Source organism: Limnohabitans sp., from assembly GCF_036804465.1.
GTDB lineage: Bacteria > Pseudomonadota > Gammaproteobacteria > Burkholderiales > Burkholderiaceae_C > Limnohabitans.
The window spans coordinates 1-55,594 of record NZ_DAIRSK010000013.1 but is presented as its reverse complement, the minus strand read 5'-3'; the positions used below and the strand labels follow the sequence as shown (position 1 = coordinate 55,594).

At 56.7% G+C, this 55,594-nt stretch carries 61 protein-coding genes, 1 other RNA gene and 1 pseudogene (1 of these 63 cut by a window edge); 35 read left to right on the top strand and 28 right to left on the bottom strand.

The window, feature by feature from the left end:
• A protein-coding gene (locus V7Q41_RS08655) for a hypothetical protein (protein WP_333845411.1) crosses the window boundary here: on the top strand, positions 1-53 show its 3' end. Its footprint begins 484 nt before the window's first position; the window shows 53 of its 537 coding nt (coding positions 485-537); its start codon lies beyond the left edge, outside the window; the stop codon is at positions 51-53.
• Here V7Q41_RS08655 and V7Q41_RS08650 read toward each other — a convergent pair.
• Positions 50-808 carry a fused MFS/spermidine synthase gene (locus V7Q41_RS08650; protein WP_333845410.1) on the bottom strand — a complete coding sequence of 253 codons (759 nt, stop codon included), beginning with the start codon at positions 806-808 and terminating at the stop codon, positions 50-52. The two genes, V7Q41_RS08655 and V7Q41_RS08650, sit on opposite strands and share 4 nt — an antisense overlap.
• A gap of 64 nt (positions 809-872) precedes the next feature.
• Positions 873-1,223: RNase P RNA component class A (rnpB, locus tag V7Q41_RS08645), an RNA gene on the bottom strand.
• 70 nt (positions 1,224-1,293) lie between these two features.
• On the opposite strand from rnpB, the gene V7Q41_RS08640 reads away from it, so the two are divergent.
• Positions 1,294-3,144, top strand: a complete 1,851-nt coding sequence (locus tag V7Q41_RS08640; protein WP_333845409.1) for an NAD(P)/FAD-dependent oxidoreductase — start codon at positions 1,294-1,296, stop codon at positions 3,142-3,144.
• On the opposite strand, the gene V7Q41_RS08635 is transcribed toward V7Q41_RS08640, so the two are convergent.
• The 9 genes from V7Q41_RS08635 to V7Q41_RS08595 form a co-directional block, all read right to left on the bottom strand.
• Positions 3,135-4,289, bottom strand: coding sequence for a hypothetical protein (locus V7Q41_RS08635; protein WP_333845408.1), 1,155 nt, complete (start codon positions 4,287-4,289; stop codon positions 3,135-3,137). The genes V7Q41_RS08640 and V7Q41_RS08635 overlap by 10 nt on opposite strands.
• Positions 4,290-4,312: 23 nt before the next feature.
• On the bottom strand, positions 4,313-5,188 hold the full coding sequence (gene htpX, locus V7Q41_RS08630) for a protease HtpX (protein ID WP_333845407.1): 876 nt from the start codon (positions 5,186-5,188) through the stop codon (positions 4,313-4,315).
• 106 nt (positions 5,189-5,294) lie between these two features.
• Positions 5,295-6,056, bottom strand: a complete 762-nt coding sequence (locus tag V7Q41_RS08625; RefSeq protein WP_333845406.1) for a DUF3025 domain-containing protein — start codon at positions 6,054-6,056, stop codon at positions 5,295-5,297.
• Positions 6,041-7,072, bottom strand: a complete 1,032-nt coding sequence (pyrC, locus tag V7Q41_RS08620) for a dihydroorotase (protein ID WP_333845405.1) — start codon at positions 7,070-7,072, stop codon at positions 6,041-6,043. Before pyrC ends, V7Q41_RS08625 begins: the two co-directional genes overlap by 16 nt.
• A gap of 256 nt (positions 7,073-7,328) precedes the next feature.
• Entirely contained in the window at positions 7,329-8,066 is a 738-nt protein-coding gene (locus V7Q41_RS08615; RefSeq protein WP_333845404.1) for an amino acid ABC transporter ATP-binding protein, read from the bottom strand.
• Between the two features lie 25 nt (positions 8,067-8,091).
• Entirely contained in the window at positions 8,092-8,760 is a 669-nt protein-coding gene (locus tag V7Q41_RS08610; protein WP_333845403.1) for an amino acid ABC transporter permease, read from the bottom strand.
• Positions 8,761-8,762: 2 nt separating this feature from the next.
• The gene (locus V7Q41_RS08605) at positions 8,763-9,497 is read right to left on the bottom strand and encodes an amino acid ABC transporter permease (RefSeq protein ID WP_333845402.1); all 735 of its coding nucleotides are present in this window, start codon (positions 9,495-9,497) and stop codon (positions 8,763-8,765) included.
• Between the two features lie 18 nt (positions 9,498-9,515).
• Positions 9,516-10,415, bottom strand: a complete 900-nt coding sequence (locus V7Q41_RS08600) for an amino acid ABC transporter substrate-binding protein (protein ID WP_333845401.1) — start codon at positions 10,413-10,415, stop codon at positions 9,516-9,518.
• A gap of 67 nt (positions 10,416-10,482) precedes the next feature.
• Positions 10,483-11,700, bottom strand: a complete 1,218-nt coding sequence (locus V7Q41_RS08595; RefSeq protein WP_333845400.1) for a tyrosine-type recombinase/integrase — start codon at positions 11,698-11,700, stop codon at positions 10,483-10,485.
• A gap of 321 nt (positions 11,701-12,021) precedes the next feature.
• On the opposite strand from V7Q41_RS08595, the gene V7Q41_RS08590 reads away from it, so the two are divergent.
• The gene (locus tag V7Q41_RS08590) at positions 12,022-13,122 is read left to right on the top strand and encodes a porin (protein WP_333845399.1); all 1,101 of its coding nucleotides are present in this window, start codon (positions 12,022-12,024) and stop codon (positions 13,120-13,122) included.
• Between the two features lie 82 nt (positions 13,123-13,204).
• On the opposite strand, the gene V7Q41_RS08585 is transcribed toward V7Q41_RS08590, so the two are convergent.
• A complete protein-coding gene (locus V7Q41_RS08585; protein ID WP_333845398.1) occupies positions 13,205-14,107 on the bottom strand; it encodes a hypothetical protein in 903 nt (300 codons plus the stop codon).
• 140 nt (positions 14,108-14,247) lie between these two features.
• Here V7Q41_RS08585 and V7Q41_RS08580 point away from each other — a divergent pair, with 140 nt between their 5' ends.
• Positions 14,248-15,039, top strand: coding sequence for a hypothetical protein (locus tag V7Q41_RS08580; RefSeq protein ID WP_333845397.1), 792 nt, complete (start codon positions 14,248-14,250; stop codon positions 15,037-15,039).
• A gap of 54 nt (positions 15,040-15,093) precedes the next feature.
• Positions 15,094-15,774, top strand: a complete 681-nt coding sequence (locus V7Q41_RS08575) for an AAA family ATPase (RefSeq protein ID WP_333845396.1) — start codon at positions 15,094-15,096, stop codon at positions 15,772-15,774.
• 56 nt (positions 15,775-15,830) lie between these two features.
• On the opposite strand, the gene V7Q41_RS08570 is transcribed toward V7Q41_RS08575, so the two are convergent.
• Positions 15,831-16,397 carry a tyrosine-type recombinase/integrase gene (locus V7Q41_RS08570; RefSeq protein ID WP_333845449.1) on the bottom strand — a complete coding sequence of 189 codons (567 nt, stop codon included), beginning with the start codon at positions 16,395-16,397 and terminating at the stop codon, positions 15,831-15,833.
• Between the two features lie 976 nt (positions 16,398-17,373).
• Here V7Q41_RS08570 and V7Q41_RS08565 point away from each other — a divergent pair.
• Complete coding sequence (locus V7Q41_RS08565; RefSeq protein WP_333845395.1) at positions 17,374-17,679, top strand: hypothetical protein; 306 nt, start codon at positions 17,374-17,376, stop codon at positions 17,677-17,679.
• 137 nt (positions 17,680-17,816) lie between these two features.
• Positions 17,817-18,263 (top strand): DUF6641 family protein, encoded by a 447-nt coding sequence (locus tag V7Q41_RS08560; protein WP_333845394.1) that lies wholly within the window; start codon positions 17,817-17,819, stop codon positions 18,261-18,263.
• Here V7Q41_RS08560 and V7Q41_RS08555 read toward each other — a convergent pair whose 3' ends face one another.
• Complete coding sequence (locus V7Q41_RS08555; protein ID WP_333845393.1) at positions 18,264-19,739, bottom strand: hypothetical protein; 1,476 nt, start codon at positions 19,737-19,739, stop codon at positions 18,264-18,266. It lies immediately after the preceding gene.
• 127 nt (positions 19,740-19,866) lie between these two features.
• Between V7Q41_RS08555 and V7Q41_RS08550 the strand changes: the two genes are divergently transcribed.
• The 7 genes from V7Q41_RS08550 to V7Q41_RS08520 all read left to right on the top strand — a co-directional run bounded on the left by V7Q41_RS08550 (position 19,867) and on the right by V7Q41_RS08520 (position 26,426).
• Complete coding sequence (locus tag V7Q41_RS08550) at positions 19,867-21,021, top strand: porin (RefSeq protein ID WP_333845392.1); 1,155 nt, start codon at positions 19,867-19,869, stop codon at positions 21,019-21,021.
• Positions 21,022-21,117: 96 nt separating this feature from the next.
• Positions 21,118-21,846, top strand: coding sequence for an OmpW/AlkL family protein (locus V7Q41_RS08545; protein WP_333845391.1), 729 nt, complete (start codon positions 21,118-21,120; stop codon positions 21,844-21,846).
• Between the two features lie 95 nt (positions 21,847-21,941).
• The gene (locus tag V7Q41_RS08540; protein ID WP_333845390.1) at positions 21,942-22,679 is read left to right on the top strand and encodes an energy-coupling factor ABC transporter ATP-binding protein; all 738 of its coding nucleotides are present in this window, start codon (positions 21,942-21,944) and stop codon (positions 22,677-22,679) included.
• Between the two features lie 3 nt (positions 22,680-22,682).
• Positions 22,683-23,276, top strand: coding sequence for an energy-coupling factor transporter transmembrane component T (locus V7Q41_RS08535; RefSeq protein WP_333845389.1), 594 nt, complete (start codon positions 22,683-22,685; stop codon positions 23,274-23,276).
• A 21-nt stretch (positions 23,277-23,297) separates the two neighbouring features.
• Positions 23,298-23,858, top strand: coding sequence for a biotin transporter BioY (locus tag V7Q41_RS08530; protein ID WP_333845388.1), 561 nt, complete (start codon positions 23,298-23,300; stop codon positions 23,856-23,858).
• Positions 23,851-25,275, top strand: a complete 1,425-nt coding sequence (locus tag V7Q41_RS08525; protein WP_333845387.1) for an AMP-binding protein — start codon at positions 23,851-23,853, stop codon at positions 25,273-25,275. The genes V7Q41_RS08530 and V7Q41_RS08525 overlap by 8 nt, the downstream gene beginning before the upstream one ends.
• On the top strand, positions 25,254-26,426 hold the full coding sequence (locus V7Q41_RS08520; RefSeq protein ID WP_333845386.1) for a thiolase family protein: 1,173 nt from the start codon (positions 25,254-25,256) through the stop codon (positions 26,424-26,426). The genes V7Q41_RS08525 and V7Q41_RS08520 overlap by 22 nt, the downstream gene beginning before the upstream one ends.
• Here V7Q41_RS08520 and V7Q41_RS08515 read toward each other — a convergent pair.
• Entirely contained in the window at positions 26,410-27,084 is a 675-nt protein-coding gene (locus V7Q41_RS08515; protein ID WP_333845385.1) for a nitroreductase, read from the bottom strand. The two genes, V7Q41_RS08520 and V7Q41_RS08515, sit on opposite strands and share 17 nt — an antisense overlap.
• 68 nt (positions 27,085-27,152) lie before the next feature.
• On the opposite strand from V7Q41_RS08515, the gene V7Q41_RS08510 reads away from it, so the two are divergent.
• Positions 27,153-27,335 carry a type II toxin-antitoxin system RelE/ParE family toxin gene (locus tag V7Q41_RS08510; protein ID WP_333845384.1) on the top strand — a complete coding sequence of 61 codons (183 nt, stop codon included), beginning with the start codon at positions 27,153-27,155 and terminating at the stop codon, positions 27,333-27,335.
• Positions 27,332-27,682, top strand: coding sequence for a helix-turn-helix domain-containing protein (locus V7Q41_RS08505; protein WP_333845383.1), 351 nt, complete (start codon positions 27,332-27,334; stop codon positions 27,680-27,682). Before V7Q41_RS08510 ends, V7Q41_RS08505 begins: the two co-directional genes overlap by 4 nt.
• 11 nt (positions 27,683-27,693) lie before the next feature.
• Here the strand turns inward: V7Q41_RS08505 and V7Q41_RS08500 are convergent, their stop codons facing one another.
• From V7Q41_RS08500 to V7Q41_RS08485, 4 genes are all read right to left on the bottom strand, one after another.
• On the bottom strand, positions 27,694-29,196 hold the full coding sequence (locus V7Q41_RS08500) for a tripartite tricarboxylate transporter permease (protein ID WP_333845448.1): 1,503 nt from the start codon (positions 29,194-29,196) through the stop codon (positions 27,694-27,696).
• A gap of 23 nt (positions 29,197-29,219) precedes the next feature.
• Complete coding sequence (locus V7Q41_RS08495; protein ID WP_333845382.1) at positions 29,220-29,726, bottom strand: tripartite tricarboxylate transporter TctB family protein; 507 nt, start codon at positions 29,724-29,726, stop codon at positions 29,220-29,222.
• Positions 29,727-29,731: 5 nt separating this feature from the next.
• On the bottom strand, positions 29,732-30,691 hold the full coding sequence (locus V7Q41_RS08490; protein ID WP_333845381.1) for a Bug family tripartite tricarboxylate transporter substrate binding protein: 960 nt from the start codon (positions 30,689-30,691) through the stop codon (positions 29,732-29,734).
• A gap of 194 nt (positions 30,692-30,885) precedes the next feature.
• Positions 30,886-32,088: a porin gene (locus tag V7Q41_RS08485; RefSeq protein ID WP_333845380.1), complete on the bottom strand. Its 1,203-nt coding sequence runs from the start codon at positions 32,086-32,088 to the stop codon at positions 30,886-30,888.
• A 258-nt stretch (positions 32,089-32,346) separates the two neighbouring features.
• Here V7Q41_RS08485 and coq7 point away from each other — a divergent pair, with 258 nt between their 5' ends.
• Entirely contained in the window at positions 32,347-32,976 is a 630-nt protein-coding gene (gene coq7, locus V7Q41_RS08480) for a 2-polyprenyl-3-methyl-6-methoxy-1,4-benzoquinone monooxygenase (RefSeq protein WP_333845379.1), read from the top strand.
• A gap of 34 nt (positions 32,977-33,010) precedes the next feature.
• Here the strand turns inward: coq7 and V7Q41_RS08475 are convergent, their stop codons facing one another.
• On the bottom strand, positions 33,011-33,460 hold the full coding sequence (locus V7Q41_RS08475; protein WP_333845378.1) for an OsmC family protein: 450 nt from the start codon (positions 33,458-33,460) through the stop codon (positions 33,011-33,013).
• Positions 33,461-33,627: 167 nt separating this feature from the next.
• Between V7Q41_RS08475 and ilvA the strand changes: the two genes are divergently transcribed.
• Positions 33,628-35,205: a threonine ammonia-lyase, biosynthetic gene (ilvA, locus tag V7Q41_RS08470; protein WP_333845377.1), complete on the top strand. Its 1,578-nt coding sequence runs from the start codon at positions 33,628-33,630 to the stop codon at positions 35,203-35,205.
• A 20-nt stretch (positions 35,206-35,225) separates the two neighbouring features.
• On the opposite strand, the gene V7Q41_RS08465 is transcribed toward ilvA, so the two are convergent.
• Complete coding sequence (locus V7Q41_RS08465) at positions 35,226-35,693, bottom strand: type II secretion system protein N (RefSeq protein ID WP_333845376.1); 468 nt, start codon at positions 35,691-35,693, stop codon at positions 35,226-35,228.
• Positions 35,694-35,742: 49 nt separating this feature from the next.
• Here V7Q41_RS08465 and gspG point away from each other — a divergent pair, with 49 nt between their 5' ends.
• The 13 genes from gspG to V7Q41_RS08400 are packed head-to-tail and all read left to right on the top strand — an operon-like array spanning position 35,743 to position 48,919.
• Positions 35,743-36,183: a type II secretion system major pseudopilin GspG gene (gspG, locus tag V7Q41_RS08460; protein ID WP_333845375.1), complete on the top strand. Its 441-nt coding sequence runs from the start codon at positions 35,743-35,745 to the stop codon at positions 36,181-36,183.
• Between the two features lie 20 nt (positions 36,184-36,203).
• Positions 36,204-36,740, top strand: coding sequence for a prepilin-type N-terminal cleavage/methylation domain-containing protein (locus V7Q41_RS08455; protein ID WP_333845374.1), 537 nt, complete (start codon positions 36,204-36,206; stop codon positions 36,738-36,740).
• An 11-nt stretch (positions 36,741-36,751) separates the two neighbouring features.
• Complete coding sequence (gene gspI / locus V7Q41_RS08450; RefSeq protein ID WP_333845373.1) at positions 36,752-37,135, top strand: type II secretion system minor pseudopilin GspI; 384 nt, start codon at positions 36,752-36,754, stop codon at positions 37,133-37,135.
• Positions 37,135-37,866 carry a PulJ/GspJ family protein gene (locus V7Q41_RS08445; protein WP_333845372.1) on the top strand — a complete coding sequence of 244 codons (732 nt, stop codon included), beginning with the start codon at positions 37,135-37,137 and terminating at the stop codon, positions 37,864-37,866. Before gspI ends, V7Q41_RS08445 begins: the two co-directional genes overlap by 1 nt.
• Positions 37,863-38,813: a type II secretion system minor pseudopilin GspK gene (gene gspK / locus V7Q41_RS08440; protein ID WP_333845371.1), complete on the top strand. Its 951-nt coding sequence runs from the start codon at positions 37,863-37,865 to the stop codon at positions 38,811-38,813. Before V7Q41_RS08445 ends, gspK begins: the two co-directional genes overlap by 4 nt.
• Positions 38,814-38,820: 7 nt before the next feature.
• Positions 38,821-40,017, top strand: a complete 1,197-nt coding sequence (gspL, locus tag V7Q41_RS08435; protein ID WP_333845370.1) for a type II secretion system protein GspL — start codon at positions 38,821-38,823, stop codon at positions 40,015-40,017.
• Positions 40,014-40,526, top strand: a complete 513-nt coding sequence (gene gspM / locus V7Q41_RS08430; RefSeq protein WP_333845369.1) for a type II secretion system protein GspM — start codon at positions 40,014-40,016, stop codon at positions 40,524-40,526. Before gspL ends, gspM begins: the two co-directional genes overlap by 4 nt.
• Positions 40,527-40,542: 16 nt before the next feature.
• Entirely contained in the window at positions 40,543-41,394 is an 852-nt protein-coding gene (gene gspN / locus V7Q41_RS08425) for a type II secretion system protein N (protein ID WP_333845368.1), read from the top strand.
• 5 nt (positions 41,395-41,399) lie between these two features.
• A complete protein-coding gene (gspD, locus tag V7Q41_RS08420) occupies positions 41,400-43,526 on the top strand; it encodes a type II secretion system secretin GspD (RefSeq protein ID WP_442918828.1) in 2,127 nt (708 codons plus the stop codon).
• Positions 43,527-43,529: 3 nt separating this feature from the next.
• Positions 43,530-44,939: a type II secretion system ATPase GspE gene (gene gspE, locus V7Q41_RS08415; RefSeq protein ID WP_333845367.1), complete on the top strand. Its 1,410-nt coding sequence runs from the start codon at positions 43,530-43,532 to the stop codon at positions 44,937-44,939.
• A gap of 26 nt (positions 44,940-44,965) precedes the next feature.
• The gene (gene gspF / locus V7Q41_RS08410) at positions 44,966-46,180 is read left to right on the top strand and encodes a type II secretion system inner membrane protein GspF (RefSeq protein WP_333845366.1); all 1,215 of its coding nucleotides are present in this window, start codon (positions 44,966-44,968) and stop codon (positions 46,178-46,180) included.
• Positions 46,181-46,183: 3 nt separating this feature from the next.
• Positions 46,184-47,086 carry a 5'-nucleotidase gene (locus V7Q41_RS08405; protein WP_333845365.1) on the top strand — a complete coding sequence of 301 codons (903 nt, stop codon included), beginning with the start codon at positions 46,184-46,186 and terminating at the stop codon, positions 47,084-47,086.
• A gap of 6 nt (positions 47,087-47,092) precedes the next feature.
• Positions 47,093-48,919 (top strand): ABC transporter ATP-binding protein/permease, encoded by a 1,827-nt coding sequence (locus tag V7Q41_RS08400; protein WP_333845364.1) that lies wholly within the window; start codon positions 47,093-47,095, stop codon positions 48,917-48,919.
• On the opposite strand, the gene queC is transcribed toward V7Q41_RS08400, so the two are convergent.
• The gene (gene queC, locus V7Q41_RS08395) at positions 48,916-49,629 is read right to left on the bottom strand and encodes a 7-cyano-7-deazaguanine synthase QueC (RefSeq protein WP_333845446.1); all 714 of its coding nucleotides are present in this window, start codon (positions 49,627-49,629) and stop codon (positions 48,916-48,918) included. The genes V7Q41_RS08400 and queC overlap by 4 nt on opposite strands.
• Positions 49,630-49,655: 26 nt before the next feature.
• Positions 49,656-50,249: a TIGR00645 family protein gene (locus tag V7Q41_RS08390; RefSeq protein WP_333845363.1), complete on the bottom strand. Its 594-nt coding sequence runs from the start codon at positions 50,247-50,249 to the stop codon at positions 49,656-49,658.
• A 57-nt stretch (positions 50,250-50,306) separates the two neighbouring features.
• On the opposite strand from V7Q41_RS08390, the gene V7Q41_RS08385 reads away from it, so the two are divergent.
• Positions 50,307-50,867: a YggT family protein gene (locus tag V7Q41_RS08385; RefSeq protein WP_333845362.1), complete on the top strand. Its 561-nt coding sequence runs from the start codon at positions 50,307-50,309 to the stop codon at positions 50,865-50,867.
• 22 nt (positions 50,868-50,889) lie between these two features.
• A complete protein-coding gene (locus V7Q41_RS08380) occupies positions 50,890-51,468 on the top strand; it encodes a lipocalin family protein (RefSeq protein WP_333845361.1) in 579 nt (192 codons plus the stop codon).
• Between the two features lie 18 nt (positions 51,469-51,486).
• On the opposite strand, the gene V7Q41_RS08375 is transcribed toward V7Q41_RS08380, so the two are convergent.
• A complete protein-coding gene (locus V7Q41_RS08375; RefSeq protein WP_333845360.1) occupies positions 51,487-51,708 on the bottom strand; it encodes an HNH endonuclease in 222 nt (73 codons plus the stop codon).
• A gap of 10 nt (positions 51,709-51,718) precedes the next feature.
• A pseudogene (locus tag V7Q41_RS08370) lies at positions 51,719-52,996 on the bottom strand (malic enzyme-like NAD(P)-binding protein); the annotation flags it as partial.
• 122 nt (positions 52,997-53,118) lie between these two features.
• Between V7Q41_RS08370 and V7Q41_RS08365 the strand changes: the two are divergent.
• Positions 53,119-54,090: a class I SAM-dependent methyltransferase gene (locus tag V7Q41_RS08365; RefSeq protein ID WP_333845359.1), complete on the top strand. Its 972-nt coding sequence runs from the start codon at positions 53,119-53,121 to the stop codon at positions 54,088-54,090.
• Positions 54,087-54,482: a YkgJ family cysteine cluster protein gene (locus V7Q41_RS08360; RefSeq protein WP_333845358.1), complete on the top strand. Its 396-nt coding sequence runs from the start codon at positions 54,087-54,089 to the stop codon at positions 54,480-54,482. Before V7Q41_RS08365 ends, V7Q41_RS08360 begins: the two co-directional genes overlap by 4 nt.
• Before the next feature lie 4 nt (positions 54,483-54,486).
• Here the strand turns inward: V7Q41_RS08360 and V7Q41_RS08355 are convergent, their stop codons facing one another.
• The 3 genes from V7Q41_RS08355 to V7Q41_RS08345 form a co-directional block, all read right to left on the bottom strand.
• A complete protein-coding gene (locus tag V7Q41_RS08355; protein WP_333845357.1) occupies positions 54,487-54,858 on the bottom strand; it encodes a hypothetical protein in 372 nt (123 codons plus the stop codon).
• Positions 54,859-54,883: 25 nt separating this feature from the next.
• Entirely contained in the window at positions 54,884-55,354 is a 471-nt protein-coding gene (locus V7Q41_RS08350; protein ID WP_333845356.1) for an SET domain-containing protein, read from the bottom strand.
• Between the two features lie 47 nt (positions 55,355-55,401).
• Positions 55,402-55,594 (bottom strand): hypothetical protein (locus V7Q41_RS08345; protein ID WP_333845355.1); only part of this gene is annotated, 193 nt, incomplete at its 5' end.

Genomic DNA, 55,594 nt, shown 5'->3' with positions numbered 1-55,594 from the left:
TCGGCACCCATGTGACGCATCCGCGCCGCGTCATCGACCTGGTGGCGATTTAAGCCTGCAGCTTTTCTTGTGTGGCTAAAAACACCCGCGCCACGCTGGATGAAATTTGTACCCATGCCTCATCGCTCAGTTGTGCAGGCTTGTGTTTGCTAAAGCTGAGCTTGGTGTGTTTTGAAAACCCATGCATGGCAAACACCACGCAATTGGTGCTGCCAGGCGCATTGACCACCCACAGCGCACCTTGAAACGCGGCATCAATGCGATCCACATACACATCGCGGTAAGCGTTGAAGCGGTGCAGATTGGCAACCATCACGCCACCGTTAGTCAACACGCGTCGGCAGTCTGCGTAAAACTGCGGCGAGCACAGTTGCTCAGGCATGCCGTGCGGGTCAAAGCCATCCACCAACACCACGTCAAACATTTGCTCCGTCTGCGCCATGAAGTGAGCCGCATCCATCTGCAGCACATGAAACCGCGCATCGTCTGCAGGAATAAAAAAACTTTGACGCAATGCAATGACATGTGGGTTGATCTCCACCACCGTGATGTGTGCGTCGGGCAAATGCTTGTAACAAAACTTCGCAAGTGATCCGCCACCCAAGCCCACCATCAAAATGCGTTTAGGCTGCGGCACAAACAACAACACACCCATCATCAAACGCGTGTATTCAAACTGCAGCTCGTCGGGCCGTGCCACGCTCATGCGGCTTTGGATGTCGATGTCTGAAAACACCATCGACTTGGCTAAGGTCGTTTCTTGCACGACGGGTTTTTCGAAACGCTCGTCTGACGTGGTAGGTGACAACGCGATCTTTCAAAATGAGACGTGCGCCAGACAAAGCCAAGCGAACAAGCTCAAAAAAATAAAAGTGTGAAGCTCGCCGATACGCCGGATTCTGTGCACGCGGGTTGCCCCACGCGTGACCGTCATTAATCTGGGCCGAGGGTTGCCCACTCGGCTCGGTGCTACCTACCCGCCAACAACCTGCGAACCGCAAGTTGGAGAAGTCGCGGCGAACCGCGCCGCTCCGTGTTGGCCTACTTGGTATTGCTGCGCGTAGAGATTGCCCGTTTCACCCGCACTGAAGCGGCTCGTCTCTGTTGCTCTGATCCTCACCTCACGGTGGAGAGGTGTTACCTCTTACGCTGTCCTTCGCAGTCCGGACGTTCCTCCAGTGCCTAGTTTCCCAGATTGCACCAGCGACGGCCTAGCGAACTTCACAGCAGGATTATCGACGGATAATCAAAGCCCTCGACATAACTTGCCCGATCACCACGGGCCACTCGCTTGTGATTCGACTCTCAGAACTCAAACTCCCGCTGTCTGCCCTTGCCGTAGAAGCACGTCGCGCAGCCGATGCGCCTGCTGAAACCGAGGCAGACCGACAACTCCCCCCTCACCCGATTGACGCACTGCGCGCTCTCGCCGCTGAAGTCTTGGGGCTGTCGCCTGACGCCATCACCACGCTGGCGGTGTTCAAACGCAGCTTTGATGCGCGCAAACAAAACTTGCTGGTGGTCTACATCGTGGACATCACCTTGGCAGACGCAACGCAAGAAGCGAATTTGCTGGCCAAGTTCGACAAAAACTCGCACATCCAACCCACGCCCGATATGGTGTGGCACGCGCCTGCACACGCGCCTGGGGACTGGGGCTCTTCATCGTCTACGGGCGCGGGCGAGCGCCCCGTGGTGGTGGGATTTGGGCCGTGCGGCATTTTTGCGGCTCTGGTGTTGGCGCAAATGGGGTTCAAGCCCATCGTGATTGAGCGCGGCACCTCCATGCGTCAACGCACCAAAGACACTTGGGGTTTGTGGCGCAAAAAGATTTTGAATGTGCAGAGCAATGTGCAGTTTGGCGAAGGTGGCGCAGGCACGTTCTCAGACGGCAAGCTCTACAGTCAAATCAAAGACCCACGCCACTTAGGCCGCAAGGTGATGAACGAATTTGTGCGCTTTGGCGCACCCGAAGAAATTTTGTTTGCCGCGCACCCGCACATCGGCACGTTCAAACTGGTGAAAGTGGTGGAAGGGCTGCGCGAAGAAATCATTCGCTTAGGCGGCGAAGTGCGCTTTGAGCAACGCGTGGTGGATATTGACTACGAAGACATCACCAGCACAGCGCCCCTTAGCCCATCATCCAGAGCCATCAAAGCCCTGCGGATTCACAACCACGCCACCGACGAGACCTACAACCTACCCGCCCACCATGTGGTGATGGCGCTGGGCCACAGCGCCCGCGACACCTTCACCATGCTGCATCGCCATGCGGTGGCGATGGAAGCCAAACCGTTTTCGGTGGGTGTGCGCATTGAGCATCCACAAGGCGTGATTGACCGCGCACGTTGGGGCCAACACGCGGGCCACCCGCTGCTGGGTGCGGCAGACTACAAGCTGGTGCACCACGCCGACAACGGCCGCACCGTGTACAGCTTTTGCATGTGCCCTGGCGGCACGGTGGTGGCCGCCACCAGCGAAGCAGGCCGCGTGGTGACCAACGGCATGAGCCAATACTCACGCGCCGAGCGCAATGCCAATGCAGGCATCGTGGTGGGCATTGACCCGAGTGACTACCCCACCGATCCAGCGGCGTTTGAAGCTGAGCTGGGCCAAACGCTGGGCAACGCCGTGCGCCACACCACACATGATGCGCCGGGGGGCTATCACCCGCTGGCAGGCTTGGTGCTGCAACGCCAACTCGAAGCCCACGCCTACACCTTGGGCGGCAGCAGCTACGAAGCGCCTGCGCAACGGGTGGGCGACTTTGTAGCCAACCGTGCTTCTACTGAATTGGGCAGCGTAGAGCCCTCCTACCAACCTGGCGTCAAGATGGTGAGCCTTGACAGCGCCCTGCCCTCCTACGCCATCACCGCCATGCGAGAAGCGCTGCCGATCTTTGGCCAAAAAATCAAAGGCTTTGACATGCACGACGCGGTCATGACGGGCGTAGAAACTCGCACCTCATCGCCCCTGCGCATTGAACGTGACAACGACACCTTACAAAGCCCCACCCTCTTTGGCCTGTATCCCGCAGGTGAAGGCGCGGGCTATGCAGGCGGCATTTTGTCGGCGGGGGTGGACGGCATCAAAGTTGGCGAGGCAGTCGCGCGGTGCCTGATGGGCAAACTGCTTTATCGGTAAAGCAAGCGATCCAAATCCGTCAGCTCAGCCCGCATTTCTTTGGCGAGTTGCGCTTGTTCTTTGAGCCAACGTTTCAGCTCTGCTTCGTTTTGAATGCGACGCAGATCGCGCTCTAGTGTGTCCACGTCTTGCGCTTTGTCGCGCAGTTGAATGGCCAAAGCGCGCGCCAAACTCTCAGCGCTGATGTGGTCGAGATCATTCACACCGAGGTAGTGACGGATTTCAAACTGCGCTTGCGCTTCGTCCTCTTGCAGCGCTTGCACTTGCTCTTTGAGCAGCAAGCACATGGCGTTGAGTTTGTCATCGGTGATGCGGCTCAAAGACGCGCTGTCGATTTGCGCCAATTGCAATTGCAGCTTCAACAGCTCAGACAAATTTTTGCGGTCATACGCTGCGTTGACTTCGCTCATCAACGCGGTCTTGCGCAAGCGCTCGGCTTCATCGGGCTCGCGGTCGGGGTGCAAAGCGCTGGCGAGTTGGCGATAGACGGTGCGCAGCGCGGTGTTGGCATCCATCGTTTGCTGCGCGTCTTTGAGCTGACGGAGAGCTGGTTTTTTCTTCGCCTTCTTGGCTTGGCGTTTGTCTTCTTGGCGCTGCTGTTGTTCGCGGTATTGGCGCAGGCCTGCTTCAAACACCGCCTCTGCCGTGTGCAAATCGTCCGCGCCGTGCAAGGGCTTGCCAAACAAATCTTCAAACACAGCCTTGGCGTGCTCGGCACCTGCACGGGCTTCTTCGGCCAGCGCTTGTGCGTCTTCTTCGCTATGGTGCTGGTTGAACACGGCTTGCACTTGGCCGTCATTCTTGTGTGCAAGGGCTTCGCACAGACCCAGGATGATTTGCGTGGCGCTGCGGCGGTGCGAGGCCGTGAGCTCGGCTTGATGCAAGCGACCATCTAAAAACAACAACAAGTTTTTACGCACATCGTCTTCTTGGCTCTGCAAAGCGCGCATGGCACTCAGATGGCTGCTGCGGTGCTGGGTAGACAAGGCCTCTAGCGTGGCGATGGCATCCGACAGTTGCGACACACGCGCCAACAAGGTGTTGAACCGCTTTTGTACAGGCGTTAACGCTGCAGCTGGCTGAATGGCAACGGTCGCCACTGCTTGCACAGGGGCGACCGTCCAAGGAGAGCTTGAATGGCTCAAAGAAAAAACGTCATCACAAACACTCAGCCTCTTGCATTTTGCAAAGCTGCAATGCGCTCTTCCAAAGGCGGGTGCGAGGCAAACCACTTGCCCAAACCACCGGTGATGCCCATGGCCGCCACGCTGGTGGGCAACTCGCCTGCTTGCATGCTGTTGAGTCGGGCCAGGGCATTGATCATGGGTTGCTTGCTGCCCATCAGTTGTGCTGCGCCCTCGTCGGCGCGGAACTCACGCTGGCGGCTGAACCACGCCACGATCATGCTGGCCACCAGACCAAACAAGATGTCAAGCACAAAGCTGGTGATGTAGTAGCCCATGCCAGGGCCAGTGGATTCATCATCTTTGCTGCGCAACATGCTGTCGACAAAATAGCCCACCACACGGCTCAAGAACACCACAAAGGTGTTGAGCACGCCTTGGATGAGCGTGAGGGTGACCATGTCGCCATTGGCCACGTGGGCAACTTCATGGCCCAACACCGCTTCAATTTCTTCGCGCGTCATGCCTTGCAGCAAACCGGTAGACACCGCCACCAACGCTGAGTTTTTAAATGCACCCGTGGCAAACGCATTGGGTTCGCCGTCGTAAATCGCCACTTCAGGCATGGCAATGCCCGCGCGCTCAGACAAACGCTGCACCACGCTGACCAACCATGCCTCGTCTTGGTTGGCTGGCTGATTGATGACGCGCGCGCCCGTGCTCCACTTGGCCAGAGGCTTACTCATCAAGAGCGAAATAAATGCACCGCCAAAACCCATGATGAGCGAAAAGCCCAACAGGGCCGAGAGGTCTAGACCGTTGGAAGTAAGAAAGCGGTTGACGCCCAGCAAACTGGCGACGACCCCCAGCACCACCATGACAGCGAGGTTGGTGAGGACGAACAGAAGAATGCGTTTCATGGTTTTCCTTTTCAGCGGTGATCACAGGACGCCGCAGCAGACGAATGTTAGGGGCGTTTTGTCGCTTTTCAATAGGCAATGGGCAAACCGCCACAAACCTTAAGGATTACTTGTGCTCAACGACTCGCTTGGGCCGAAACACCTGCGCGTCCTCGTAAAACACCCGCTCCACATTGGCCGCCCACCAGCCTGGCACGCCTAAGACGGGCAGCGGCTCGAAGGGTTTGGTAGCGAGTTTGGCGGGCTGCAGGTCTTGCACCAGCCAAGCGTCGAGCGCGGCTTCGTCGTGTGGATCAACATGGCTGTCCACGCGGTACACATGCGCCGTGATGGACTTGTAGGGGGTGACCAGTTTTTCAAGCAAGGCATGACCAAACAACACCAGGTGCACCTGCTGCCATTGCTCGCGCAAATCCACAAACAACCTGAGCCAATCGCGTGCTTGCAGTGCAGCCCACACCGCGTGAGGTGCGTGCATGAGCACCACGTTTTCGTCAAACAGCGTGAGCGCGTCGCGCACGGGACCACGTGTGTGGCAAATGCCTTGGGCCTCGATCTGTGCGGCTTGGAGTTGATTCAAGCGGCGTTTGGCCTGTGGAAAGCGTTGCCAACACAAGCCGTTGAAAAAGTCGTGCAAGCCGTCGCGTGTTGGGACTTGGGCGGTTTTGAAAACGAAGTCTTCGTACGCTTGGTTGTCGGGCAAGGCGGATTGGGGGACAAACCTCACGTCCTTGGCGTTGCCAAGCGCATCCGCAACGCTTTGAAGTTGCAGCGCACTGTGGGCCGTTGGCTCCCCCAGTTCGCGCCACGGCTCAAACCATGGCTGCGCCCAATCAATCTCGGCTAAGACAGTTAAACCACGCGCCAAGGCAAGGTCTCGCCAGAGCGCAGAGGCTTCAAATCGGCTTGGCCAAACGCAAAGCTCTCGGGTGGTGTCCAGCTTTCTTTGCGCAAGGTGAGCGTGCCGGTGTTGCGAGGCAAGCCATAAAAGTCTGCCCCGTAAAAGCTCGCAAAGCCTTCGAGCTTGTCGAGTGCGCCTGCGTTGTCAAACGCTTCAGCGTACATGGACATAGCCGCATGCGCGGTGTAGCAACCCGCACAACCTGTGGCGTGTTCTTTGAGCTGCGCGGGGTGAGGCGCGCTGTCGGTGCCCAAGAAGAACTTGGGCGAGCCACTGGTGGCCGCCTTCACCAAGGCTTGGCGATGCGTCTCTCGCTTGAGCACGGGCAAGCAGTAGTAATGCGGGCGAATACCGCCAGTGAAGATGGCGTTGCGGTTGAACAGCAAGTGGTGCGCAGTGATGGTGGCGGCGGTGTGCTGCGCACTCTCAGCCACGTATTGCGCGGCTTCGGCGGTGGTGATGTGCTCGAACACAATGTTGAGCTCGGGAAAGTCACGGCGCAGCGGAATCAGCTGGGTGTCGATGAACACGGCTTCGCGGTCAAACAGGTCAATGTCGCTGTTGGTCACTTCACCATGTACCAACAACAACATGCCTGCCTTTTGCATGGCTTCCAGGGTTTTGTAGGTTTTGCGCAGATCCGTCACACCCGCATCGCTGTTGGTCGTGGCGCCAGCTGGGTAGAGCTTGCAGGCAACCACACCTGCGTCTTTGGCGCGGGCGATTTCGTCGGCTGGCAAGTTGTCGGTGAGGTAGAGCGTCATCAAGGGCTCAAAGCGCACACCTTGAGGTACTGCCGCCAAAATGCGCTCTTTGTACGCCAAGGCTTGCGCCGCTGTGGTGAGGGGGGGCCTGAGGTTGGGCATGATGATGGCGCGACCAAACTCGGCGGCGGTGTGGGGCACCACGGTGTGGAGTGCAGCGCCATCGCGCACGTGCAGATGCCAGTCGTCGGGTTTGGTGATGGTGAGTTGTTGCGTCATGCTTTGATTGTCGCTTTTTTGTTTCTGGGCTCGCTGTGGGCAGCGGGTATGGGCAGGTTCCTCATGCTGGGGTACCAGAAATCGTCACCTGCCCATACCCTCTACCCACAGACTGCGGCTTACAAAAGCTGGATGATGACAGTTGGTTACCCACAGTTGCGCGGCTTGGGTGTGGCGGCTGACGATTTCTGGTACCCCAGCATGAGGAAGCCGCCATACCCAAGCCGCGCAACCCTCTCCGGCGCGAAAACAGAAATCAATGCGCCAAGATCTTGTTCAAGAACTCTTTGGTGCGCGGCTGACGGTTTTCGGGGTGGTTGAAAAACTCATCCTTAGAGCAGTCTTCCAAAATCTTGCCGCCTATGTCCATGAAGATCACACGGCTGCCCACTTTGCGGGCAAATCCCATTTCGTGGGTCACACACATCATCGTCATGCCCTCATGGGCCAAGTCCACCATCACATCCAACACCTCGCCCACCATCTCAGGGTCAAGCGCTGAGGTGGGTTCGTCAAACAACATCACGATGGGGTCCATGCTCAGTGCACGGGCAATGGCCACGCGTTGTTGCTGCCCGCCAGAGAGCTGGCCTGGGAACTTGTCTTTGTGTGCCATCAGACCCACACGCTCCAAGTACTTCAAGCCATACGCGTGGGCTTGTTCTTCGCTACGGCCCAACACTTTTTGCTGGGCCATCGTTAAGTTTTGGGTGACAGACAAATGCGGGAACAGCTCGAAGCTTTGAAACACCATGCCCACACGGCTGCGCAACTTGGGCAGGTCGGTGTCTTTGCTGTGCACGGGCATGCCTTCCACAAAAATTTCACCCTCTTGAAAAGGCTCCAAGGCATTGATGGTTTTGATGAGGGTGGACTTGCCCGAACCCGAGGGGCCGCAGACCACCACCACCTCGCCTTTTTGGATGACGGTGGAGCAGTTGTTGAGCACCTGCACAGAGCCGTACCACTTGGACACATTTTTTAATTCAATCACAGTGAACTCCAGCGCAAGTACATGCTTAGCGAATGATGGCAATGCGCGCTTGCAAGCGACGCACCAAGGCCGAGAGGCCAAAACAAATCACAAAATAAACCAAAGCAGCCAAGATGTACACCTCTTCTACGCGGCCGTAAATTTTGCCTGCCGTCACAAAGCCCTTGAGCAAGTCATAGGCGCCAATGGCATAGACAAGCGAGGTGTCTTGAAACAAAATAATGGTTTGCGTGAGCAACACGGGCAACATGTTGCGAAAAGCTTGGGGCAACACAATGAGGCGCATGTTCTGTGCATACGTCAGCCCCAAGGCTTGCCCCGCCATCACCTGGCCCCGCGAAACGGACTGAATGCCCGCCCGCATGATTTCACTGAAATACGCCGCTTCAAAAGCCACAAAAGTGATGGTGGCGGAGAGCTCAGCACCGATGGAGCGGCCAATCAAAAACGGAATCAACAAGAAGAACCACAAAATCACCATCACCAAAGGAATGGAGCGCATGCCGTTGACATAAATCACCGCGGGCAGTTCTAACAATTTGTGCCCCGACAAGCGCATCAGCGCCAAGATGGTGCCAAACACCAAGCCACCGATGGTGGCCACGAGGGTCAGCTCAATGCTGAACAGCATGCCCTTCAACACAAATTTGCTGAAGATGTCCCAGTCGACAAACGAAAAGTCGAGTGCGCTCATGCTCAGTGCCCCCCACCCACGTTGCCAGCCACCACCATGCCGGGGATTTGCAAGCGGCGCTCGGCAAATGCCATCACACGGTTGACCGCAAAGGCGGACAGGGTGTAGAGCGCCGTCACCACCAAATAGACCTCAATGCCGCGCGAGGTTTCCTCTTGCACTTGCATGGCGTACATGGTGAGTTCGGCAATCGACACGGCAAACGCCACCGACGAGTTTTTGAGCAAGTTCATCGACTCGCTGGTCAGCGGCGGCCAAATGGTGCGAAACGCAATGGGCAGCAGCACGTAGCGATACGTCTGCCAAGTGGTAAAGCCCATGGCCATGGCCGCATAACGCTGGCCCCGGGGCATGGCTTGAATACCCGCACGCAGCATTTCGGCAATCCGTGAGGAAGTGAAAAAGCCCAAGCCCAACACCACCAACACAAACCCCGGCACTTGTTGCATGGCCGGAAAGACCTTGGGCAACACAAAGTACCAAAGAAAAATTTGAACCAGCAACGGGATGTTGCGAAACAACTCCACCCACGCTGTGGCCAATCGGGCCAAGCCAACATTCAAACGCGTGTCTGGCGGCAAGGTGCGCAAAACCCCCATCAGGCAGCCCGACACAACAGCCACCACCCAGGCACTGCCCGCTACAGAGAGCGTCCAGCCCCAGGCTTCAAACATCCACTCGAGGTAGGTTCTTCCACCGCCATCGTCTTCAAGAAAAACCTGCCACTCGAGTGCCATGTCCGTGCGCTTTTGAAATTACTTCTTGGCGTAGGCTTCAACCGGCCTGTCGTTCAAGTTTGCCCAAGCGCCCTTGGTGGCATCGCTGGCCACCAGGCCCAACTTGATGTTTTTAGGAGGAATGGCTTGCACAAACCACTTGTCGTACAACTTGGCGAGTTCACCTGACTTGGCCAAAGCCGCAATGGTGTCGTCAGCCAGCTTCTTGAAAGCAGGGTCGTCCTTGCGGAACATGATGGCGATGGGCTCGACGTTCAACACCTCGCCCACAATTTTGAAATCGCCTGGCGCCTTGGAGTTGGCAATGTTGCCCGCCAAGATTTGGCCGTCCATCACAAACGCATCAGCGCGGCCAGACTCAAGCAACAAAAAGCTGTCTGCGTGGTCTTTGCCAAACACTTCCTTGAAGTCAACGCCCGTGGCGCGTTCGTTCTTGCGCAACAGTTGCACCGACGTGGTGCCCGTGGTGGTAGCCACGTTCTTGCCGTTGAGCTGCGCGATGTTGGTGATGCCCGAGTTGGCACGCACCGCAATACGCACTTCTTCCACATAGGTGGTGAACGCAAAAGCGACTTGCTTTTGGCGTGCTTCGTTGTTGGTGGTGGAGCCGCACTCAATGTCCACGGTGCCGTTTTCTGTCAAAGGAATGCGGTTTTGTGAAGTGACCGAGGTGTATTTGACTTCCAGCTTTTTGCCAGCCGCTTTTTCCAAGTTGTCAATGATGCGTTGGCAAATCTCAACGTGGTAGCCCACATACTTGCCGTCCCCCAAGGTGTAGGACAAAGCGCCTGAAGAATCGCGCACACCCATGGTGACGCTGCCAGAAGCTCTGACTTTGGCGATGGTGTCGTTGGCTTGCGCAAAGGCGGTGCCCGCCAACAGGGTGGCAACAGCCAAGGTGATGAACTGCTTTTTCATGAGTTGCTCCAATGAAGTTGTGATGGAAAACAAAATTTGCATTCTAGAGAATGTTTCTATCGGGAAATCACTTAGCCCTTTTGCCCAGCAGCAAGGCAATGTTCATCTCAGCCGACAAGGTGCTGGCATAAAACTTATCAATCATCTCCACCGAGGTTCTGGCGTTTCTAGCCAACGTCAGCAAATCAATGCTGCCGCCATAAATCAACCTGAAGGTGATGCTGGTGTGCCGCAAGCTATACAAGCTGCGGTCTGCGCCATGCGGCCCCACTTTGATGCCCAGGTCCTTCAAAATCCAATTGAAGGCCCAACCCGTGATGTCCAACACCAAACGGCGGTTGCGCTCTTCGGGGAAAAACACATAGTCATCGGGCGCCCCATAGCCACGCGCTGTTTGGTAAGCCAGCAATTTTTCATACACAAACACCGCGGGTGACAGACTGACGGTGGCTGCGCTATGGCGTTTGACTTCAGGCAAATTCAACCTGAGGTAATGGTAGGCACCTCGAATCACTTCAATGTGCTTGTTCTTAATCTGCCGAATATCGCCAGGCCGCACAAAGGTATAGACCATGAAGCGAATGAGCCAGTTCATCTCTTGAGGCATTTGGTGGTATTCACGCCTGATCCAGGCTTTGTTGCGCGGGCCCCAGTCGGTGAATGTGACTGCGCGCAACTGCTTGGATTTGCGCAAAATGGCTTTGTATTCTGTGAGGGTGAAGGCACCTCGGGGATGCGGCTGCGACTTCAAGGGCGGAAACGTCGGCACGACAGGGATGATTTTTTTGCGGCAAAGCAGCGTGAGCAACTTGCGCGTTTGCGCGACATAGCCTTGGATGGTTGAAGCAGACAATTTTTTGTGTGTCAAAAAACGAATGAATTCAGCGAACACATCGGCATTGATTTTGTTTAAGGCGTGCGTTTTAAAGAAATCAAAAATCAAACCTTCCAAGCGGATCTTGGTCATCACATAAGAGGCCTGCTTGATTTCGTCACGGCTGACCTTGTCCAGCTCAGCCGTCAGCACCTCCTGTATGGCGTCATGCAGCAGCCGATGGTTGCAAGCCTCTGACATCAACTTGACTTGCGCTTGAGACACATAAGCACCCGACGCGACCAAGTCATTGAAAATTTCGACAGCCAAACCCTTGGCCTCTTCCAAATCAGTCGTCTTCAAACTCTGAATGGTGTAGCGGCCTAAGTTGTACAAACGCATCTGCCAATATTTGCTGCCAGAAATTCGATAAATTTTGAGCTTATCGGGCAGGCCCTCTACCGATGTCATGCTTGCCTTGATAGGCGCATTACGGACACGGGGGAGATGAAAGGAAGGGTCGTTTGATGATTGATCAGTGAAAGGAAGTCTGCGAATTGCCAATATCCATGCCCCATGACTAAGTTGGATGAAGTTATGAGGACCAATACTATTTAATTAGTTCAGAACACCTTTTGGAACACACCGAAATTCCAGACACCTTGTGTGCATAGTGCATAAGTGTATAGGGTTATTCCATGACGTCCTTGACAAAATAATATTCATTTATATCAACCACTTAGCGGATTCATGCGGCTTTAAAGTCAGAAAACCCTCGTTGCTATCGCAGCATTGACTGCCGTGTCAGCTTTCGCACAATCTTCTGTGACTCTGGATGGCTATTTTGACCGTGGCTACACAACGGTAAAAAACTCTGACCCAGCAATTGGCAAGACCAAAGGTCTGGCTTCTTCAGCTGGCACTACAACAGTTGGTATCAAAGGCGTTGAAGACCTCGGTGGCGGCTTGAAAGTTGGTTTCTCTGTGAACACCGACTGGTCTGACCTAGGTGGTATGACCCAAGACGGCTCTGCAGTTACTGCAGCACAAGCCGGTACTTTTGCTAACAGCCAAAGCTTCATTGAAGTGATCAATGCAAAAATCGGTACATTGCGCATGGGCTCGATTAACAATGAAATCTTGACTGCTACAACTGGTGTTGCATCTCCTGCTTTCTCAACTGGCATTGGTTCTGCTTACAGCTCTTCATGGTCTGTGCATAACGGCTACGGCACAGGTAAATCTGGCAACGGTGGCTTGGTGTTCGAAGATGGTTTGGGTGCAACCAAAGCTGGTTCACGTGGTATCCGCCAAGCCAACACCATCAAGTACATCTCGCCAAAAGTCATGGATGTAACGGTTGCTTACGGCTTTGCACCTAAGAACTCTACTGGTACTGGCGACACAGCTGGTGTAACTGAAATGTCTATCCGCTACCAAGCAGGTCCAGTGGACGTGATGTACGCTTCTATCAAGTACGAAGTTGGTACCTTCGCCACTGCTCCTGCTCAAGGTTCTTTGGTTGTTGGCTCTAACAACACCCACACCATGCTTGGTGCTTCTTACGCAGTGTTGCCAACTTTGAAGTTGCATGCTGGTTCTGGCAAGTCCAAAGCCTCTGACACTGCAATCGCTAACTCTTCCAGCACACAGTTTGGCGTTACATACACCATGGGTGCATTCGACATCATGGCTCAGACTGCCAAAGTTGATGACAAGAACACCACAGCTTACGACCGTAAGATGACTGGCTTGGGCGTGAACTACAACTTGAGCAAGACAACTCGCGCTTATGTGCGTTACGACAACCTGAAGTTGAACGACGGCGCAGCAACTGCTGTTAATGGCGACAGCATCAAGCGTACTGCTATCGGTGTCAGCCGTTCTTTCTAATCCCCCCGCTGGCTTAGCCAGTTAAGGATTTAAAAGTCTAAAACCCCGCTGTGGAAACGCAGCGGGGTTTTTTGTGGGCGTTTTAAATCAGCAGGTCATCGTCCAGTTGCTGGACGTTCAGCACTTCGTTCTCATTAAATAACGGTCGCCATAGGCCTTTAGCAATGGCTTCATCCATGCGTTGTTGAGGAATACGTTTCCATGAAATTGGTTCTGCTGGCGCTTGAACTGAAGGAAACACACCCACTGCTGCATTCACCGCAAGATTATTTGCTCTCGCCAACATTCGCGACACAGCCACTTTCATTCCGTTCACACGCATTGCCGCTTTCTTCGCATCGTCAGTGGCTGCGGGCATGCAGGATTTGACAAGGCGCAACTCCTTGCCTATTTGATACAGACTTTTGCTTCCTTGAGTTTCGCCAATCGCATAAGTCTTACTGGAGTCGTGATGCTCAAAGTGCAGCTGCCAAACTTGATAGGCCACTTCAATCACATCCTGCCTGATACCAATCAATTTTGCTAACTTGCGCTCAGCATGACTGATGCGCTCTACCAGTCGCTCTGGATGCTGACGCAGGTGTTTGCGAACTTGGCTAATGATAGTTTTTTCAGTGAGATGCAGCGGAATTTCCAGTAGCAGATGCTCTTTGCTGCCACGAGTTAACTCCAGCTTGTGTTTATCTAGCGCTCGTACTTCAGCCATTGCCATTTGCTCATAAAACAGCCCAATGCCACGCTTGTTCCACCACTGGTCAAACGTCATGGAATACACATCGCCAAAGTCTCTATGCATAGAGCGTAAACGGGGGTCATCCACCAAGCCTTTGCGTTGGCACGCCCACCAGTAATCCTTGCTGATACGCAAATAAGACCACCACCAAAAGTGCGGTCCACGTTTCGCATCTTTAAGCAAGTCATCGCGGTTTTTGTAGCGAAACCGCCGCATGCCTTTGAAGCGCAGCTCTTCATCTTGTTGATTCATATGGATATTTTTAGTGTTATCACATAAATGTGCTTAAAGGCATGATAACTGATAACGATGAGACTATTCGTTATCGACAAAGCAAACACAAAGCAAAGTGCCTGAAAGCTAGGTTGATAGCTCACTTAAAGGAGAACCCCATGAGCAAGAAAGTAAAAACCCTGACCGCAGAAAACTTGGTATTCGCTGACTCCATCGTCCAGCAACTGGACGTTCTGTCTGCTCGTCGCGAGCAATGGGAAGCAACGGACTACAAAAAGGCAAATGAAGGTTTGTATGCCTTGTTGGCTGATTGTTTGGAGGTGTTTAATGTCCGCTTTGTTAAGGGCAGCGAGGATGATAAAAAAGCACTACGTCGCCAGTTGATTGAGCGTTTGACAGCGGCCAAGGTTCGTGTGGTGAAGACCTCTACAACGCTGACCATGCTGACACGCTATGTGTTCAACGCTGATCGTAAGCGTGCCCAAGGCTACGGCTATGTGTTAGCTGCTGCTGTATCGCACGAAATCAATGCGAAAGGCTTCGCAGCTTGGGTAGTGAAGCAAGGAGGTATTGAGGAGATCAAGCGCAAGATGGTCAAGAAAGCAGAGGCAGTAGCGAAGCAAGAAGCTGTAAAGGCAGCGACTGCAGTGGTCAAAGGTGATTTGGAGAACAAGGCTTTGCAGCCTTTGGCTCATGTCTCGCTTGAAGGGTTGACAGGCACTTATGCAGTGCTTTTGGTCAAGCCATGTGTCAATGGAGGTGCTGATGTCGTGGGGTCACTCAGCAACATCAATGAAGCATTGGTAAATGCATTGGTGGTGCGTATGGCGAAAGCACAGGTAGCGACAGCCATGGCAGATAAAGAGATGGGCGATCAGACTCAGCGCGAAAGCAACGATTTGCTCGCGGCTGCAAACGATGAGCAAACGAGCAAAGTGGTCAACGGCTAAAGAGTTAGACAGGGGACAGACTCCTGTCTGTCATCTAAATAGAAAGGAAAGCAGATGAAAACCGCAATTAAATACGCCCCAACCGCCCTCCGCGAGGTCATTTATCCCAGCGCAGCAGTAGAACGACGCATTAACGCCTACGCTGCTGCCCAGATGGAGGGCCATGTAATGCTGCACGGCCCCAACGGAACAGGTAAGACAACTATGGCCCACTTGCTGGTCAACGTAATTGGTGGCGCTGATGCTCTAGTGGAAAGCGAAGACTTTGATGAGCTGCTAGCAAAGCCAAAGCTGCATGATCATTTTCGCAATGCTTGTGCATTGGCACGGATGACAACCAGTAGCAAGTATTTTTTGGTATTCAACGAGTTTGACAATGCAAAGCGCAACGTTAACAAATTCTGGGCTGCCTTGGATGCGTGTGAGGATGAAGTGATGGCGATCATCACCACAAACCATCCCATGAATATTGATCGTGCTTTGCGCTCTCGCTTTGACATGATTGAATTTGGGGGCATAAGTGCCATGGCAGCTCTGCCTCGCATCCAGTATGTGCTTAAAGCAGAGGGGCTGAACTTGCCAGATGCTCAGGTTCTTTATTACTTAAAGCAAGAAGAACACTTTATGGATTTACGAAAATACTTCAAGAAAGCAGACGAGTTGTTATTTCTTTTTAACAATGGGCAAACATTTCCTAAATGGAAAGCCACAGCACCTTCGCTAACAATCGTCTGATCATCGTCTCGTTGCTGGACGATTAGCCCTGTAGTTGCTGCAGGGCTTTTTTATGCCTAAATCAACTCCACAGCGTTGCGCTTCATCTCGTCATTCACGTCAATGTAGCGTTGGGTCACGGCGATTGAGCGATGTCCTGCGAGACTGGCTAGCACACGAACGCCTATGCCCTTGGCTGCCAAGTTGGTGATGAAGCTGCGACGCATGGAGTGGCTACTTGCACCCGCAATACCAGCCTTCTTGAACAAGTAGTGAAAATGCTGTGCCATCACATTGGCACTAAAGCGTTTGCGACCTGCTGTGACGAAAAGTGGGTGTTCTGGCTTGGCATCTGTTCGCAGCGCCATGTATGCAGCGAGTTCGTCCCGCAGCTTCTGCGGCAGGAACACTGTGCGTGGTTGGCGACCCTTGGTTTGCTCAGCTGTCAATCGCACTTCTGCTTTGACAGAGCGATCTGGGTTCATCACATCACTAATGGTCAAACTGCTGATTTCTCCAACTCGCATGCCTGACCATAGTCCTGTCAGCAGCATCACGCGATTGCGTTGGGAGTAACTTTGAGCTGCGATGTAATTCAATACCTGCTCAAGTTCAGTGGAGGTGAGTGTTTTTGCTTGGCTCATGATTTGTGTTGTTTGCATTTAATGATTTCGTTCCTTTAAGTGTGTTTTCTTTTGTGTTTTTGGGCGACCTTTGCCCTGAGAAGATGGCAGGGTAAAAATCTTCAATGATTTCAATGACTTCCGTCATCACCAAATAAAAGCGCACTTTTATTTGGTGCAGGTATTTATGCCTTTACCCGTGCAATCTGTGGGACAAAGACGACATTTGCCCTGCAATTGCTTAAAACAACGCTGCAGCGTCTTTTGTTCGTTCCAGCTACCAGAGCTGCAGGTAGGGATAAATCGTTGCTTGTAGGGTTGATTTGAGAGGTTGCAAGTGCGGACGCAATATCCCCAATGTCACATTGATAAAGCGAGCGCAGCTCGCTTGTGCTGTCGCTCTCGCTCAGCATCTGCTCATCACCTGCTTTTAAGTTTTCGGTTTGGAAAGTCTTAAAGTTGAAACAAGTATTGAATTGAGGGCATTCGATAGATTCAACCCACACTGAGCCTTAAGCAATAAGGCTCAGAAATGGACACGGACTTTCGATGAGTTCGTTACCACAGCACTTGAGTTCAACCTTTTAACAGGTAGGGGCGGTTTCGCTATCTCCCTTTATGAACTGCAATGAAACGCAACGCACGAAACAGCCCAAGTGCCAACCGTTTCAGCGTTCGCAAGATATCAGCGTCTTTACTTGCTCGTAGTGCATAGGTTTAACCTATCACTTTTGTGCTTTATGTATTCTTGTGCCAATTGAGCCGCAACGCTCAACATCATCCATACGGGTAGTGACAACAAGTCTCTGCTACTGCTCAGAATTTCCGTCCCTGTGACCAACAATGACCAGGTATAGGGTGCCTAACGACTGAGGGCACTGCTCGTTTCAGTAGTGATTGTGATGATCAAAGTTTTCCTCTTCTTTGATCGTCAATATATTTAGTCCTGCCAAAAAGAACCGTGCATTTTTCATGGAGATATTTGGCTAAATAATTCATGAAAGACTACAACGCCACAGTTCGCATCAAGGGCAACATCGTCAAAACCGTTGTTCATGCAGAAAGCACGACACATGCACGTCTGCTGCTGCAATACCAATATGGCTGGGACAGCATCGTTGCCAGCCCCGTGCTTGGGGAAACAATCAAACCCAAAACTCCAGAGCAGCAACGTATTGATAGCTTGAAGGCTACGAAAGATCGCGCCAATGACGCATTGAGTGCTGAGCGCCAGCGCCAGCAGGTCGCTAAAGCCCAAAAGTCACTTACAGCAGCAAGACAAGTGAAGCCCAACGTCCAGTAGCTAGACGTTCACGAACTGTCGTTTAACACGTCACTACATCTCAATGCCCCGCCTAAATGACGGGTTGCTGGTCGCCCAAGCGCCAGCATGATCACAAAATTACCTGTGCTTTATCAAACAACTGAAAGGAAAAGCACATGTCCACTTCTGCACTCGCCACTCTTAAATTGACCACAGCTCGCAAACCCCGTGCGTTGCCAGACGTGATCAAGCGTCGCAACAAATTACTGAACAAGCTGAGCGAACAGCGTGAACTCGCCATGGCGCAGCTTGAAGGTCGCAACTACACACCAAAACGTCTGCGAACTGTGCGGGATAAAGCTACAGGAGAGCGCACAGTGCGTGAAGTGCCAGTGCGTATCAAAGCATGGTGGTGGACTGGTGAAAAGAACGAAACGCTGCTGAGCATTTTTTATGGAAGTAGAAACCTAGAACTTGCAAAAGGTAAGACAGCAATTGAAATCACGGACTATAAGCAATTGGTGTCAGTGTTGGATACAGTGATTACTGCAACACAAAACGCAGAGCTTGATGTGCTGATTGAAGCTGCCAGTGTCAAGCTGCGAGATGGGTTCAAGAAGTAATCACTTTCGCGGGCGACGACTTTGCAGCATGGCAATATTTTGTTCGCCCGTAACTGTGCTTGCGTAGTGGTTGTTGATCACCTCAACGCTGGTTCGTGCATTTCGTGCCAGTGTGATCAGGTCTATGCCTTGCCCATACAGCAGACGAAACGTGATGGCGCTGTGTCGCAAGCTGTAAAGGCTACGCGGATTGCCGTGTGGGTTAAGTTTTAGCCCTGTATGGTCAAGCACCCAATTAAACATGGTGCTGAGTACCGCTAGTGCGTGGGTGCGATTTTTAAGGTCTGGCAGTAATAGGTAATCGTTGGACTTTGCTTCAGGTCTGTACTGGCGGATTTGCTCATAAATGCGAACCGCAGGTCGCAGAGTGACGATGGGCGCACTGTGCAGCTTGGTTTCTGGCAGGGTCAGTCGCAAATAGGTGTTCTTGCCCCGTATCACTTCAACATGGCGATGCTTGAGCTTGGTTAAGTCGCCTGGTCGCAAAAAGCAATTGACCATCATGCTAATTGCCCAAGCCATATCTGGTGGCATGCGATGGTCGTTGTATGCCTGCTTGATGCGCTTACGCATCTCTTTCCTACCAGCTGGATGTTGCACACCACGCAGCGCACGTGCAGCTCTAAGTAGCTGCCAATATTCAGTGGGTGTAAATGCACCACGGGACGCAGACTTGACCTTTATCTTTGGGATATCAGGCGCTAGCTCTATTGCACCAATACGCACAGCATGAACAAGCACCTTGCGAACACAGATTAGATAGTTACTAACTGTGGTGGTTGTGTGCTTGATGCTTAACGTTTGTGCAAACTCCTGCAGCATTTGGTACGTGATCGCACTTGGAAGCATTGCACCAAAGTGCGGGAGAACATATGCATCTAGCCTGTTGCGAAACATTCGTAAACTGCCAGCCCCAAATTCACCACGCTCCATTCGTGCATGTTCATTGGCATAAACCTGTGAAGCAATCGCACCAAACCTCAGCGCTTGAGGATCATTTGTCTTGCGGGCAGGTTGGGTGGCAAGTGCAGCACTTGGCTCAAGCTGCGAGACATGTCGCTTGGCGAGCAGGCTTTCATAAAACCAACGTGCAAATCGCTCTGCCAATTTGAACGAAGTGGTTTTTGCTGATCGTCTATGAAAACGACCATCAACCCAGCAGCGCACTTGCCAATATTGACTGGCAGAGATTTTGTAAACCACTAGCTTGCTGGGATAACCAGCGACAGCTGCAATGGTGCTTGGTATTGGAACGGTGCGATCGCGTGAGTTTCTATCGTCATTTGCAGCGATAGAGCTGTAATTGGCAAGCTGAGTGAACATGCTCGCAGCGTAAAGTTGTATGCCGTATAGGGCAAAGATTTCACGCTGTTCCCAAGCGATTTGCTGGCGCTTGAAATCCGTGCAGCCACCATCGTCTTGCCAATCGTGCCAGTGCGAAAAACAGTTTGCAAAATGTTGTGAAAACCGCCACAAAGTTGTATGCCGCAGACCATACAACTTTTGTAAAAAAGACTACGATGCAATCAATTAAGAACCTTTTAAGCACCTTAAAGGAGTACCTTCTAATGCAAAATCGTAAACCCTCGTTGCTATCGCAGCATTGACCGCAGTGTCAGCATTCGCACAATCATCAGTTTCCATCACTGGTTACATGGACCGTGCTTACACAAAAACAAACAGCTCTGACAATCAGAAGGATGTCAAAGGCATTTCTTCTTCAGCTGGTACCACTGGTGTCCTATTCGTTGCTACTGAAGACCTCGGCGGCGGCCTGAAGGTTGGTGCGAGCATCGCAACTGACTGGGCTGAAGCTGGTGGCTTGACTCAAGACGGCGCTGCTGCTGCAAACACTGCTGTTGGCAACATCCCAACAGCCAACGGTTCTTTTGGTAACGCGCAATCCTTCTTGTTCGTTGAAGATGCCAAGTTGGGCACACTGCGTTTGGGTAACGTCAACAATGAAGTGTTGACTGCCACCACAGGCATTGGCGCTGCATTCTCAACTGGTGTGGGTTCTGCCTACAGCTCAGCATTTTCTGTGCATGACGGTTACGGCTCAGGTACTTCGGGTCGCAACAACCAAGTGATCAACGCTGCAGCATCTGCTACCAACGGTGGCGTTCGCGGCATCCGTCAAATCAATACTGTCAAGTACGTTTCTCCAAAAATCATGAACGTCACAGTGTCTTTGGGCCAAGCCTTGAGCAACGACAGCGGCGCAGCTTCTGCGGTTTCAACTGTTGGCGTGACCGACATGTCTATCCGCTACGCAGCTGGTCCAGTGGACGTGATGTACGCTTCTTTGAAATACAAAGTTGGCTCTGACACCACATTTAACGGTGGTAAGTTGACTGATCAAACTGCTGGCTTGACTGCCAACAGCACTAACACACACACTGTTTTGGCTGCCTCTTATGCAGTGATGCCAACCTTGAAGATCAGCGCTGCCACTGGTGGTTCTAAGGCTTCTGTTGCCAGCATCGCCAACTCTAAGTTCACGCAGTACGGCGTTGTGTACACCATGGGTCAGATCGACATCATGGCTCAAATGGCAACTGTTGACGGCAAGAACGCCGCAACTGCTACTGTCACTGGCGACCGTAAGATGACTGGCTTGGGCTTGAACTACAACCTCAGCAAGACAGCACGTGCATATGTGCGTTATGACAACCTGAAGTACGCTGATGGCGCTGCTACTGCTACTGCTGGTTCTGAGATCAAGCGTACAGCTATCGGTGTCAGCAAGTCCTTCTAATCCCCGCGCTGGCTTAGCCAGTTAAGGATTTAAAAGTCTAAAACCCCGCTGTGGAAACGCAGTGGGGTTTTTTATTTTTAAAAATGGGAGACGACAATGAAAACAATTTCAAAGATTTCTTTTGCCTGCGCCTTGGCTGTTGCTGCCTCAGGTGCGTTGGCGCAAAAAGCGGGTGACAACATCGTGAGCCTTGGATTGGCTTCGATCAACCCCGATGCCCAACTTGGCACAGTGACTTCAACCAGTGCCAGTGCCCCCTCAGCGGCAGCGTTTACCGCGCAATTGAAAGACGCTTCTGTGAGTGTGGCAGGCAAATCAACGGTGCCCTTCAGCTGGTTGCACATGTACAGCGACAACATGGGCGCCGAGCTGTCGCTGGGTATTCCTTCAGAGTTCACTCAGGATTTGAATACGCCCAATGGCACAGTCAAAACGCATCCTGCCGCTGCAAAGTTAAAGATTTTGACGCCTGCCGTGATTGCCAAATACTTCTTTGGTGAAGCCAAAGATCAATGGCGTCCCTATCTGGGTTTGGGCCTGACGCATGTGACGTTTACGGATATCAAAACCAATACTGCAGACGCGACGGTGCAGGCCTTGGCTGCCACGTCGGCGTCTTTCAAGTCATCTTGGGCGCCTGTCTTTAACGCAGGTGTTGTCTACAACATCGATGACAGGTGGAGCGTGATTGGTTCAGTGGCCTATCTGCCAATCAAAACCACTGCCACCTTTGTGGGCCCAGGTATGGGTGTGGCAGTCACCAGCACGGGCGATGTGAAGCTCAACACCACAGACTATGTGCTGCGCGTAGGCTATCGGTTTTAATGGCATATCGCTGAACCCCCATCGCGCTTGAGCGTGGTGGGGGTTTTTGCATGGGTTGGCTACGCTTATAATCGGGATTTATCTCGTTTGTGCGCATGCCCACTCTTTTCACGACACCGCTCACGCCTGGCTTGGTTGCGCACATTGCGCTCGAAGCAGTCAACTTGCAACGCGGCAACACCTGGGTGTTTGAGTCATTGAGCTTGCAATTCGCAGAGCACCGCATCGGTTTGATTGGCGACAACGGTGCGGGCAAAAGCAGTTTGTTTCGTTTGATTTGCGGGCTCGACCAGCCGCAATCTGGGCATGTCTATCTGCCCCCGGCTGCGTCTGAGGATGCTGCGCCTTGGGTGGGCATGATGTTTCAAAACTCGGACGAGCAAATCATTTTCCCCACCGTCGAAGAAGAGCTCGCCTTGAGTCTGCGCCACCTGCGTTTGTCGCGCGCCGAGGCGCAAACCCATGTGCGCACCTGGTTGGCCACACGCGGTTTGGCCGACTGGGCGCCGCGAGCCATTGGCAGCCTCAGCCAAGGGCAGCGCCAGCATGTGTGTTGGCTGGCCTTGCTGATTGGCGCCCATCACACCCTGTTGCTGGATGAGCCGTTTGCTAGCCTGGACCTACCTGGGCAGGCCTTGCTGCGCCAAGAAATGGCAGCAGCGCCGCAACAAATCATTGTTTCCACCCATGTGCTCGACCATGTGCGCCACTTTGAACGTGTCATTTGGCTAGACCGCGGCCACGTGCGCGCCGATGGCCCAGGCGCGCAGGTGTGCGCCCAGTACGAGGCAGATGTGGCCACACGCGCGGCACACGCCATCAACAAGACCTGAGCCATGGGCAGCCTGTACAGCGACCATCCCACTTGGCTGCACGGCGTGCCCGCTGGCGTCAAGCTGGCGTTTTTGGCGTTGCTGGGCACGGGTGTGTTTGTCACCCATGCGCTCTCTGTGCTGCTGGCCAGCACCGCTTGCTGCGTGCTGATGTTTGCTTCACTGGGCCGAGCCACACTGCGCGCCAAACCCCTGCTGGTGGGCTTGGCATGGGCCAGTGTGTTGATAGGGCTGTTTCACCTCTACATGCAACAACCCATGGTGGGTGCGGTCAGCGTGCTGCGCTTGTTGTGCACCGCATTGATGGGGGTGGCGCTTACCCTCACCACGCGCTACACCGACTTGCTGGGTGTGTTGGAGTGGCTGCTCGCGCCATTGCGCTTGGTAGGCGTTCAGCCCGAACGCTTGTCCATGCATGTAGCCCTGATGCTGCGCTTCACCGAACACTTCTTTGTGGTGTGGCGTCGCTTGGACGATGCGCATCGCCTGCGCACAGGCAAGGCGGGTGGTTTTAAAATATTGGCTCCTCTGACCCTTCACATGCTCATTGCTGCGCGCCGCGTGGCCGACACATTGCATGTGCGCTATCGCCGCTGAAATGGCTTTTATTTTTTTCGCATGAACACTTCTTCTTTCTCGATGGCTTTGGTTGCTTTGTTTGCAGCCCTCATTGCTGTGTTTGGTTTGATCCCCAAAATTGACTTGCCCTTGGGCGTGCCCATCACCTTGCAAACCTTGGGCGTCATGTTGGCAGGCTGCTTGTTGGGCCCCAAGCGTGCGCTGCAAGCCTTGTTGCTGTTTTTGGCTGCTGTGGCCATTGGCCTGCCTTTGCTCTCGGGTGGTCGCGGCGGGGTGGGTGTGTTCTTTTCGCCAGCCAGTGGCTACCTCATCGGCTGGCCTGTGGGGGCCTTGGTCACGGGCATGGTCATGCATTTGTTGCCTCGCGCCACACCTCGTGGTGCGGCCATCAGCGCGTTCATCGCGTCTGCTGTGGGCGGTTTGTTGGTGGTGCATGTGTTTGGCGTGGTGGGTTTGGTCCATATGGCCAACCTGTCGTGGGAACAAGCCGTCATGGGCACCTTGGTGTTTGTGCCGGGCGACTTGATCAAGTGCGTCTTGTGCGCCACCGTGGTTCACACGGTGGCCCGTGGCTTGCCTGACTGGCGCTTGGGTGGCTAACACCTGGGTGCATGCACCGCTCGCGCACTGGGCCCAGACCCGTGCGCAAGCGCTGGCCATGGAGGATGGTGACACCCAGCTGAGCTTTGCCCAGCTGCACGCGGGCGTGTTGCAGCATGCAGACGCTCTGACCCGCCAAGACGCACCTGCCACGGTGTTTGTGGACGACCAGCTCAGCATCATTCAACAAATGGTGGCGTTCATGGGCATCATCCACTCGGGTCGATGCGCCGCGGTGAGCGACCCCGATTGGCCCAGCACCGTGCGTGACAGCGTGCAGCGCGCACTCGGCACCGCCTTGACCGCACCCAGCATCACGCAAGCGCCCACACCCACGAGCCCGTTCTACATTGGCTTTACCTCGGGCAGCACGGGCCTGCCCAAGGGCTTTCGCCGCCACCATGCCTCGTGGACCGAGAGCCTGCGTGTGTGCCTAGACACCTTTGGCCCTGATGCAGCCAGTTGTGTGATGGCGCCTGGCCGCTTGTCGCATTCGCTGTTTTTGTTTGGCATGGTGCTGGGGCTTTGGAGTGGCGCGGGTGTGGTGGTGCAAGAGCGGTTTTCTGTGCCGCGCATGATGGACACCTTGCGCGCAGGCCGCACCCCGTGTGTGGTGGCCGTGCCCAGCCAATTGCTGCTGGTGCTCGAGATGGCAGCGCGTCGCCAACTCGCCCCCATCAACGGCGTGCGGTTGATTTTGATCAGCGGCGCACGCTGGATGCGCGAGCGCACACCCGCGTTGCAAGCCTTGTTTCCAAACGCCCGCGTGGTTGAGTTTTATGGCGCCTCCGAAACCAGTTTCATGGCGTGGATGGATGCCGACGCCTCTGCCCCAGCGCACGCCGTGGGCAAACCTTTCTCCAATGTCGACATCGACATTCGCCAGCCGCAGCCGCCTTTGGGCACAGGACAAATTTTTGTGCGCAGCCCCATGCTGTTCACCGACTACGTGGGCGCAGCCAGCGACCACACCGCCGCCGTGCGCGATGGCGATTGGCTGTCGGTGCGAGACATGGGCTACTTGGATGCACAAGGCTATTTGTGCTTGGTGGGGCGTGAAAACCGCATGGTGGTCACCCAAGGTAAAAACTTGTTTCCAGAAGAGGTGGAGTCTGTGTTGTTGTCTTGCACTGAGGTGGCACAAGCCTCGGTGTTGGGCGTACCCGACGCCCTTCGGGGGCAACAGGTGGTGGCCATTGTGTGCGCCGCCCATGAAGGCGCTGAGGTGTCTGCACACGCTTTGTCAGACCTGTGCCGCGCACAGCTAGAAAGCTACAAAGTACCCAGGCGGTTTTTTGTCTGCAGCGATTGGCCTTGGACAGTCAGCGGCAAAACCGACCATCCCGCCTTGGCCCAACAACTGCAAGCGCATTTGCACGACGAGAAAGCCCTTTCATGCCTACGCCCACTCCTTTGATCGCCGCTTGGGCGCGCAGTGCGGTGGTGCCGCGTGGCGGCGCATTCAAAGCCTTGCAGCCGCACGACTTGGCCGCGCCTGTGCTGCATGGCTTGCTTGCCCAAGCTGGCGTGGATGGCGCAGCGGTAGATGCGGTGGTGCTGGGCAATGCACTTGGCGCAGGCGGCAACCCCGCACGCATGCTGGCCTTGCATGCAGGCTTGCCCTTGCATTGCGCTGCTTACACGCTAGACACGCAGTGTTGTTCGGGCTTAGACGCCGTGGCCATGGGCGCTGCCTTGATTGCGTCGGGCCAAGCCCACGTGGTGGTGGCAGGCGGGGTGGAGGCGTGGAGCACATCGCCCCTTCGCATGCATCGGCCTTTGCATGCAAACGATTCGCCCGTGGCCTATGAGCGCCCCGCCTTTGCGCCAACGCCAGCGCAAGACCCCGACATGCTGCTGTCTGCCGCACGGTATGCAGCAGCGCACGGCTACACCAGGGCCGAGCAAGAAGCCTATGCCCTGCACAGCCATGACAAAGCAGTGGCGCACCAACACCACATGACGGCAGAAATCGTGGCAGTGGCTGGTGTGACGCATGATGCCCACCCGCGTGCGTTGGACGCTGCGCGCGCCCAGCGCATGCCCGTGGTGGCCCGCACCGACGCGTTGCAAAGGCAGGAGGCCGATGCCTTTGCCCTCAGTGCACTCACCATTTCGGCACAGGCCGATGGCGCGGCTTTGGTGCTGCTGATCAGCCACGCAGCGGCAGCGCGCCTCAAGCGCCAGCCCAAAGCCACATGGGTGGCCAGTGCGTCGGTGGGCGGCGCGCCAGAGTGGCCCATGTTGTGCGCTGAGTTGGCGGCGCGCCAAGCCCTGGCAAGTGCAGGCATTAACGATGTGGAGCGGATCCAACACGTCGAATTGCACGACGCATTTGCGGTGCAGGGTTTGAGCTTTGCCAAAGGCTTGGGCCTTGCACCCACGCAAATCAACTTGCAGGGAGGCGGCTTGGCCAGAGGCCACCCCATTGGCGCATCGGGCGCCATCGCCTTGGTGCGTGTGCTGGCTGGTTTGTCGCTTGGCACTGCCACCCAAAATCATGGGTTGGTGGCTGTGGCAGGGGCTGGTGGGGTGGGAAGTGCGGCTGTGGTCAGCCGATTACCTTGAAGTAGTCATCCAGCGCGCAACGCGTGGTTTGCGTTTGGTTGACGGGGGCCTCGGGATCGGCATAGCCCAAAGCCATGCCGCAGACAATGTGTGATGAGGCATCTAAGCCCAAATGGCCGCGAATCAAATGGGGGTAAGACGCCAAGGCGCCAATGGCGCAGGTCGACAGGCCCTTGGCTTGGGCTGCCAACATCAGGCCGTACAAGGTCATGCCCAGGTCCATGTAGCAGCCGCTGCCCATGTCGTGGGCGATGGTCACGATCAGCGCCACGGGGGCATCAAAGAATCTGAAATTACGGGCAAACTGCGCGTCGCGGCCTGCGCGATCGTCGCGCGCCACACCCAAGGCGCCGTACATGGCTTGCGCCGCAGCCACTTGGCGACGGCGCAGCGAGTGGGGCAAGGGTTGGGGAAAGTAGCTGTAGTCTTCAGGCTCGGTGCGGCCGTGTTGCCAAGCCGCCACCAAATCAGCGCTGAGCGCCTCACGCACCGCACCGCGCACCTGCACAAATGCCCCGGGTTGCAAATTGGCACCGCTGGGCGCTAAGCGGGCTTGCACCAACACCTCGTGCAACAAGGCGTCAGCCACTGGTGTTGGCAAATAAGCGCGAGTGGAACGACGTTGGGAAAAATAGTTCAAGAAGTTTGATGCATTCACGCAGAAATTATCTGTTGAAACACTTGAATAAAACATGCCGAATTATCTATTTTTTGTATAATTTCGCTATGAAAAAAATTGCCTTTCAAGGCAGCTCACTGGATGACTTGAGGGAGTTTGCACCTTCAGCTAGAAATGAAGCAGGCTATCAACTCGACAAAGTACAACATGGGCTCATGCCAGATGACTTCAAACCAATGCCCACCATAGGTAAAGGCGTTTGGGAGCTACGACAAGGACTGAAGTTATGAAAAATACGCACTACACAAGCGTCTGGGATGCCATCACTGACACGCCGCAAGAAACAGCAAGTATGAAGGCTCGCTCAAAACTCATGATGGAATTAAGTGAGATCATCCACAGTCGCAAGTTGCGTCAAAAAGACGCAGCTGATCTATTTGGAGTCACGCAACCACGCATCTCTGACCTGACCCGCGGGAAGATCCATCTTTTTTCGTTGGACATGCTCATGGACATGGCTTCAACAGCTGGCATGGATCCTGAAGTCAGCATTTCAAAGCCGCGTATCAAACGGGCGGTTGTAAGAAAAATCGCAGTCAGCCGCAACGCGCCTGCTGTCGGACTAGGTGTTGGATGACAGGTTGAAACTCAAACCTTCTGCTGCTTGGGCTGTTTACTAAAGAACGCCCACAAACGCGGCACCACCAAACACGCCACCGCCACCGCCAGCAACACCGCTGACATGGGGCGGTCCATGAAGATGGTCCAGTGGCCCTCGCCAATCGACAACGCATTGCGCATTTGCGCCTCGGCCAAGGGGCCCAAAATCATGCCCACGATCACAGGGGCGACGGGGAAGTCGTAGCGGCGCATCATCACGCCCAACAAACCGATGCCGTACATCAGCAGCAAGTCAAAGCTGCTTTGGCGCATGCCGTACACACCCACGGTGGCAAAAATCAAAATACCTGCATACAGCTGGGGCTTGGGTATTTTGAGCAGCTTGACCCACAAGCCCACCAACGGCAAATTGAGCACCAACAGCATGATGTTGCCAATGTAGAGCGAGGCGATCAGGGCCCACACCAGATCTGACGAATTTTGGAACAACTGCGGTCCCGCTTGGATGCCGTAGTTTTGCAAAGCCGACAGCAAAATGGCCGCTGTCACCGAAGTGGGGATGCCCAAGGTCAACAAGGGCACCAAGGTAGCCGTGACCGCAGAGTTGTTGGCGGCCTCGGGGCCTGCCACGCCTTCAATGGCGCCCACCGTGCCAAACTCTTCGGGGTGTGATGACAGTTTTTTTTCTGTCGCATAGCTCAAGAATGTGGGGATTTCTGACCCGCCCGCGGGAATGGTGCCAAACGGAAACCCCATGAATGTGCCGCGCAACCACGCGGGCCAAGAGCGCTTCCACTCTTCGCGCGTCATGTGCACGCTGTTGAGGTGGTTGATCTCCACTTGGCTGCGCCCCTCGTACATGGCGTTGTAAATCACCTCGCCCACCGCAAACAAGCCCACCGCAATCAGCACCACTTCAATGCCGTCCATCAGCTCTGGAATGCCGCCTGTGTAGCGCAATTGACCAGAAATTTGGTCCATGCCAATCAAACCCGCAGCCAACCCCAACAGCAAGGCCGTGATGCCGCGCAACGTGCTTTGGCCCAACACCGCACTCACGGTGATGAAGGCCAGCAACATCATGCAGAAATATTCAGGCGGCCCCAGCTTGACGGCAAACTCGGCCACCATGGGCGCAAACAAGGTCACCAACACGGTGGCAATCGTGCCCGCCACAAACGAGCCAATGGCTGCAGTGGCCAAGGCGGCACCCGCGCGGCCATTCTTGGCCATCTTGAAGCCTTCCAGCGCCGTGACCATGGTGCCCGTTTCGCCTGGGGTGTTGAGCAAGATGGAGGTGGTGGAGCCGCCATACATGGCGCCGTAATAAATGCCCGCAAAAAAGATCATCGAAGCCGTGGGCTCGACTTGCGAGGTGATGGGCAGCAACATGGCCACCGTGACCGCAGGGCCCAAGCCAGGCAGCACGCCAATGGCCGTGCCCAAGGCGCAACCCACAAAGGCCCAGAGCAAATTCATCGGCGTGGCGGCAGTGGCAAAGCCGCCCATTAGTTGAGCCCAGGTGTCCATCATGATGCGGTGCTAACGAAAAGTTAGAGCCAGCCCGTTTGGGTCAGGCCGGGAAGATTGATTGATAAAAGCTTGCTAAACAGCCAGTAAACGGGGGCGGCAATCAGAAGGCCTGTTGCCACGTCGGTCAAGGTTTGACGCAGGCCGCCTGCAGGCTTGCCTTCGGATAAGCGCAGACCGCGCACGGCCAGCACAAAACACAGCGCACAGCTCAACGTAAAGCCCAGTGTGGTCAGCAACAAAGCATTGGCCAGCACACCCGCAGACACCCACGCCGTGGCGTGCCAGTCAGCAGGCGCCTCGGGTGGCTCGGGCATGTGTTGGTAGCCACCATGAAACGCTTGCCACAACAGCAAACCACCACACACCAGCAAACCCACGGCCACGACCCAAGGCAAAAAGTTGGGGCCCACACCGCCGTAGCCCGCCTCAGAAGAAATGAACTGTGCGCCCCACATCATCCACAGAGCCAGCAGCACACAGCCAACGCCCATCCACACTTGGGGGCGAGAAACAACCGGGTGAGACATGGTGTTTAGATCATTCCGGCTTTGACCATGGTGGCGCGCAGACTGGCAAACTCGCGGTCCACAAAATCGCCAAACTCATCACCCGTCATCACCGCCGAGGTCCAGCCGTTTTTGGCCAACGACTCGGCCCATGATTTGGAGCGAGACGCCTTGACCACCAACTCAATCAACGCTTTGCGCTGGGCGGGTGTGATGTCTGGTGCCCCATAGACGCCGCGCCAGTTGCCGATCTCGACATTAAAGCCTTGCTCTTTGAGCGTGGGGATGTTCAAGCCCTTGAGGCGAGCAGCTGAGGTCACCGCGATCGGCGTCATCTTGCCCGCTTCAATGTATTGCTGAAACTCGCTGTAGCCACTGCCGCCCACGGTCACGTTGCCGCCCAAAATAGCGGCCACTGCCTCACCGCCGCCACGGAATGCCACGTAGTTAATTTTGGACGCATCCACACCTGCTTCGCGCGCCAACATGGCGGCCGCAATGTGTTCGGTGGAGCCGCGTGAACCACCGCCCCACTTGACACTGCCAGGGTCTTTTTTGAGCTGCTCGATCACGTCTTTCATGCTCTTGAACGGCGAGTTGGCGGGCAACACAAACACGTTGTACTCGGTGGTCAAACGCGCCAAGGGCGTGACCTTGTCTAAGCTCACGGGCGATTTGCCAGTGATGATGCCGCCTACCATCACGGCACCCATGATCATCAAGGCATTGCCGTCGCCTTTGGCCGAGTTGACAAACTGCGACAAGCCAATCACGCCTGCGGCACCGCCCTTGTTTTCAAACGTCACCGTGCTGGCAGCCCCTGCATCTTGCAAAGCCTTGCCCAACGCGCGGCCTGTGGCATCCCAGCCGCCGCCGGGGTTGGCGGGAATCATCATCTTCAAATTAGCCGACGCTTGGGCGCTCATGGGCAAGGCACCCGAAGCCAACAAGGCCGCACAAGTCTTCAAAAAAGCATCACGACGCATACATATCTCCATCTTTGGCTGTCAAAAAATATGACTAAAGTTTAGTGGCCCCAAGGACCAAGCACGGGCATGGTTTGTAGGTAGTTACGCGCATCAAAAAAACACCTGACACCCGCCCACAAAAAACCCCACTGTGTTGCCACAGCGGGGTTTGAGACTTTAAAAATCCTTAACTGGCTAAGCCAGCGCGGCGATTAGAAAGACTTGCTGATACCGATAGCGGTACGCTTGACTTCAGAACCAGGGGTAGCAGTGGCAGCGCCATCAGCGTACTTCAGGTTGTCGTAACGCACATAAGCACGAGCTGTCTTGGTGAAGTTGTAGTTCAAGCCCAAGCCAGTCATCTTGCGATCGCCAGTGACTGTGGCAGTTGCAGCGTTCTTGTTGTCAACAGTGGCCATTTGAGCCATGACGTCGAAGTTACCCATGGTGTAAACAATGCCGTACTGAGTGAACTTGGAGTTGGCGATGCTGTCAACAGAAGCCTTAGAACCACCAGTGGCAGCGCTGATCTTCAAGCTTGGCATCACGGCATAAGAAGCAGCCAATACAGAGTGTGTGTTGGTGCTGTTGGCTGTCAAACCAGCAGTGCCAGTCAAAGTACCACCGTTGGCTGTTGTGTCAGCGCCAACTTTGTACTTCAATGTGGCGTACATCACGTCCACTGGACCAGCTTGGTAGCGGATAGACATGTCTGTCACGCCAAGAGTTGAGTTTGAAGGGTTTGTGGTAGTGCCTGCGATGGTGACTGGAGCGTTGTCGTTCTTAGTGGTAAAGCCATAAGAGACAGTGACGTCCATGAATTTTGGAGACACGTACTTGATAGTGTTGACTTGGCGGATGCCGCGTACGCCAACGTTGGTAGCAGAAGCTGCAGCGTTGATCACTTGGTTGTTGCGACCAGAAGTGCCTGAGCCGTAGCCGTCATGCACAGAAAAGTTTGCGCTGTAGGCAGAACCCACACCCGTTGAGAATGGAGAGCCAACGCCAGTCACAGCAGTCAACACTTCATTGTTGATGTTGCCCAAACGCAAGGTGCCCAACTTGGCATCTTGGATGAACAAGAAGGATTGTGCGTTACCAAAAGAACCGTTGGCTGTTGGGATGTTGCCACCAGCAGTGCCAACAGCATAAGAGCTACCGTCTTGGGTCAAGCCACCAGCTTCAGCCCAGTCAGTGGCGATGCTGGCACCAGCACGCATACCACCGCCCAGGTCTTCAGAAGCAGCAATCACGATGCCAGTGGTGCCAGCAGAAGAAGAAAGGGCTTTGGCATCAGCTGTGTCGAGGGTGCTATTGGTGATGGTGTAAGCACGGTCCATGTAACCAGTCAAGGTTACTTGTGCGAAAGCTGACACGGCAGTCAATGCTGCGATAGCAACGAGGGTTTTTTTCATTTCAAGGTTCTCCAAGGTTTGAACAGGTTCTCTGGGATTCCAGAGCTAACCTCCGTTTTCGGGAAGTTGAAGGTATTGAACCAGACTCGGGTGCTTTGACGCGTGACAACTGCCAAAAAATCGTCATTTGCGTTGTACCCCTGCAACAAAATTGACACCGACCTCGTGCAAACCCTTGAAAACACTGGTTTCTACAATTCTCAAAACGCCAACAAAGAGCCGCGCCATCTGGCGTTGCAGCCTTTAAACTTAACCGCTATGGACCACCTACTCACCGCCGCCGACAGCGCTCTGCGCACCCTTTTTGCCCGCCATCACGCCAACCGCCCCACGCCCATGTGGGCCGGCGAATCGCCCACACCAGCCCCGCTGACTGAGGCTGAAAAAGCCTCCGCTTCGGCCCTGATGCGCGTGAACCATGTGGGCGAGGTGTGCGCTCAAGCGCTGTACACCGCGCAAGCTTTGGCCACAAAGAACGACGCACTGCGCCAGCACCTGAGCGCCGCGTGCAAAGAAGAAACCGACCACTTGGCATGGACCGAGCAGCGACTGCATGAGCTTGGCGGGCGCACCAGTTGGCTCAACCCCGTTTGGTACGCGGGTGCGTTTGGCATCGGTTACGCGGCAGCCAAGCTGGGTGGCGACCGCATGAGCCTAGGCTTTGTGGTGGAGACCGAGCGCCAAGTAGAGGCGCATTTGGCCAGCCACTTGGGCCTGCTGCCCGCCAACGACGGCCCCAGCCGCGCCATCGTCGCGCAAATGAAAACCGACGAGGCGCAACATGCCAAAGAGGCCTTGGCCGCAGGCGCTGCCGAGCTGCCTGCACCCTTCAAAGCGCTGATGCAGGTGGCGGCAAAGGTGATGACCACGGTGGCGCATCGCGTCTAAGCCTTATTCAACTAAGCCATTCAAAGCCGTTGTTTTAAGCCTCCACCATCTCAAAGCTGGTGGTGATTTGCGCCGTTTTGCCCAGCATGAAGCTGGCTGAGCAATATTTGTCGTGGCTCATGGCAATGGCACGCTCTACAGCACTGGCAGGCACGCCTTGCCCTGTGACGGTGAAGTGCATATTGATTTTGGTGAACACCTTGGGGTCTTCGGTGGCGCGTTCGCTGGTGATCTTCACACTGCAGCCCTGCACGTTGTGACGGCCACGCTTCAAAATCAGCACCACGTCATATGCCGTGCAGCCGCCTGTGCCAGCCAGCAGCAGCTCCATGGGGCGGGGTGCCAAGTTTTGGCCGCCGTTCTCAGGCTTGGCAGCATCGGGGGCGCCGTCCATGACCACCACATGGCCACTGCCTGTTTCTGCCAAAAAACCCATGCCTGAGCGAGCGCCTGAGTGACCAGTCCAGCTGACGGTGCATTCCATGTGTGTTCTCCAATAAATTTGTGCAGCAATTGTCTGCGAAATGTTGCGGCGCAACAAAAATTGCATACACTAGCGACTTGTCTCCTCCACCCTCAAAAGTGGATTCAGCCCCGAGTTGCAAAACTTGGGGCTTTTTTTTGGCTGTTGGCTTAAGAGACAATCACCCCATGTCTATCCGCACCCCCAAGCCCCGAGCGCTGCTACCCGCCGATTACCTGAAAAAAATATTGACCGCCCGCGTCTACGACGTGGCCGTGGAGTCTGCGCTGGAGGTGGCCAACAACCTCAGCCAACGCCTTCACAACACCGTGCTCTTGAAGCGCGAGGACCAACAACCCGTGCACAGCTTCAAGCTGCGCGGCGCTTACAACAAAATGGCGCACCTCACGCCCGCACAACTGAAAAAGGGCGTGATTTGCGCCTCAGCAGGCAACCACGCCCAAGGCGTGGCGCTGGGCGCCAAACGCTTGGGCACCCAAGCCATCATCGTCATGCCCACCACCACGCCGAGCGTGAAGATTGAAGCGGTCAAGGCCTTGGGCGGCAAGGTGGTGTTGGCAGGCGACAGCTATTCCGACGCTTACGCGCACGCGCTCACGCTGGAGAAGAAAAACGGCATGACCTTTGTGCATCCGTTTGACGACCCCGAGGTGATTGCAGGCCAAGGCACGATTGCGATGGAAATGTTGCGCCAACACCAAGGACGACTAGACGCTGTGTTTGTCGCCATCGGCGGCGGCGGTTTGATTGCAGGCGTGGCCAACTACATCAAGGCTGTGCGCCCCGAGATCAAAGTGATTGGTGTGCAAATGGACGACTCGTCGGCCATGATTCAGTCGATAGACAAAGGCAAACGCGTGACGCTGCATGATGTGGGTCTGTTCTCTGACGGCACAGCGGTGAAGCTGGTGGGAGAAGAAACATTCCGCGTGACCCAAAACCTGGTGGACAGCTACATCACCGTCAACACCGACGCCGTGTGCGCCGCCATCAAAGACGTGTTTGTGGACACCCGCAGCATCGTCGAGCCTGCAGGCGCCTTGGCTGTGGCTGCGATCAAGCAATATGTGGCTGAGCACAAAACCAAGGGCGAAACCTATGCCGCCATTTTGTGCGGCGCCAACATGAACTTTGACCGCTTGCGCTTCGTGGCCGAACGCGCCGAAGTGGGCGAAGAACGCGAAGCCCTGTTTGCCGTCACCATCCCCGAGCAGCCCGGCAGCCTGCGCCGCTTTTGCGAGCTGATTGGCAAGTTGCCCAGTTTTGGTGGCAGCAAGTCACCGCGCAACGTGACCGAGTTCAATTACCGCATGAGCGACCAAGCCAAGGCCCACGTGTTTGTGGGTTTGACCACGGGCGTGAAAGGCGAAAGCACCAAGATAGCTGGCCACTTCACCAAGAGCGGGTTTGAAGCCATCGACCTCACCCACGATGAGCTGGCCAAAGAACACATCCGCCACATGGTGGGCGGCCACTCGGTGTTGGCCCATGAGGAGCGCATTTTGCGGTTTGAATTTCCCGAGCGCCCAGGCGCGTTGATGAAGTTTTTGCTGGCCATGCGCCCGGGCTGGAACATCAGCCTGTTTCACTACCGCAACCAAGGCGCAGACTACGGACGCATCTTGATGGGCTTGCAAGTGCCCAAGGCCGACAACAAAGCGTTTGCTGCGTTTTTGGAAGCGCTGGGCTATCCGTACGTAGAAGAAACTCGCAACCCTGCTTATCGCTTGTTTTTGCAGCGCTGAAGCGCTGGGCTTGATCTGCTTTATTTGAGGGCTGGAAGTTCCAGCACCAAAGCCGATGGCCCATCCACAGCCACACCCAAGCTCACACGGCGACCCTGTGCTGACTGCAGCACCAAACCATCCCCCACCACAGCGCCCAAACGGTAGGGCTTGGCAGCCTTGCCCTCCACGGCAATGAGTGCCGCACCTGCGTTGGGGCCCGCTGTTATGACGCCTAGCAGCTGAAAACGGCTAGCCAAGGTGGGCGCAGCGGCGGCCTGCACAGACACTGCGCCAAGGCTGCGGGCGGCGGCAGACGCATCAACCTCGGGCAAAGCTTGCACTGCAGCGGTGGCGTTGCTGGGTGGCGCGCCTGTCGCCGACCAACGCAGACCCCATGTCAGCGCACTGAACGCCACAGCGCCCCATACCAACAAGGTGGCAGCGGGTAGCACCAAGCGTGGTGAGGTTCTGAGGGTGGTGGCAATTGAAGGGCGTTGGCTGAGCATTGGCAGATTATGATTCATCATTGAATTGCAAAACCTTGAAATGCCCGCCATGCTCACCACGCCAACCAACCCCAAAACCAAACGCCAACGTGGCTTCACGTTGATTGAACTGATGGTGGTGCTCGCCATCATTGGCGTACTCGCTGCGCTGGTGGTGCCCAACGTGCTCAACCGCGCCGACGACGCCCGCGTGACCGCTGCCAAAACCGACGTGGGCAATCTCATGCAAGCCCTCAAGCTCTATCGCTTGGACAATCAAAACTACCCCACCGCCGAACAAGGCTTGAGCGCCTTGGTGATCAAACCCACCGCGGGCCCTACGCCGCTGAATTGGAAGCCCTACATCGACAAACTGCCCAAGGATCCATGGGGCCGCAACTACCAATACATGAACCCCGGCGTCAAGGGTGAGGTGGACGTGCTGTCACTAGGCGCTGACGGCCAACCTGGCGGCGAAGGCAAAAACGCCGACCTCGGTAGCTGGCAATAAAACTTTTCTTCAAGCACGCCATGCAGCGCCAACAAGGCCTCACCCTGTTGGAGCTATTGGTGGTGATGGCCATCATCGGACTGGCGTTTGCCGCGGTGAGCTTGTCGTTGCGCGACAGCAGCCAAACCCAACTCGAGCGTGAGGCCCAGCGCTTGATGGCTGTGCTAGAGGCCGCCCGAGCGCAATCGCGCACCAGTGGCATTGCGCTGATTTGGCAGCCGACGGCGCAAGGCTTTGTGATTCGACCTGCGCAAGCCACCAACCCAGCGCTGGGCAATGGCGCCAGCATCGCGTCCACGGTTGCGCCTCAAAACGCAGCCAGCCCCATAGGCGCACGCAGCGACAAGTGGCTCGTCGCGGGTACACAAACGCTGGTGAGCGCCCCCAAACCATCCATCAACGTCAACGTGCCTGCCAACTGGGTGGTGCTTGGGCCCGAGCCCATTTTGGCAGCGGCTCGTATCACGCTGAGTGTGGCAAACACCAACAGCGCCAAGCCCTCATCGTCCCTCAGCATTGGGACAGACGGCTTGCAACCTTTCCAAATCGTGCCTTGAATTGGCCCCCCATGACAAAGCCGTTCGTCCCTGTTTCCAATCGACCGCCCCTAGGCTTCACCCTCATCGAGGTGCTGGTCGCACTGGCCATCGTCTCCGTTACGTTGATGAGCGGGCTCAAGGTCAGCGGCGCACTCACGCGCAATGCGCAGCGTCAAGCCGATGTGCTGCTGGCACAAATTTGCGCGGACAACGCCCTGAACCAGTTGCGGCTGTCGCAGCAGTTGCCCGGGGTGGGCGACTCACGCGTGCCCTGCCTGCAAGCCGAGCGCAGCTTTGAAGTGGCGCTGACCGTGCGCACCACACCCAATCCGGCGTTCAGACGCGTGGACGCGCAGGTGTTTGACGCGGCCACGCCTGTGCTCAACATCACCACCGTGCTGGGGCGTTACTGATGCACACCCCCAGCAACTTGCAGGCCGTCCAACAACGCACACCCAGGCTGCGCACCAAGCGTCAGCGCGGTTTCACACTGATCGAGCTGCTCATCGCCATCACCCTCATGGCGGTGCTGGCAGGGCTGAGCTGGCGTGGGCTAGACAGCATCATGCGCAGCCGCAACATCACCCAAGCACAGGTGGACAAAACTGCCGTGCTGCAAACCGTGTTGGCCCAATGGCAAGCCGACCTCAACGCCTTGCAACCCGTGACAAGCAACAACACCAACATGGCCGTCAATGGTGTGCAGTGGGACGGCCGCACACTGCGCCTCGTCCGCCGCGCCACCGCATGGCGCGCCGATGGCGCTGATGCAGGCCTTTGGGTGGTGGCCTGGACACTGCGCGACAAACAATGGCTGCGCTGGCAATCGGCCCCCGTGCAAACGCGCGCTGCACTGTTGCAGGCCTTGGCCAACGCCGAACGCTGGGGTCAAAACCCAAGCGCCGATGACGCAGCGCTGGAAACCCCTTTGATCCCCCTGGACGCTTGGCAGCTCAGCTACTTTCGCAGCAACGCATGGACCAACCCTCTCTCTAGCAGCGGCAGCACCGACACGGCGACTGGCAACCAAGGCGCCTTGCCCGACGCGATTCGATTACAAATCGAGTTGCCAGCCAGCACGGGCGTGCTCGGCCGCATCACCCTAGATTGGGTGCGCCCCAACTTCAGCAACACCAAGACATGAAACACGTCGCAGCCCCCCCCCAACGCGGCGCGGCGCTGCTCGCCGCCATGCTCACCGTGGCCCTGGTGGCCACGTTTGCCGCAGGCGCTTTGTGGCAGCAATGGAAATCCATCGAGACCGAGGGTGCTGAGCGCCAGCGCAGCCAAGCGCGCTGGCTGCTCACGGGGGCGCTCGATTGGGCCCGCGTCATCTTGCGTGAAGACGCGCGTGCGGGTGATGCCAACGCACCCACTGACCACTTGGCCGAGCCTTGGGCTGTGCCGCTGCAAGAGGCCCGCTTGTCGAGTTTTTTAGCCGCGTTGCCAGACGGCACAGGCAACACGGTAGACGACAACAAGCTTGCGCAACAAGTCCTCCTGTCCGGCGCCATCACCGATCTGCAAGGCCGCCTGAATGTGGCCAACCTGTTAAAAGGCGAGCAGCTCGATGCCCAAACGCTGTTGGCGTTTGAGCGGTTGTTTGATGTGGTGGGCGTACCGCCCGCGCAGCTCAGCCTACTCACCCAAGGCCTGTTGGCTGCCCAAAAACAAAACAACAACGCACCGCTGATGCCCATTTACGTTAGCCAGCTGAGCTGGCTGGGCCTGTCGCCGCAAGCGCTGCAAGCCCTGAGCCCGCACATCACTGTGCTGCCCATGCCCACGAAGGTCAACCTCAACACCGCCAACACGCAAGTGCTGTACGCGAGCGTGCCAGGCTTGAGCCTGTCGGACGCCCAGCGCTTGGTGCTGCAACGTGAGCGCCAGCACTGGGCCAGCTTGGACGCGTTTCAAAAAGCCGTGGGCCGCGACCTCAGCCTCACAAACACCCACAGCGTGAACACCAGTTTCTTTGAGGTGATGGGCCGGCTGCGGATGCCACAAACCGTGATTCAAGAGCGCTCTTTGGTTCAGCGCGAACAAAACGGACTCAAGGTGATTTGGCGTCACACGAGCTCCGTACAATGATTTTTCTATGCTGATCATTGCTCTGCCCCACTCCACCTCACAAGCCGCTGCGGGTTATGCCCATGTGCACTCGGACGGGCACAGCGTGCAGCGCAGCGCCACGGGTGCGGCGGCCACGCTTTCGGCCCATGCCGGTGAGGTGGTGGCGGTGGTGCCCCACAGCCGTTTGGCTTGGCTAAGTGTGCAACTGCCACCAGCGAGCCACGGCACCCGTTTGCAAAGCGTGTTGCAGGGCTTGCTAGAAGACCGCTTGCTAGACGACCCACAGCAGCTGCACATGGTGCTTGCACCTGACGCCGAGACAACGGCACGCTTGGGTGGCCAAACCTTGGTGGCCGTGTGCGACAAGCCGTGGCTGCGCGAAGCCCTCGCCCCGCTTCGAGCGGCGGGTCTGACGGTGCAACGCATCGTGCCAGAACTGTCCCCCTCCGACCAACCCGTGCTGCAAGTGATGGGCGAGCCCGATCAGTCTCACAGCCTGCTGTGCCACGCGAGCGGGGTCACCACGCTGCCACCCAACACGGCGCAGTGGCGTGCCTTTGCTGAGCTGAGCCAAGACGATCTAGAAATTCAAGCCGAGCCCGCCATGGTGGCCCGTGTGCAAAGCACGCTGCAACGCCAACCCATGCTGCAAAGCGCAGCGCAGCGTTGGGTCAAGTCCAGCCAATCGGCTTGGAATTTAGCGCAAGGAGAATGGGCCCAAGGCCGCGCACAACGCGCACAGCGGTTCGTGCTGGATGCTTGGCAAAGCTTGCTGCATGCGCCTGCATGCAGGCCTTTGCGCTGGGGCCTGGTGTCCTTGGTGGCCCTGCAAGTGCTGGGCCTCAACGCCATGGCTTGGCAAGAAAGCCGTGCGTTGGACGCACAACAAGCCTCGCTGCAAAACATTTTAAAAAGCACCTTTCCATCGGTCACCTTGGTCATCGACGCACCACTGCAAATGCAGCGCGAGGTAGATGCGCTGCAACAAAAATCGGGCACAGCGACTGGCACTGACCTTGAGCCTTTGCTAGGCGCCTTGGCCAGCCTGCTGCCCCCAGGAAAAACACCAGAACACATTCGCTACGCCAATCACGCCCTGCGCGTGCAAGGTGTCGCGCTTGATGACAACCCCACGGGCATGACCCGCCTCAAAGCCCTTGGCCTGAGCCTGCGCCAAGACGGCAATGACACTTGGGTGTTGCAAGCGGAGGGCACACAATGAATGCATGGACCGCCTGGCGCGCGCGTGTCAGCAGCCGCTGGCAAGCCCTCAGCCCACGCGAACAGCGCGGCCTCTCGTTGCTCGGTGTGTTGCTGGCCGTGCTGTTGTTTTGGTCGGTCGCCATCGACCCTGCCCTCAACACCTTGCGCGACAGCGACAACCGCCGCGCTCAAATTGGCCAACAACAAGCCCATATGTTGGCCCTGCAAAACCAAGCGCAAGCGCTACAAACACTGACGCCACTCTCACGTGATGAGGCGCTGCGCAGCTTGCAAAGCCTGAGTGCGGGTTCACAGATTCAACTCAATGTGCAGGGCGAGCGCGTGTCAGTGCAGCTCAAAGCCTTGCCTGCACCCATCTTGGCCAACTGGTTGACACAAGCCCGCACCCAAGCCCAAGCCCTGCCGGTGGAAGCGCAATTGACGCGCAACATCACAAGCAAGACGACGGTCTTGTGGGATGGCAGCCTTGTGTTGAGCTTGCCCAACCGTGGCGCCGCAGCGCGCTAACCCAGTCCTACCTCGCATGCAACGCCGCCGCAACTCCTCGTCAAGCGCCTCATCCAGCACCAGCACCCGCTGGGCATGGACGGGAGCGGCTGTGGGGCTGGCATTGGCCTTCATCACCCAAGCCCCCGCCCATTGGCTGACGCGCGCCATCGAGCAAGCCAGTGGCGAACGCGTGTTGTTGCCGGATGCACAAGGCACCGTGTGGAATGGCTCCGCGCAGTGGGTGCTCAACGAAGGTCCACTCAACACAGCGGCATCTGCCAACTTGGCTCGCCCCTCCAACCACACGGCGCTGCCTTCGCGCGTGACCTGGCAGCTTGGCCCGCGCCTTGACTTTGCCAACCTGCGCCTTGCACTGAGCGCCAACATCGCATCGACCTGTTGCACCACGCAGCCTGTGCGTGTGGATGTGTCGCCTTTGTGGCGGGGAGTCCATGTGCAGGTGCACAACCACACCTCGAGTTGGCCCGCCAGTTGGCTGGTAGGTTTAGGCACGCCTTGGAACACCGTACAACCCCAGGGCCAAATGCAATTGCAAACCACACAACTGCAATGGACACACCAAGCGGGCAAGGAACAACTTCAGGGTCTGGCAGAGCTCCAAATGCAACAGTTGTCCACGCGCCTGTCCACCCTGCGCCCCTTGGGTACCTATCGCGTGCGCGTGCAAGGCGGTGACACCATGGCCATCACGCTAGACACACTAGAAGGCAGCTTGCAACTCACGGGCAGCGGGCAACTCATCAATGGGCGCGTGCGCTTTAGCGGCGAGGCCTCGGCAGCGCCGGACGCCGAGGCCTCGCTCTCCAACTTACTCAACATCCTTGGCCAACGCCAAGGTGCCAAGTCGATTTTGAAAATGGGTTAACGCATATGGCTAAGCAACACACTGTCTTCCAACCCTCTGCCTTGGCACTCGCCCTGAGCTTGAGCCTGGCACCCGTCATGGTGGGCCTGTCGCTCACGCACGCTGCGCCGCCGGCCAAAAAAGCGGCCGCGGCGGAGCCCATCACACTGAACTTTGTGAATGCGGAAATCGAGTCGGTCGCCCGCACCTTGGCCACGCTGTCCAACCGCAACTTGGTGGTCGACCCGCGCGTCAAAGGCACGATCAACCTCAGCACCGAGCTGCCCGTGTCAGCCAACGAGGCGTGGAGCCAGTTCTTGGCCGCCTTGCGTCTACAAGGCTTTGCCATGGTCGAGACCCAAGGCCTCTACAAAATCGTGCCCGAAGCGGATGCCAAGCTGCAAGGCGGCAATGTGCAAGAAATTCAAACTGGTCACGCGAGCTCGGGCAGCGGCCAAATCGTCACCCACATCTTCAAGCTCAACTTTGAGCAGGCCAACAACTTGGTGCCCGTGCTGCGCCCGCTCATCAGCCCCAACAACACCATCAACGTCAACCCCGGCAACAACTCGATCGTCATCACCGACTATGCCGACAACCTGCAACGCATGGCCCGCATCATTGCCACGCTCGATGTGTCCAACGCCAGCGATGTGGAAGTGATCCAGCTCAAGCACGCCATTGCCGTCGACTTGGCACCGCTGGTGTTGCGCTTGATCGAGTCAGGCAACAACATCAACGCTGCCGCCACCGCCACACCCGGCCAAACGGGCACTGAATTCAAAACCACCCTGCTGGCCGAGCCGCGCAGCAACTCTCTCATCGTGCGTGCGGCCAACCCAGCGCGCGTGGCCTTGGTCAAGTCATTGGTGGCCAAGCTAGACCAGCCCAACGGCACCAGCGCCAGCGGCAACATCCATGTGGTGTATTTGAAAAATGCAGACGCCACCAAACTGGCCACCACCTTGCGTGCCGCGGTCAGCGGGCAAGCCTCCGCCAATGCAGGCAGCGGCACGGCCACGGGCTCTGGCATACCCCCCATCGGCAACAACCCAACTTCGCCGATGGCCTTAGGCAGCACCTTGGGGGCAACGCCCACTGCCACGGGCTCAGCCACGGGCGGCCAGATTCAAGCCGACACAGCCACCAACTCGCTCATCATCACCGCGCCCGAGCCGCAGTATCGTCAGCTTCGCGCTGTCATTGACATGCTCGACCAACGCCGAGCGCAAGTGATGGTGGAGAGTTTGATTGCTGAAGTCAACGCAGACAAGGCGCTGCAAATGGGCATTCAATGGCAAGGCGCTCTGGGCAACAACGGCGTGGCTGGCACCAACTTTGGGTCCGTAGGCAACATCGTGGGCTTGTCACAAGGCGGCACCACAGCGGCCACAGCGGGCATTGGGGGCGGTTTGAACATTGGCACCATCCGAAACGTCAATGGCACCACCATCTTAAGTACTTTGGCCAATTTCTTAGAGACGAATGGCGACGCCAACATTCTCTCAACGCCTAATTTGCTGACCCTTGACAACGAAGAAGCCAAGATCGTGGTGGGTCAAAACGTACCCTTTGTGACGGGCCAATTCACCAATGCCGCCTCTGGTGCCACCAACCCATTTCAAACGGTAGAGCGCAAAGACGTGGGCTTGACGCTCAGAGTCAAACCTCAAATCAGTGAGACTGGCACCGTCAAGATGACCGTGTTTCAAGAAGTCTCCAGCGTGGACTATTCCAGAGCCGCCAGCATCGGCCTGATCACCAACAAACGCAGCATCGAGTCCAACGTGCTGGTAGACGATGGCTCCATCATTGTGTTGGGCGGCTTGTTGTCAGATGAATTTACAGGCAACGCCAGCAAAGTTCCTGGCTTGGGCGACATCCCTGCCTTTGGCTGGTTGTTCAAAAGCGAAACCCGCACCCGTAGCAAAAAAAACCTGATGGTGTTCTTGCGCCCCGTGGTGGTCCGCGACGCCAAAGCCTCCGACACCTTGAGCACCAACCGCTATGAGCAAATGATGGGCCTGCAACGCAACTCCGTTCCCGCCTACAACCCCTTGCTCGATACAGGCCCAGCTCCCTTACTGCCGCCATTGACACCACCGAGCCAGCCGTCAGCAACGACACCCGCTGCCACCACTGTTGTCCGCTAAGTCATGCGCCGCCCACTGCCCTACGCCTTTGCCCGCACCCACCAGCTGCTGCTGGAGGACGATGAGCACACACTCACCTTGTGGCACAGCGACGCGCCTGACCTGAGTGCGTGGAGCGAGGTGACCCGTCGCCACAACGTGCAGAGCTTTGAATACACCGACAAAGTCACGCTGGCCAAACGCATCAGCGAGGCCTATGCCCAAGCCGACAGCAACGCCGCCGCGGTGGTGAGCGAAGTCGAAAGTGACGCCGACCTGACCCGCATGATGCAAGAGCTACCCGCCGTAGAAGACTTGCTAGAAGCCGCCGACGACGCCCCCATCATTCGCATGCTCAACGCGCTGCTGACGCAAGCGGCACGCGATGGCGCCAGCGACATTCACATTGAGCCCTATGAGCGCCACAGCAGCGTGCGCTTTCGGGTCGACGGCACGTTGCGCGAAGTGGTGCAACCCAACCGCGCCTTGCATGCGGCGCTGATTTCGCGCCTCAAAATCATGGCCGAGTTGGACATTGCCGAAAAGCGTTTGCCACAAGACGGCCGCATTTCGTTGCGCTTGGGTCAACGCGCCATCGACGTGCGTGTGTCCACCTTGCCTAGCGCCCACGGCGAACGCGCAGTGCTGCGTTTGCTGCACAAATCAGACACCCGCCTCACCCTGCAAGCTGTGGGCATGGAGGGCGAGACCTTGAGCCGCTTTGAAGCCTTGGTGCACCAACCCCACGGCATCATCTTGGTCACAGGCCCCACGGGCTCGGGCAAAACCACCACCCTCTACGCCGCTCTGCAAGGGCTGGACGCGACACGCAACAACATCATGACGGTGGAAGACCCGATTGAATACGAGCTGGCAGGCGTGGGCCAAACGCAGGTGAATCCCAAGATTGATTTGGACTTTGCCAAGGCGCTGCGCGCCATCCTGCGTCAAGACCCCGACATCATCATGATTGGCGAGATTCGCGATTATGAAACCGCTCAAATCGCCATTCAAGCCTCGCTCACTGGCCACTTGGTGTTGGCCACGCTGCACACCAACGATGCGGCCAGCGCCATCACCCGCTTGACCGACATGGGCGTAGAGCCTTTTTTGCTCAGCTCCTCGCTGTTGGGTGTGTTGGCCCAACGCCTGCTGCGCAAAACTTGCACGCACTGCCGCGATCACCGTGGAGAAGCCTACGGCTTGGGCTGTGTCGCATGCGGCCAAAGCGGCTACCAAGGACGCACCGGTATTTTCGAATTGCTCACCACCAACGACGACATACGTGCCCTCATCCACAACCAAGCCAGCGAAGCGCAGTTGCGCGATGCAGCGCTGCGCAACGGCATGGCACTGATGAGAGATGACGGCGAGCGTTTGGTGCGCGAGGGTGTCTCTACCCGCGAAGAGCTGATTCGCGTCACCCGCGACTGACACGCTGCAACTGAGCCTGAACCCCCATGCCCGCCTATTCGTTTGAAGCCCTAGACGCCCAAGGCCAAACGCGCAGCGGTGTGCTCGAGGCCGATACCGCTCGCACAGCGCGCAGCCAATTGCGTGCGCAAGATTTGGTGCCCCTCAAAGTTGAGCCTGTGCAGCGCACCAGCAACGGCTTGAACACTGTGATTTGGGAAAGCAAGGTGTTTGGCACCACGGCGCTGGCCGTGTGGACGCGCCAGCTCTCTGGCTTGGTGAACGCGGGCCTGCCGCTAGAACGTGCGCTAGCCGCCCTCAGCGACGAAGCCGAAACACCGCGCCAGCGCGACTTGGTGTCGGCCCTGCGCACCGAGGTGAACGCAGGCGCGCCGTTTGCCAAAGCACTCGGCCAACACCCCCGCGAATTCAGCGCCATCTTCACCGCGGTGATTGGCGCGGGCGAGCAAAGCGGCCACTTAGGCCTGGTGCTAGAGCGTTTGGCAGACGATTTGCAAGACCAACAAAACCTGCGCGCCAAGCTGTTGGCCGCAGGCCTCTACCCCGCCATTGTGTGTGCGGTGGCGCTGGCCATCGTCCTATTTTTGCTGGCCTATGTGGTGCCACAAGTGGCGCAGGTGTTTGGCAGCAACCAACAGCAATTGCCTGCGCTCACCAGTTTCATGCTGGGCTTGAGCAGCTGGGTGCAAAACTATTGGCTGTGGGGCTTGGGGCTGCTGGTCTTGCTCACTGTCGGTGGCCGTCTGGCCTTAAAGCAAGCCGACCTGCGTTTGCGTTTTGACGCCGCGTGGTTAGAGCTGCCACTGGTGGGACGCTTGGCCCGAGGCTACAACGCGGCACGCTTTGCCAGCACGCTGGCCATGCTGGCCACCGCAGGCGTGCCTATTTTGAAAGCGCTGCAAGCCGCCGCTGACACGCTGAGCAACGCCGCGCTCAAGCAAGACGCGCAAGAAGCGTTGGTATTGGTGCGTGAGGGTGCGCCGCTGGCCTCGGCACTGGCCCAGCACAAACGCTTTCCGCGCTTGCTGGTGATGTTCGCGCGCTTGGGCGAGCAAACTGGCACACTGCCCACCATGCTGCAACGCGCCGCCGCCCAGCTCAGTCAAGAAGTGCAACGTCGGGCTTTGCAACTGGCCACCATTTTGGAGCCCTTGCTCATCGTGGCGATGGGCGGGATGGTGATGCTGATTGTTTTGGCAGTCATGTTGCCCATCATTCAGCTCAACCAGTGGGTGAGGTAATTCATGGGTGTTTCTCTCGACGGCAAATTGGTGGTAGCCATCTCCTCGCGGGCGCTGTTCGACTTTGAAGAAGAAAACCAAGTCTTCGAGCAAGGCGACGACCGCGCCTACATGAACTTGCAATTGGCCCGCCTAGAGACCCCTGCCAAGCCAGGCGTGGCTTTTTCGTTGGTGCAAAAACTGTTGGCCTTCAACACCGCTGAAGCACAGCGGGTGGAGGTGGTCATCCTGTCGCGCAACGACCCCGTGAGTGGCTTGCGCGTGATGAAGTCAGCTGCCCACTACGCGCTGCCCATCATCCGTTGCACCTTCACACGCGGCGAATCGCCGTGGCGCTATTTGCGCCCACTCAACGCCAACTTGTTTTTGTCCACGCACTTGTCTGACGTGCGCTCAGCGCTTGACGCAGGCGTGCCAGCCGCTCAGGTGTACCCCCACTCGGCCCACGCCTCAGAGGCCAACCCGCACGAGGTGCGCATTGCATTTGACGGCGATGCGGTGTTGTTCAGCGACGAGGCCGAGCGGGTGTTTCAAACCCATGGCTTGGATGCGTTTCAGCAGCACGAAAAGAACCATGCAGCGCAGCCTTTGCCGGCTGGCCCGTTCAAGCCTTTGCTGCTGGCCCTGCAGGGGCTGCAGCAAGCTGGCACGCCGCACATGCGCATTCGCACCGCGCTGGTCACGGCGCGCAGTGCGCCCGCGCACGAGCGCGCCATTCGCACGCTGATGAACTGGAACATTGAGGTGGACGAAGCCATGTTTTTGGGCGGCCTAGAAAAAGGTGAGTTCTTGCGCGAGTTTGAACCCGACTTTTTCTTTGACGACCAAACAGGCCACATTGAATCAGCCGCCCGCCACGTGCCCGCCGGCCATGTGGCCAGCGGCGTGCGCAACACATCACTATAAAACCGCATGAACGCATTCAACAGCGTGGCCCACAACGTGACAACAAATTGGCAAAAAAGCCGCTTGCAACTCAGCCGCGTCTGGGCTTTGTCGCTGCCCTATTTCCAGTCCGAAGAAAAATGGCGCGCGCGCATGCTGCTGGCTGCGTGCGTGGGCTTGAACCTCGGCATGGTCTACCTGATGGTGTTGTTCAACGACTGGAATCGCGTGTTTTACGACGCGCTGCAAGACCGCAATGCCGAGGTGTTTTGGCATCAACTTGGCGTCTTTGCCACACTGGCCACCTGCTTCATCATCGTGGCGGTGTACCGCTTCTACCTCACGCAGTTGCTGCAAGTGCGCTGGCGCGCATGGATGACGCGCGACTACTTGCAACGCTGGCTCAAAGGCCATGTGTTCTACCAGCTCGAACTGCAAAGCCAAAACGGCACCGACAACCCTGACCAACGGATTCAGGAAGATGTGCAGCAGTTCACGGCTGACACGGTGAGCTTGTCACTTGGTTTGCTGGACGCTAGCGTCACGCTGCTGAGCTTTGTGGGCATCTTGTGGGGGCTGTCGGGTGGCTTTAGCTTTGAGGTGTCGGGCGAGACCTACAACCTCCCCGGCTTCATGGTGTGGATGGCCTTGGCCTACGCGCTGGCGGGTAGCTTGATTGGCCACTTCATTGGTCGCTCGATGGCGTCTCTTAATTTTGCACAGCAGCGCCTAGAGGCCGACTTTCGCCACCACCTCATGCGCGTGCGTGAGTACAGCGAGGCCATTGCGCTAGACGGTGGTGGCCGGGTGGAACGCTTGTCGCTACAAGAGCGCTTTGCCCAAGTGCTGGACAACTTCATGCGCTTGCTGCGTGTGCAAAAGCGCTACACCTGGTTTAGCTCGGGCTACGGCCAAGCGGCGGTGGTGTTTCCCATGGTGGTGGCGGCTCCTCGCTACTTCAGTGGTGCGATTCAGCTGGGCGAGCTGATGCAAATCTCATCGGCTTTTGGTCAGGTGCAAGAGTCGCTCAGTTGGTTCATCAGCAACTACAGCCGCTTGGCCTCGTGGCAAGCCACCACCTTGCGCTTGACGAGTTTTCAAGACCAGATGCTGGCGATCCAAGTGAATGAGGTGGCGAGGTCTGAAGCAATCACGCACACCAGCATCCACGCTTTGCACACCACGCCGCTCACCATCTCACTGCCCAATGGCGATGTGCTGCTGGCCGACACCACGCTCAATGCCGCCGCGGGCGACACGGTGCTAATTCGCGGCCCATCAGGCTGCGGCAAGTCCACCTTGCTGCGCGTGTTGGCGGGCATTTGGCCGCACGTCAGCTCGCCTACACATGACCCCCGTGGTGAGCCCATCACTTATGGCCCCGTGGTGTTGCCTGAGCGCAGCGTGTTCATGCCGCAGCGCCCTTACTTCCCCGAGGGCACCTTGCGCCAAGCGCTGGCCTACCCCGACAGCGCCCAGAACTACACCGACGAAGCGCTCAAGAATGCGTTACACGACGCGCTGCTGCCCCACTTGGTGAACGACCTTGATGTGGCAGGCCACTGGACGCAGCAGCTTTCAGGGGGCGAGCAACAACGCTTGGCTTTGGCCCGTGTGCTGCTGAAGCGCCCACGCTGGGTGTTTGCCGACGAAGCCACCAGCGCACTCGACGAAGCGGCTGAAAAAGCGCTGTACGAAAAGCTGCTGACCATGGTGCGCGAAGAAGGCGGCGGTTTGGTGTCCATCGCGCATCGCCCCAGCGTGGCCAGCCATCACCACACCGTGTGGCAGTTTGTGCCTGCGCCCGACGGCAGCACGGCCAAGTTTGTGCTGGTCACCTCATCACAGGTTTAAGCCTGCCAGCGCTCCCACCCTTGCGCGCGTAATTCACATGCAGGACAGGTGCCGCAGCCGTAGCCCCAATCGTGGCGGTGCGTGCGGTCACCCATGTAGCAGGTGTGGGTGTGCTCGACGATGAGGCTGACCAACTGGTCGCCGCCACCCGAGTGCGCTTTTTGGCCCAGGTCATGGGCCAGCTGCCAAGTTTGGGCTTTGTCGATCCACATCAGCGGTGTCTCGATCAACAGACGGCGGTCCATGCCGAGCGATAGCGCAATTTGCATGGCCTTCATGGTGTCGTCACGGCAATCGGGGTAGCCCGAAAAATCGGTTTCACACACACCCGTGACGATGACATCCAAACCACGGCGATAGGCCAAAGCCGCAGCCAAGGTGAGGAACAACAAGTTGCGACCCGGCACAAAGGTGTTGGGCAAGCCCGAGGACTCCATCTTGAATGCCATGTCGCGCGTGAGGGAGGTTTCGCTGACTTGCCCCAACACGCCAAGGTCGAGCAAATGGTCTTCGCCCAGTTTGGGACCCCACTGTACAAACTGCCTGCGCAGGTGGGCCAACACTTGCACACGCGCTTCTAGCTCCACCACATGGCGCTGACGGTAGTCAAACGCCAAGGTCTCCACGCGCTCGTATTGCGTCAGCGCGTGGGCCAAACAGGTGGTGGAGTCTTGCCCACCTGAGAACAAAACCAATGCATGGCGATGAATGGGGTGGCGAGCTTGCATGGCGCTTGTCAGTGGGACGACGCGGGGGGCTGCGTGGCGCTGGGCGCGTGCGACAGTTTGTCCGTCAGCGCAATCGCCAAGGCGCTGAGCAAGAACGTGATGTGGATGATGGTTTGCCACATCAGCACTTTCTCGTCGTAGTTGGCTGCGTTGATGAAGGTTTTGAGCAAGTGGATGGACGAAATGCCAATGATGGCCATGCCCAGCTTGACCTTCAAAATAGAGGCGTTCACATGGCTCAACCATTCCGGCTGGTCGGGATGGTTTTCCAGATACATGCGCGAGACAAAGGTTTCGTAGCCGCCCACGATGACCATGATGAGCAAGTTAGAGATCATCACCACGTCGATCAAACCCAACACCACCAACATGGTGATGGACTCGCTCAGCTGTGTTACGGACACCCCATTTTTGTAGCCAATGCTGGCCACCAAGGCATCCAGCGCAGCTTGGCTGCCAAAGGCGGCCTCAATTAGGTGCACCAACTCCACCCAAAAGTGATACACATACACGCCTTGCGCCGCAATGAGGCCCACATACAGGGGCAGTTGCAACCAGCGGCTGGCAAAAATGAATCGCGGCAAGGCAGGAATTTGCTTCATAAAGAACAATCTGGAGTGAATGCGCAAATTTTGCCTCAGCCCGCCTAAACTCCAGCCATGTTGTTACAAATTTTCTCCTTGATCTTGCACTTCGCCGTGGGCTTGGTGGCAGGCACCTGTTTGCTGCGCATGTACATGCATTTGCAACGCATCAACATGTCAGCCAATGGCGGCAACCCGATTGCGCCGTTTGTGTTCACCCTCACCAACTGGATCGTGTTGCCTGCCCGTCGCTTTGTGCCCGCCATGGGTCGCTTGGACACCGCCAGCTTGGTGGCCGCTTATGCGGTGCTGCTGGCCAAGCATTCGTTGTTGTGGATCTTGGCAGGCGCGACCGCGCATTGGCTCAGCTTGATGACCAACGCGGGCTTTGAGCTGCTGAGCGTGATTTTGTCCAGCATGATGTGGCTCACCATTGCTTATGCCCTGATGTCGTGGTTCAGCGCTGCGTCTGATGTGCGCTATTTTTTGGCGCAGTTGGTGGACCCGCTGCTGCGCCCGATTCGCCGCGTGCTGCCGCTCATGGGCGGTGTGGATTTGTCGCCGATTGCGCTGTTGTTGTTGATTCAAATTGTTGAAATCGTGCTGCACAACGTGCAGATGCAAGTGGCTTTTTGAGCCAAACCCACTTGGAGCGGAAATGGCACTCAAACACCTTGGGATCGTGGCATGGCTGGCTTTGTCGGCTTTGCTTTCGCAGCATGCCAGCGCGCAAACCACGCCAGCATCCTTGCCCGCGGTCACCACCATCGGCTCACTGGATGTGGCACGCTACATGGGCACTTGGTATGAGATTGCCAAGTTCCCCAACCGCTTCCAGGCCAAATGCGCCGCCAATACGCGTGCTCAGTATCTGGCGCAAACCGATGGTTCAGTGCAAGTGCTCAACAGTTGCACCACCGCCGAGGGCAGCAGCACCACGGCCTTGGGTCGTGCCCAGCAAATTGGCGGCACCCACTCCCCCAAACTGCAAGTGCGCTTTGCGCCCGAGTGGCTCAGTTGGCTGCCCTTGGTGTGGGGCGACTACTGGGTGATTGACCTCGATGCCAACTACCAGCTGGCCGCCGTGAGTGATGCCAAGCGCGAGTACCTGTGGGTGTTGTCGCGCACACCGCAGCTCAACTCCCAAGCGTATGAGGCTTTGCTGGAGCGCCTCAAAGCGCAGCACTTTGATGTGCAAAAGCTAGACCGCACGCCCCAAGCCAGTGTGCAGCGCTAAACCGTCAAAGGCCCTGGCCTAGCTTTTCGCTTTGGCATGGCGCAAATGGTTGCAGCGGTCGTGGCTGATGGCCAGGTTGTCCTGGTGGCTGTTGCCGCCTTGGCTGAGAGGCTGAATGTGCTCTAGCGTGGCCTCAGCATGCGCCACAGGCTCGCCACACACCCAACACGGCACCACACCATGCAATTGGCGCGAGACCGTTTTGTAGATTTTGTCGCGCGTGAGCTTGAGGCGGCTCAAGGTGTTACTTCACCCAAGCAGCCAAGGTTTTGGCGTAAGCGTCAAAGTCTTGAATGGGGCGCTTGGCCACACCCGACGCATGGGCCGCACGCGCTACCGCAGGTGCAATGCGTTGGATGAGGCGCTTGTCAAAGGGCTTGGGAATGATGTTGTTCTCACCAAAGGTCAAATCTAAGCCAGGGTAGGCGGCTTGCACCTCAGCCGTCACTTCGAGCTTGGCGAGGTCAGCGATTTCGCGCACACAGGCAATCTTCATTTCTTCGGTGATTTTGGTCGCCCCGCAATCTAGGGCACCACGGAAGATGTAGGGGAAGCACAACACGTTGTTGACTTGGTTGGGGTAGTCCGAGCGGCCTGTGGCAATGATGCAATCGGGGCGCACGGCTTTGGCTAACTCAGGGCGAATTTCTGGCTCGGGGTTGGCCAAAGCCAAGATGAGCGGCTTGTGGGCCATGCTCATGACCATGTCTTGTGTCAACACGCCAGGGGCTGAGCAGCCCAAAAACACATCGGCATCCTTGACCGCATCTGCCAGTGTGCGTGCGTCGGTGTTTTGTGCAAAGCGGGCTTTGGACTCGTCGTAGCCACCAGGACGACCTATGTGAATCACGCCTTTGGAATCACACACAAAGATGTGCTCAGCCTTCACGCCCAAGCCAATGAACACATCCAAACACGCCAATGCCGCTGCACCAGCGCCAGACACCGCCACTTTGATGTTTGCAATGTCTTTACCAGCCAGCTCCAAGCCGTTCAACATGGCAGCAGCCGAGATGATGGCCGTGCCGTGTTGGTCATCATGGAAGACGGGAATGCTCATGCGCTCACGGAGTTTTTTCTCGATGTAGAAGCACTCTGGCGCTTTGATGTCCTCCAGGTTGATGCCCCCAAAGGTGGGCTCCATGGCAGCGATGATGTCCACCAATTTGTCTGCGTCGCGTTCGTCAAGTTCGATGTCAAACACGTCAATGCCAGAAAACTTTTTAAACAAACAGCCCTTGCCTTCCATCACAGGCTTGCCCGCCAAGGCACCGATGTCACCCAAACCCAACACGGCTGTGCCGTTGGTGATGACGCCAACCAAGTTGCCGCGGCTGGTGTATTCGTAGGAGAGGAGCGGGTCTTTTTCGATTTCCAAACAAGGGTAGGCGACGCCAGGTGAGTAAGCCAAGCTCAAGTCATATTGGTTGTCCAGCGGATGTGTGGGCTCCACGCGAATCTTTCCTTTGGTGGGTGATCGGTGGTAGTCGAGTGCGGCTGTGCGTAAGGCTTGTTCTGCTGGCGTCATGTCTTGTATCCGTTGTTGTTATTCAAAGGGCACACATCCTACCGCGCGCACCTTTCCCCTCGGGCGGCACGGGCAAGTGCCTACACTTACGCACTCTTTCTCTGAATCAAGACACACCCCCGATGCAAGCTTTGCTCAACGCCATCGCCACCATGACCATGCCCACCGACGCACAACGTTTGTTCCACGGGCGGGGTGGCTTGTTTGTGGGCTGCGAGCAGTGGACGCTCGATGCATTTGCGCCTGTGCTGGTGTTGACCAGTTTTCAAGCGACCTCCCCAGAAGAACTCACCACGATCGGCGACGCCTTGTCCACACGCTGGGCACAGATAGCGCCTGAGCAGACGTTGAACTGGGTGTTTCAATGCCGCGCGCAAGGCCAGCTTGAAACCCGCTTGATGAGCGGCACTGTGCCCGACCCACATGTGGTGAGCGAAGATGGCGCGCGATTTCATGTGCATGTGCTCAAAGGGCAAAACCACGGGCTGTTTCTCGACATGGCCCAAGGCCGAGAATGGGTGCGACGCATGGTGACCCACTATGCGCCTGACCAGCCACGCCTCAAAGTGCTCAACCTCTTTGCCTACACCTGTGCCTTCTCGGTGGTGGCGCTGCAAGCGGGCGCCAAACAAGTGGTGAACGTAGACATGAGCCACGGTGCAATGGCGATTGGCCAAAAAAACCATGCGCTCAACGGCATTCAAAACGGGGCGACTTTTTTGATGCACGACGTTTTTAAAACCTGGGGCAAGATCACGCGCAGCGGGCCGTATGGCTTGGTCATCATTGATCCGCCTAGTTATCAAAAGGGCAGCTTCATCGCCACCCAAGACTACGCCAAACTCATGCGCCGTTTGCCCGAACTGCTCGCCCCCGAGGGTTATGCGCTGTTGTGCCTGAACGCACCCGAGTTGGGCTTGGCCTTTTTGCAAGACCTCATGCAGACGCTGGTGCCTGAGCTGAATTTTGTAGAACGTGTGGCCAATCCTGCGGTGTTTGCCGACGTGTCACCCGAGCGCTCGCTCAAGGTGCTGGTGTATCAAATGCCCGCTTTGCCAGTGCGCACGACTGATTCATGCAGGAGCGCCGCATGAGGTCGCACATCGCCATCGTCAATGTGGACAACTGCGACACCTGGAGCCGCTACCGCAACGGCTTATGTCACAGCTGCGCAGCCAACTGCTGCACCATGCCCGTGGAAGTCAAGCTGCCCGACTTGGTACGCCTAGAACTGGTGGACCCGTTTGAAGCCGAACATGAGGCGCCCAAGCAGATTGCCAAACGGCTTCAAAAAATGGGGCTCATTGCGCACTTCAACTTTAAAAACAGCATCTTCACCCTGCCGCGCCGCGCCAATGGCGATTGCTGCAACTTGGATGCGATCACACGACGCTGCACGGTGTATGAAAAACGGCCCAACACATGCAGACTGCATCCACAAGTGGGGCCAAGACCAGGTTATTGCCCCTATGGGGCGCGGCGCTGAAAACTCAGTTCAAGGCATCCAACAAGGCTTGGGTGTCTTGGATGATGGGCTGCGCCAACTGCAACAACAAATGACCATCCACCGCCTGCTGCGCCCAACGGTTGGATGCTTGCAGCACGGGGTGCGCGTGCAAATAGTCAGGCACTTCGAAGTCAGGCGACTGCTGCTTGAAAGCCACCAACATGCTCAGGTAGCCCGAGAAATACAAGCTGAACATCAGCGCATTGGCAGCCTCTTGGGTAATTTCGCGCCGCCCCACCCGTTGTAAAAACAAAGCCTTGGCGGTTTCAATCGTGGGCAGTTCATGGGCGCTGAGCTGGAATTCTTCATCCAAAGTTTTGCAAGCTTGATCCCATTGCGCTTGCGCGTCTGTCATTTGGTTCCTCTGGTGTGTTGTTAACCTAGGCCAACATTGTGCCTTTGCAATTCCTCGAACCACAACGGCACGCGTATTTGGCTTTGAGCGCGTCCGTCAAGGGCTCGTCACTGACCAAGCCGTAGTGAAAGGTCAGCTCTTCCCCGCGCCAGACCTGTCGTCGGGTTTTGATGAAGATGCGCCCTTTGATCTCAACTGGCTCGCAATTGGGGCGGCACGAGTGGTTGATCCAGCGCGAGGCATTGCCGCCATACAAACCATCAATCACCCGTGTGTCGTCGATGTGAAAGTAAAACGTGTGCTCGGGGTTGCTGGGGTCGTGCGGATGGCGGCGCAGCGCCTCGGCCATGGAAATGATTTCGCCCACATATTCAATGACCGTTTCACCCGCCGCCATGGGGCACCGAGCGAACACGCCTTGGCCATGCAACGCGGACGGATAAACCTCCAGCCGTTGCGACAGCGTCAATGGCGGTGAGCGGAGCGCCTTACTCAACGGTGGCGGACTGATTTTGTTTTGACCTTCCCTGAAAGCCATATCCGCTAAGGTTTTTTTTTGCTGTGGGACTTTTGTCCAAGTTCCACCATGTGGGTCTGTTGTCCGTTTTTGATTGCATAACCAAGTTTTTTGTTAGTTGGGTCAACATAGACCAATTCGTCACCCACCAGCGGCACATGGAACTCAATTTCAAGCCAGTGGGTTTGGCTATCAATCATAAAGACATCGATGGAGGTA

Coding starts and splice junctions, on each gene's coding strand:
- V7Q41_RS08485 (WP_333845380.1), bottom strand. CDS start 32,088: ATGAAAAAAACCCTCGTTGCTATCGCAGCATTGACTGCCGTGTCAGCT.
- gspD (WP_442918828.1), top strand. CDS start 41,400: ATGGCTAAGCAACACACTGTCTTCCAACCCTCTGCCTTGGCACTCGCC.
- V7Q41_RS08520 (WP_333845386.1), top strand. CDS start 25,254: ATGCCTACGCCCACTCCTTTGATCGCCGCTTGGGCGCGCAGTGCGGTG.
- V7Q41_RS08400 (WP_333845364.1), top strand. CDS start 47,093: ATGAACGCATTCAACAGCGTGGCCCACAACGTGACAACAAATTGGCAA.
- V7Q41_RS08495 (WP_333845382.1), bottom strand. CDS start 29,726: ATGTCTCACCCGGTTGTTTCTCGCCCCCAAGTGTGGATGGGCGTTGGC.
- gspI (WP_333845373.1), top strand. CDS start 36,752: ATGACAAAGCCGTTCGTCCCTGTTTCCAATCGACCGCCCCTAGGCTTC.
- V7Q41_RS08445 (WP_333845372.1), top strand. CDS start 37,135: ATGCACACCCCCAGCAACTTGCAGGCCGTCCAACAACGCACACCCAGG.
- gspF (WP_333845366.1), top strand. CDS start 44,966: ATGCCCGCCTATTCGTTTGAAGCCCTAGACGCCCAAGGCCAAACGCGC.
- V7Q41_RS08380 (WP_333845361.1), top strand. CDS start 50,890: ATGGCACTCAAACACCTTGGGATCGTGGCATGGCTGGCTTTGTCGGCT.
- V7Q41_RS08490 (WP_333845381.1), bottom strand. CDS start 30,691: ATGCGTCGTGATGCTTTTTTGAAGACTTGTGCGGCCTTGTTGGCTTCG.
- V7Q41_RS08405 (WP_333845365.1), top strand. CDS start 46,184: ATGGGTGTTTCTCTCGACGGCAAATTGGTGGTAGCCATCTCCTCGCGG.
- V7Q41_RS08355 (WP_333845357.1), bottom strand. CDS start 54,858: ATGACAGACGCGCAAGCGCAATGGGATCAAGCTTGCAAAACTTTGGAT.
- V7Q41_RS08510 (WP_333845384.1), top strand. CDS start 27,153: ATGAAAAAAATTGCCTTTCAAGGCAGCTCACTGGATGACTTGAGGGAG.
- V7Q41_RS08465 (WP_333845376.1), bottom strand. CDS start 35,693: ATGCTCAGCCAACGCCCTTCAATTGCCACCACCCTCAGAACCTCACCA.
- V7Q41_RS08385 (WP_333845362.1), top strand. CDS start 50,307: ATGTTGTTACAAATTTTCTCCTTGATCTTGCACTTCGCCGTGGGCTTG.
- V7Q41_RS08575 (WP_333845396.1), top strand. CDS start 15,094: ATGAAAACCGCAATTAAATACGCCCCAACCGCCCTCCGCGAGGTCATT.
- V7Q41_RS08535 (WP_333845389.1), top strand. CDS start 22,683: ATGGGCAGCCTGTACAGCGACCATCCCACTTGGCTGCACGGCGTGCCC.
- V7Q41_RS08560 (WP_333845394.1), top strand. CDS start 17,817: ATGTCCACTTCTGCACTCGCCACTCTTAAATTGACCACAGCTCGCAAA.
- V7Q41_RS08365 (WP_333845359.1), top strand. CDS start 53,119: ATGCAAGCTTTGCTCAACGCCATCGCCACCATGACCATGCCCACCGAC.
- V7Q41_RS08455 (WP_333845374.1), top strand. CDS start 36,204: ATGCAGCGCCAACAAGGCCTCACCCTGTTGGAGCTATTGGTGGTGATG.
- gspK (WP_333845371.1), top strand. CDS start 37,863: ATGAAACACGTCGCAGCCCCCCCCCAACGCGGCGCGGCGCTGCTCGCC.
- gspM (WP_333845369.1), top strand. CDS start 40,014: ATGAATGCATGGACCGCCTGGCGCGCGCGTGTCAGCAGCCGCTGGCAA.
- V7Q41_RS08610 (WP_333845403.1), bottom strand. CDS start 8,760: ATGAGCGCACTCGACTTTTCGTTTGTCGACTGGGACATCTTCAGCAAA.
- ilvA (WP_333845377.1), top strand. CDS start 33,628: ATGTCTATCCGCACCCCCAAGCCCCGAGCGCTGCTACCCGCCGATTAC.
- pyrC (WP_333845405.1), bottom strand. CDS start 7,072: ATGACGCAACAACTCACCATCACCAAACCCGACGACTGGCATCTGCAC.
- V7Q41_RS08540 (WP_333845390.1), top strand. CDS start 21,942: ATGCCCACTCTTTTCACGACACCGCTCACGCCTGGCTTGGTTGCGCAC.
- V7Q41_RS08565 (WP_333845395.1), top strand. CDS start 17,374: ATGAAAGACTACAACGCCACAGTTCGCATCAAGGGCAACATCGTCAAA.
- gspL (WP_333845370.1), top strand. CDS start 38,821: ATGCTGATCATTGCTCTGCCCCACTCCACCTCACAAGCCGCTGCGGGT.
- coq7 (WP_333845379.1), top strand. CDS start 32,347: ATGGACCACCTACTCACCGCCGCCGACAGCGCTCTGCGCACCCTTTTT.
- gspE (WP_333845367.1), top strand. CDS start 43,530: ATGCGCCGCCCACTGCCCTACGCCTTTGCCCGCACCCACCAGCTGCTG.
- V7Q41_RS08475 (WP_333845378.1), bottom strand. CDS start 33,460: ATGGAATGCACCGTCAGCTGGACTGGTCACTCAGGCGCTCGCTCAGGC.
- gspG (WP_333845375.1), top strand. CDS start 35,743: ATGCTCACCACGCCAACCAACCCCAAAACCAAACGCCAACGTGGCTTC.
- V7Q41_RS08570 (WP_333845449.1), bottom strand. CDS start 16,397: ATGAGCCAAGCAAAAACACTCACCTCCACTGAACTTGAGCAGGTATTG.
- gspN (WP_333845368.1), top strand. CDS start 40,543: ATGCAACGCCGCCGCAACTCCTCGTCAAGCGCCTCATCCAGCACCAGC.
- V7Q41_RS08600 (WP_333845401.1), bottom strand. CDS start 10,415: ATGAAAAAGCAGTTCATCACCTTGGCTGTTGCCACCCTGTTGGCGGGC.
- V7Q41_RS08390 (WP_333845363.1), bottom strand. CDS start 50,249: ATGAAGCAAATTCCTGCCTTGCCGCGATTCATTTTTGCCAGCCGCTGG.
- V7Q41_RS08500 (WP_333845448.1), bottom strand. CDS start 29,196: ATGGACACCTGGGCTCAACTAATGGGCGGCTTTGCCACTGCCGCCACG.
- V7Q41_RS08605 (WP_333845402.1), bottom strand. CDS start 9,497: ATGGCACTCGAGTGGCAGGTTTTTCTTGAAGACGATGGCGGTGGAAGA.
- V7Q41_RS08545 (WP_333845391.1), top strand. CDS start 21,118: ATGAAAACAATTTCAAAGATTTCTTTTGCCTGCGCCTTGGCTGTTGCT.
- V7Q41_RS08530 (WP_333845388.1), top strand. CDS start 23,298: ATGAACACTTCTTCTTTCTCGATGGCTTTGGTTGCTTTGTTTGCAGCC.
- htpX (WP_333845407.1), bottom strand. CDS start 5,188: ATGAAACGCATTCTTCTGTTCGTCCTCACCAACCTCGCTGTCATGGTG.
- V7Q41_RS08505 (WP_333845383.1), top strand. CDS start 27,332: ATGAAAAATACGCACTACACAAGCGTCTGGGATGCCATCACTGACACG.
- V7Q41_RS08595 (WP_333845400.1), bottom strand. CDS start 11,700: ATGACATCGGTAGAGGGCCTGCCCGATAAGCTCAAAATTTATCGAATT.
- V7Q41_RS08360 (WP_333845358.1), top strand. CDS start 54,087: ATGAGGTCGCACATCGCCATCGTCAATGTGGACAACTGCGACACCTGG.
- V7Q41_RS08585 (WP_333845398.1), bottom strand. CDS start 14,107: ATGAATCAACAAGATGAAGAGCTGCGCTTCAAAGGCATGCGGCGGTTT.
- V7Q41_RS08580 (WP_333845397.1), top strand. CDS start 14,248: ATGAGCAAGAAAGTAAAAACCCTGACCGCAGAAAACTTGGTATTCGCT.